The following is a 57671-nucleotide window of genomic DNA, read 5'->3' on the forward strand; positions in this document are numbered from 1 at the left end:
CAACGCCCGGCGGTTCACCCGCGAGCACGCCACCGCCGTGGCCCTCCAGCGCAGCCTGCTGCCCCGGGTGCTGCCGGAGCTGAGCGCGGTGGACGTGGCGTTCCGATACCTGCCCGCGAAGGCGGGGGTGGGCGGGGACTGGTTCGACGTGATCCCGCTGCCCGGGACCCGGGTGGCGCTGGTGGTGGGCGACGTGGTCGGCCACGGGGTGCACGCGGCGGCGACGATGGGCCGGCTGCGGACCGCCGTGCACAACTTCTCCACCCTGGACATGCCGCCCGACGAGCTGCTGGGCCACCTGGACGAGCTGACCAACCGGATCGACCAGCTGGAGGGCGGCGCGACGGCCGAGTCGGGCGGCACCGGCGCGGGCCCCGTCGGCGGGGCGGACGAGCCGCCGGCCGGCATCACGGGCGCCACCTGCCTGTACGCCGTCTACGACCCGGTGTCCGGGCAGTGCACGATGGCCAGCGCCGGACACCCGGGGCCCGCCCTCGTCCACCCGGACGGGCGGGTGGAGTTCCCCGAGCTGCCGACCGGCCTCCCGCTCGGGGTGGGCGGCATGCCCTTCGAGACGGTGCAGCTGGTGCTGCCCGAGGGGAGCCGGCTCGTGCTGTTCACGGACGGGCTCCTGGAGGACCGCGACCGGGACTTCGACAGCGGGCTGGCCCTGCTGAGCGACACCCTGTCCCGGCCCGGCCGCAGCCCCGAGCAGGCCTGCGCGGACCTGCTGGCGGCGCTGCTCTTCCCGGCGCCGAGCGACGACATCGCGCTGCTGGTCGCCGACACGCGGCGGCTGGAGGCGGGCCGGATCGCCGAGTGGGCGGTTCCCGAGGAGCCGGCGGCCGTCTCCCGGGTGCGCCGCGAGGCCGCCGACCAGCTGCGGGACTGGGGCCTGGAGGAGGCCTCGTTCACCGCCGAGCTGATCCTCAGCGAGCTGATCACCAACGCCATCCGGTACGGGAACGAGCCGATCCGGGTCCGCCTGCTGCGCGACCGGAACCTGATCTGCGAGGTCTCCGACGGCAGCAGCACCTCCCCGCACCTGCGGTACGCGGCGACCACCGACGAAGGGGGCCGGGGCCTGTTCCTCGTCGCGCAGTACGCCGAGCGGTGGGGCACCCGCTACACGGAGCGCGGCAAGGTCATCTGGGCGGAGCTGTCGCCGTCGGGCGGCGCGGAGGCCCCGCTGCTCGCGATGGACCTCGACGCCCTGGAGGACCTGGCCTGGTGAGGCGCGGGGGGTGCGCGCGTCCGGCCCTCACCCGGCAGTGGCGGTACGCGCCAGGAGTACGGCCACGTCGTCCTGCGGGGCGTCGGGCAGCAGCCGGGCCAGGATGCCGTCGCACAGCTCCTCCAGCGGCCGGCCGGCCTGGCGCAGCGCCCGCGCGAGGCGGTCCAGCCCCTCGTCGAGGTCCCGGTGGCGGCACTCGATCAGCCCGTCGGTGTACAGCGCGAGCAGGGTTCCGGGCGGCAGGGGGACCTCTTCGGTGCGGAAGTCGCGCCCGCCGGTGCCCAGCGGGGTGCCGGGCGGTCCGTGCAGGAAGGAGACCCGCCCGTCGGGGGTGGCCACGGCGGGCGGCGGGTGGCCCGCGCGGGCGATGAGGCAGCCCCCGGCCGCCGGGTCGTGGACGGCGTAGACGCAGGTCGCCATCTGGTCCTCGCCGAGGTCGGCCACCACCGCGTCGAGGGAGCGCAGCAGCAGCGCCGGCGGCACGTCCTGGCGGGCGAGGGTGCGCACGGCGGTGCGCAGCTGTCCCATCACGGCGGCCGCGTGGATGCCGTGGCCCATGACGTCGCCGATGACGAGGCCGGTGCGGCCGCGGGGCAGCTGGATGACGTCGTACCAGTCGCCGCCCACGTCGTGCTCGCTCGCGGGCAGGTAGCGGCCGGTGAGTTCGAGGCCTGGCACCTCCGGGAGCGCACTGTTGGTGAGGCTGCGCTGGAGGGTGAGGGCGGCCTGGCGCTGGCTGGTGTACATCCGGGCGTTGTCGATGTTGAGGGCGGCCCGGGCGACGAGTTCGTCGATGAGTACGCAGTCCTGCGCGTCGAAGGGCTCGCGGGAGCGCAGCCGGGTCACGGCGACGGCTCCGAGGACCTTGCCGCGCGCGACCAGCGGCACCATGCGGGCCGATCCGAGGGTGGCCAGGTAGTCGCGCAGCGCTCCGGCGCGGGGGTCGGTGATCAGCGCGGGGATGTCGGTGACGTAGAGGTTCATGGGCCGGCCCTCGGCGATGACCCGTTCGTAGACCGAGCCGGCGGGGATCCGCAGGGTCTGGCCGGGCGCCAGCCGGGCGGTGGGGGCGGAGGGGTCGGGGAAGGTCGCGGCGAGCCTGCGCAGGAGCCCCTGGGCGGCGGCGGGGCTCTCGTCGGGGTCCAGTACGGCTTCGAGGAGCTGGACGTCGGCCGAGTCCGCGAGCTGCGGGACCAGCAGGTCGGCGATCTCCTGGGCGGTCTGGCGCAGGTCGAGGGTGGTGCCGATGCGGGTGCCGGCCTCGGCGAGCAGGGCGAAGCGGGTGCGGGCGCGTTCGGCCTCGAGCTGGGCCCGCTGGCTCTCGGTGATGTCGATGAGGGAGGCGATCAGGCCGAGGCGGCGCCCGCTGCCGTCGAGCAGCGGGGCGTAGGAGCAGGACCAGGTGCGGTCCTGGTCGGGGTCGGCCGGGGTGCGGCCGGTGCGGCGCACGTCGACGACGGCGGTGCCCTGTTCGAGCACCTGGCGCATCGTGGCCTCCAGGGCGGCGGCGTTGACGCCGGGCACGACCTCGGTGAGGCGTTTGCCGAGGTGCGCGGCGGCGGGGACGCCGTTCATCCGGGCCAGGGCGTCGTTGACGCGCAGGAAGCGCAGGTCGGAGCCGAGGGTGGCGAGGCCGATCGGGGACTGGGTGAAGAGGCTCTGGAGGGCGGCGAGGGAGTCCCGCATCCGCAGGACCTCGGAGGTCTCGACGGCGATGAGCAGGGCACCCGTACGGCCCTGGGGGTCGGCGGCGGGCACGATCCACATCTCCATCGCGACCCGGTGGCCGTCGCGGTGGCGCACGGGCAGGGTGCCCACGACGGTCTCGCCGGCTTGGACGCGGCGGGTCAGGTCGTCGGCGAGTTCGCGGTTGGCCTCGGGGACGAGCACGGCGGTTCCGCGGCGGCCGAGGACGTCCTCGGGGCGGTGGCCCAGCAGGTCCTGGGCGGCGAGGGACCACTCCACGACGCGGCCGTCCGCGTCCTCCCGCCACAGGGCGATCGGGAGCAGCTCGCGCAGTACGCCCGCGTACCCGACCGCCGCCGTCGGCGGGTCGGGCACGTTGCTCGTCGACTGGTAAGTGTCCAATGCACCGACCTCACCCCGGAAGGCCTGATTCGTACCGGTTTCACCCTATCCGAGGGCCCGGTGCGGGGCGCTCTGCCGGACGGGGGCTCCTGCCGCCGTCCAAGCCCGGCGGCCGCGCGCACCTGCCCCGGCGCCGGGGCGGACCTTCCCGGCGCCGGGCACCCGCCCTGCGGTCAGAAGTCGACCTGGGCCCGGACGTCGGCGCGGCCCACGGACTCCAGCTCCCAGATGTCGCAGTAGAGGCGGCGGATGTACTCGATGTCGGCGTTGCGGGCGGGCGCCTCGCGCACCGGGTACATGACCGTCAGCTCGTACGATCTCTCGCGGTTGATGTCACCGTCCTTGTCGCGCCACTGGCCGCGGCCCTCCTGCAGGGTCAGGCCGGAGGGGAACCGGGGCGTGACCACGTCGGCGATGAACTTGTTGAACTCCTCCTCGGTGATGGGCGGGTGGCCGTCGTGCCGGCCGGTGCCGAAGTAGAGGTGGGTGGAGATGTACGCGCTGCCCTGTTCGGCGGTGTCCGCGGAGGCGGACGCCGCCGAGGCCGAGCGGGTGCCGGGAGAGGCCTGCGACACCGGTCCGCCGAAGGCGAACAGGAGCGCGGCCGCCGCGAGGAGAGCGGCGGCGGGCGTGGAGATCCTTAAGGAGCGCATGTCGTCGTCCTGTCTGTTCGTGGGTGTGGTCCGCGATCTGCGGACGTGTCGGTCCGGAGGCCGGCCGGCGGGCCGGCCGGTGTCCGGGGTCCCGGTCCGGGGGGTCTAGGCGGGCAGCGATTCCAGCAGGAAGTCCGCGGCGTCCCGCAGCGGGGCCGGAGCGCCCGTGTCCCGGCGGAGGGCGGCCGCCGTCCTGCCGAGCGTCCCGGTGGTCCGTACCGAACCGATGGCGGCGGCTCCCGGAGCGACCCGCGCGATCAGGTCCTCCGCCTCCCGCCAGGCCCCGGCCGCCGCGAGGGCGGAGAGCAGCTCGGCCGTGAACAGGTGCCGGTAGGAGGGGCCGGGGGCGGTGGCCGCCCGGTGCAGCAGGGGGATGGCCCGGTCCCAGCGGCGCAGCCTGGCCTGCACCCAGCCCTCGTGGCCCAGCAGCTCGGCCTCGTCGATCCACCACGCCCAGTGCGGGTCCCGCGCCGAGACGCCGTCCAGGAAACGGCTGCGGGCCCGGGAGATCAGCTCCAGCGGCCGCCTGCGGCCACCGAGGAGGGCGGTCGCGTGGGCCTGGCGGATGAGGACGAGGGCGGCGACCCGGGAGGGCAGCGGCCGCGGCCCGGCCACGCGTGCGGCGGCGTCCAGGGCCGCGCGCGGCCGCCCGGTGTGGGTGGCGAGCATGCTGTGGTTCAGCAGCACCAGCCGCCCCGTCGAGCGGTCGCCGCAGAGCTGCGCCAGGGCCAGCGCCCGCGCGTTCATCCGGTGGGCGTGCCGGTAGCGGCCGGCGTCGAAGAGGATCCAGCCGATGACCTCGCTCAGCTCGGCGAGGGCCGCGAGCCGGTCCGGGTCGTAGGCGTGCAGGGCGCGGGGATCGGCCGACAGTTCCGGGATCCGCCGCAGGGCTTCGCGTACGGCGGGCACGGCGGCCGTCGCGCCGCGCTCGGTGTCCAGGGCCACCAGGCGTCCGATGGTCCGCACGGCCAGCCGCAGGGCCGCGTCCCGTTCCTCGCCGCCCCCGGGCCGGCCGGCCGGCGCCGTCATGACAGCAGGCCGGCGCCGACCGCGCCGGAGGGCCGCCGGCCGAGGCCGTCGAAGGAGGAGGCCACCTCGCTGAGCCACTCCACCTCGTCCCGGAAGTCCTCGTACGGCGGCCTCGCGGGGATGTCGGAGGTGTCGGCCCGCTCGGCGCGCTCCGCGCGCTCCTCCGCCGGGCGGCTCAGCACGGCGCGCACCTGGAGCGCCTCGCCCAGGGGTGAGGTGGGGTCCTCCGGGAGGTCGAGGGAGCGGGCCACGCGGACGAAGTCCTCCAGGGAGAGCGAGGTGCGCAGGATCAGCTGGCCGTCGCGGATCTCGATGACGCGCCGGTAGAGGCGGTAGTGCGGGTCCCGGGGCGGCACCAGGTCGCGCAGCCAGGACCGCGGCGGGTCCAGCGCGATGTCCGGCGACGCCTCGTACAGGGCCCACCACAGGGGCCGCAGCCGGCGGTAGGAGCGGTAGCTGCGGACCCAGCCCCGGGCGCGGGTGATCCGGATCCCCCAGGAGGGGATGGTCCAGCCGGCGATCTGGAGCAGGGCGCCGACGCTGCCGCACGTCCATTGGACGGGGTCCAGTTCCGCGGCGTCGAAGTCCAGGCGGGTGCCGGCGATCTGGATGCTGCGGGTGACGCAGTAGACGAGGATCATGCTGGCGCCGACGGTGACGGTGCGCATGCCGACCTTGAGCCACTGCCGGTTGGCCATCGTGGTGAAGCGCAGCGACAGCCGTACCGTCTCGAACTGGCCGACGGCGCAGATCAGCAGGTAGAAGGACATGTAGAGGGCGTAGCCGCCGTGCTGGATGCTGAGCAGGATCGTCGAGGTGGCCGTCTCCGAGTGCGCCACGGGGCCGACGGCGAAGGAGGCGACGACCAGGACGCCGAGGGCGGCGCCGAAGAACAGGACGCGGTCGCGCGCCATGCGCCGGGCCTCGGCGGGCGGTGACGACCAGTAGACGAGGACGACCTGCTGTGCGGCGGTGAGCACGACGACGGCGGCCTGGGTGATCAGCGAGGTGATGTTCGGCAGGCCGAAGAAGGCGGAGATGTGCAGCCGGAGCTGGTCCAGGTCGACCAGGAAGCTGATGCCGGAGCAGAGGAAGTAGGTGCACAGCGCCCACAGGGCGATGTCGTTCCTCCTGCGCAGCAGGTCCGGAAGACGGTAGGCGAAGGCGGCGAGGCCGACGAAGGCGCACACCCACGCCAGGACGGTGTAGATCACGCGGGCCCCTGGTCGGGCCTGCCGAGCCCGCTCTCGATCCGGGCCACGATCTCGGCGGCCTCGGCCGGGACGCCCCAGGCGGGTTCGGTCCAGCGCTTGGTGGCGCGGGCCAGGATCAGCGAGGCCATCGTTTCGGCCTCCTGCTCCTCGTCGTCGCTGTAGCGGGAGCGCATCAGCACGCCCCGTACCGCGTCGGGGTCGACGTCGGCGAACAGTGCGCCCGCGTCTCCCGCGCCGGACGCCGCGCCGGTCCGGCCGGCGCCTCCGGGGCCTGCGCCCGCACCGAGCTGGTCCAGCTGGACGGAGCCGTTGTGGTCGAAGGCTATGTGGGCCAGCTCGTGGGCGATGATGTGTTCCTTGTGCGACGCCGAAGCCGCCTTCTCGAAGGCGATGATGTCGAAGTCATCGGTTTTCAGCCATATGCCGAAGAGATGGCGTTCGGGGAAGGACGTCGGAATCAAATGGATGGGGCGCCCGCGCTGCCCGCTGAGATATGCGTGGAGTTCGTCGATGCCGCAGCCGTGCTCCATCCCCCACCGTGCGAGCAGATCCTCGCAGGTGTGACGGACCTTCTTGAGACGGCGCCTGAGCCGCCTGTCCTCCGACGCCGGTAACGCGGAGCCAGGTAACTTCATCCCTCAGTCCTCCGGCGAACCCAGCGGTCGGACAATGCGGCCATGATGCCACACCGTCAACTCCCGGCTGATCGGGTGCACTTCCATTCGGCCATGGTCCAGCCGCCCTCCGGATTGCGCGGTCGTTTTCCCGGGACCACCGGGGCCGGAGGGAAAGGGGAGAAAATCGGCGATACCCCGGAAATACCGGAAAGAGGCCCGTCTTCCCCCCTGTGCCACCCGGTCAGCGGTGTGCGAGCACTCCCGCTATGCCCCGCGCCAGGCAGGGGATCCGGTCGCCCGGAATGCCGGCGATGTTGATCCGCCCGGCGGTGGTCCCGTAGATCGCGTACTCGCGGCGCAGCCGGAGCATCTCCTGCGCCGTCAGCGGCAGCATCGAGAACATCCCCCGCTGCCGTGCGAGCGAACGGGCCTGCTCCTGCCATCCCAGGGCGTCCAGGCGGGCGGTCAGATCGGTCCGGTTGGCCTCGATCCGGCTGCGCATCGCGTCCAGTTCCGCACGCCAGAGGTCCCGCAGCCCGGCGTCGTCGAGGATCGCGGTGACGACGGCGGCGCCGTGCTCGGGCGGCATCGAGTAGAGCGTCCGGGCGGCGTTCTGCAGGGCCGTCTCGGCGTGCCGTACGGCCCGGGCGGACGCGCCGAGGACGATGGCGCAGCCGGTGCGGTCGCTGTAGAGGCCGAAGTTCTTCGAGCAGCTCACGGCGATGAGCATCTCCGGGACCCGCTCGGCCAGCAGGCGCGTGGCCGCCAGGTCGGCCTCCAGCCCGTCTCCGAGCCCGTGGTAGGCCAGGTCGACGAAGGGCACCCAGCCGTCCCGGGACGCCAGGTCCGCCAGCGCCTCCCAGTCCTGCGGCGCGGGGTCGGCCCCGGTCGGGTTGTGGCAGCAGCCCTGGAGCAGGACGACGTCGTCGCGCCGTGCCCGGGCCAGGTCGCGCAGGACGGCGGCGGCGTCGAAGCCGCCCTCGGCGTCGCACCAGGCGAAGGTGCGGACCTCCAGGCCGGCGGCCTCCAGGATGGGGCGGTGGTTGACGTAGGCGGGGTCGCTGATCCACACCGTGGTGCCGGGACGGGTCCGGCAGATCAGGTCGGCCAGCAGCCGCAGCGCTCCGGAGCCGGCGACGGTCTGGACGGCCGCGGCCCGGTCGGCGGGGCCCTTCGGACCGAGGACCAGGTCGAGCAGCGCCCGGTTGAAGGCGGCGTTGCCGGAGAGCCCGCGGTACTCCTTGGACTCCGAGCGCTCCGCGAGGCGGATCTCGGCCTCACGGACGGCGGCCATCACCGGGGTGCGGCCGGTCTGGTCGCGGTAGACGCCGAGGACCAGGTTCAGCCGCTCGGCCCGCTCGTCGGAGCCGAACTCGTAGGTCAGGTCCCACAGCGGGTCGGTGGGCGGCGGGGGAAGGAGCTCAAGCATCTGCGGGGACCTCGGGGAGGGGACGGGCGGCGGGACGGACGGAGGAAGGGGCGGTGGCGGCCGGAGGGGCGGCGCGGCGGCGGCGGTTGGCCAGGACGACGCCGGCGGTGATCAGCGGTACGCCGATCAGCACGGCGGGGGTCGGCGCCTCGCCGAGCACCGGGACGGCGAGCAGGACGACGGCCACGGGGCTCAGGCTGCCGACGACGGAGCTGCGCTCGGCGCCGAGCCTGCGGATGGCGAAGGCGTACAGCAGACCCGCGCACAGCCCGACCCCGAGCCCCTGCACCACGAGGAACAGCGCGATGTCGCCGCCCGACGCCGAGGCGAGGCCGGTCGGGAGCACCCCGGTCAGCACCAGGAGCCCGATCACCGCGAAGGACGGCAGGCACAGCAGTCCGATCGACCCGACGGGGTCGAGGTCCACGTCCCGCAGCCCCACCGTGTACAGGGCCCACAGCCCGCTGGCCACCAGGAGCGTGCCCGCCCCCTCGAGCACGCCGGCGTCCACGGGCACGACGTACCGCCACACGAGTGCGGCCACTCCGGCCGCGATCAGCGCGAGCCCGGCCACCTGCGTGCCCCGGGGCAGGCCGTGCCCCCGGGCGGTCATCAGCGCGGCGACGAAGAGCGGGACCATGCCGGGGACGATCGAGCCGACGAAGGCCGCCGAGGTCAGGCCGCCGCCGTGCATGGCGGCCAGGAAGAACGGCACCCCCGCACCGCAGATGATCTTGACGGCGGCGCCCGGCTTCACCGCGGCGATGCGGCGCCGGCGCCGCCACAGGGCCGGCAGCAGCACGACGAGCGGGACGCCGAAGCGCAGCAGGGCCGCGTCCGCGGGCAGGAGGGTGGAGGCGCTCAGGCCGCGGGCGCTGAGTGCGAAGGCCGCCCAGATGGCCACCGTCACCAGCAGCGCGGCCATGCCCTGGGCCTGGGGGGACGGCCGGCGCCGGCCGGGGTGTCCGGCCGGCGGGACCGCCGTGTCGTGAGGCGCGGCCGCGCCGGTGGTGTTGGTCGCGACCAAGGAAGTTGCTCCAGCCTGTGAGAGCGGGCCGGTCCGGCCCGTTCCCCGGCAACGTTAGGGCTTCGGCCGGGGCAGCCGATTGCCAGTTCTGCCGCTCGGACATACGTTTGGGGCAGAATCTGCCAAGGAATGGCGAAGAAGCACCGGGAGCAGCCGTGGACGCGGTCGATCTGCAGATCATCCGGGAGTTGCAGGCCGACGGCCGGCTCTCCAACCAGGACCTCGCGGACCGGGTCCGCCTCTCCCCGTCCCCCTGCCTGCGCCGGGTCCGCCGGCTGGAGGAGGCGGGCCTGATCCGCGGCTACACCGCCGTCGTCGACCAGGTGTCCTTCGGGCTCCCGATCACCGTCTTCGTACGGATCCGGCTGGAGCGCCACACGGCGGACGCGGTCGCCCTCTTCGAGGGGCACGTCGCGGTCATCGAGCACATCCAGGACTGCTACCTGATGGCGGGCAGCAGCGACTACCTGCTCCGGGTCGTCATCGAGGACCTGGAGGCGTACGAGGCCCTCGTCCGGCACACGATCCACGCCATCCCGGGGATCGCCTCGATCGAGTCGAGCTTCGCGTACGGCAGCGTGAAGCAGTCCCGCACCTACCCGCGCCCCACACCGGGCTCCTCGGCCCGCACCCTCTGACCGCCGGGCGGGCCGGGCGGCACGGCTCCTCAGGTGGCCAGCCGGGGCGGCCGGGCCGCCGCGGGGGCGGGGACCGCCACCCGGGGCGCCGGGGCCGCGGTCCGCGGGGGCGGTGCGACGTCGGGCTGGGTCGCCGACAGACGGGCCGCGTGGGTGCCGGCCGCCTGCGCCACCGCCGTCAGGGCCTGCACGTCGTCCGGGGCGAAGCGGCCCGACGCGACGGCCGCCGTGACCGCCGCACCGGCCCGCTCGGCCACCGCCCCGTAGGGGGCCGCCGCCCGGCCGGGGCCATCGGGCAGGTCGTGCGGGGGAAGCTGCTTCCAGGCCTCGCGCAGGCCGCGGATCCGGGGGTGGCCCGAACCGGCCAGCTCGCGGCCCATGTCGCTGCGGATCCAGCTCTGGAAAGCGCGGCTGACGCCCTCGCCTGCCTGTTTCGCGTCCCGCGCCGTGGCGTACGGAGCCGGGGCCGCCGGACCGTCGTACCGCTGGGACGGGCCCTGCGGGCCGGGCCGCGCAGGGGTGCGGCCCGTGAGGCCCTGGCCGCCGTCGTCCGGAGGACGCTGCGCCGCGCGGTGCCGGGCGAGCTGGGAGCCCTGGAGTGCCGTGGCCATGAAGCCGGCGGAGACGTTCCCGCTCTCCGGCGGGGCGACCTTGGCGTCGAACGCGGCCAGGCGCTTCACGTCGTCGCCTCGGCTGTCGAAGACATCGCCGGGGAGCATCCGGGACGCGGCGCCGGTCACGTCGACCGTGTGCCGGCGGCCCTGTGCCTCGAACTCCAGCCGGTAGCCGAGGTACTGGCGGTCGTCGTCGAAGACCAGTTCCCCCCGCATCTCCCCACCGGCCGACCGCACGGCGGACTCCACGGCGTCGAGGGCCTGCGGGAGGCGGGAGACGCGGCCGAGGCAGGCCACGTACGCGTCTCCCTCGATGCCGAGGGAATTGCCGTCGCTGTCCAGGGCCTCCAGACGGACCCGGCCGTCGGGGGCGGTCACCGTACCGACCGACCCCAGGTAGCGACCGCCGTACGTCACGAGGCGGCCGTCGCCGCCGAATGCGGCGTCGTGCGCGCGGCGCAGGGCCGTGTACTGGGCATCGTTGTGGAGGACGAAGGGCGCGTCCTTGCCCACCATGAACACCCGGGCCTCGGGGTCGGCCTGGAGGATGATCTCCGCGTTGGCGATGGCGGCACCGCCGACGCCGGCGATCACCCAGTCCTTGGCGACGGCCGGGTCGTACTCGCCGTCGCCAATCGCATCGCCCATCAGGACCCGGCCGGGTGCGAGGGCGCCGGCCTCCTCCCAGGCCGCGGTCGCCCGCAGGGTCCCCGTCGCGCCCGCGACACGCGTGTCCTGCGAGGCGTTCAGGACCTCCGCCGTCCGGGGATCGGCCAGGATCCGCAGGCTCGCGGCGGCCCGCCCCTCGCCGTCCGGGAGCGCGAGGAGCCGGTCGCGGGCCGCCTCGGCCTCGGGGGTCCCGGCCGCGGTGAGGACCTCGGTGAGGACCTCGGCCGCCTCCCGCTCGGTCGGGATCCCGCGGTCGGCGCCGGGGATGATCTCGGGCGGGATGCCGGTGGCGATCAGCGGGGCACCCTTGACCTCGACCTTGACCGGGTCGGAGCCGTCGGCCGGGACGATCTCGGCGATCAGGCGGCCGTCGGCGCTGATGCCCAGCTCCGCCCGCCCGTCGATGAGCGGGCCGCGCGCGGCGGCGGTGTCCTCCCAGAGCTGGAGCGCGGGAAGCGGCACCCGCTCCTGCGGCCCGGCGAACTGGTAGGGGTCGCCCATGCCGCTCTGGCGCAGGTGGCGGACCTGGTCGGCGGACTGGACGATCGCCGTGATGGGGTCCACGTGCCAGCGTCCGCGGGCGTCCACGAGCAGGGCGCCGGGGTCGCGCCCGGCGAGGGCGGCGCCGCCGCCGATCATGACCTCGAACTCCGGGTACCGGCCCTCGGAGAGGGCGGCCTGCCGCTCGCGCAACTCGGCGAGGGTCCGGGCGCTGAGCTCGGTGCGCTGCCGGGCGGCCTCGGCGGCGGCCCGGTCCAGTTCCTCGCGCGGTACGGGGGTGCCGTCGGGGCGCAGGCCGGGCATGGGGTACTCGTCTCCCAGGGCCGCCGGCTGCGGGGCCTGGGCGCGGGCGGCCCGGGCGGCGGCCAGCGCCTGCGCATCGGCGGGGTCGAGCTGCTCCAGGGGGACGGCGAGCGCGTCCATGGCGTCGCGCGTCTCCGCGGGAAGGTACGGGCTGACGAACCTCAGGCGCGCCATGGCCGCCTGCCTCTCGGCGACGCCGCTCTGTGCGCCCTCCGCCGACGGTCCCGGCCTGAGGCCTGCCTCGTCGACGAGAGCGGAGAACCGGTCCCGGGCTTCCAGACGCTCGGAATCCGTGAGCGCGATGTCACCCATCCTGTGAGCGAGGAAGTTGAACTCGCCCACACGGCCCCGGTCGGCGTCCGACAGCTCAAGTTGCGCGGGCAGTGCGGTGCCGGGGGCCAGCAGGTTCTCCAGGGGCACCTGCCCGCCGGCCGCGGCGCGCTCCCGTACGGCGAGCAGTTCGCCGAGCTCGCGGGCCAGCAGCTGTCCGACCTGTTCGGGCCGCAGGGTGTCGGCGAACTGGGCGACGTACCGGTCGGTCGTGGTGTTGGTGAAGGTGCGGGCCGCCAGCTGCCGCGGCAGTGCCGCCGTGTCCAAGCGCAGCTCGATGGGCCTTCCGGCCGGGTCGCTGAGGAGGAAGAACCGTCGGCCGTCCTGCTCGGTGAGGGTGCCGCCCCGCAGCTGCGTGGAGTAGAGGTCCCGCAGCACTGCGGGCAACGCGGCCTCGGCCACGGCGAGCAGCCGACCTTCCCCGGTGCTCAGGTCCACTGATGTCCCCCCGCTTGACCTGGCGATTCCAGTATGATCATGCCATGTTGATCACTCGTTCGGCGCAGGAATCGCACCTCTACATGGATCTTCATGTCTGCGTGTGCGGTGCGAATCGGTTCGACCGGGAGCACCGTGTCGAAGACCGTGAGGGCGTGCTGGTCAGCGTGTACGAGGGGGTCTGCCCGGAGTGCGGCCGTACGCGCCTGTTCGAGTTCGTGTTCGCCGACGAGCGACCGGTCGCACCGCCGGCTTTCGGGGGCCCCGAGCCCTCGCAGATCATCGATCCGGGTGAGTTCCTGTGGGTCTGCGACCGGCTGTCGGCCGAGTCCAGTCTGCGGTTGCTGAACACCCCCGACTCCGAGCACCGCGAGATCCGCCCGGCCGTCGCCTATGGCGCTGCGGCACTGGAGGAGGTCATCAAGTTCCTGCCGGAGGGCGCCGACCGGATTCCGGAGAACCGGTTCACCTCCGAGCTGGGGCGGGAGAAGTACACGAAGGACCCTTCGCGGTTCACGCGGAAGGACCTCACCAGGGCCTTGGAGCTCGACCGGAAGATCCTCGCCGGCATCGACGAGCTCAGCCCGCCGCTGGGCTGAGCGTCCCCTCTCCCGACACCGAAGGCCGCCCCGTGACGGGGCGGCCTTCGTCACAGCGGCAGGTCGAGCTCCGCTCGGCGGCGGGTGAGTTCGGCGGCGGCCGGGTGGGCCGCCGGGGCCGTGGCCGCGGCGGAGTGGGTCAGGTATTGCTCGAAGGCCTCCGCGGCACCGGGTGGTGCGGGGACCAGCGGCGGCGGCTCCTGGTGGGTACCCGTGGCGCAGGCCGGGAGTTTCAGGTGCGGGACGTAGGCGTGCAGGGTGTTGACCCAGTCGGCCTCCGCGAGCTCCCGCCCTGGCACGCCCTCCCCGGCATAGGTGCGCGTCCAGCCCGTGTAGAGGGCGGTGAGGTGCTCGACCACAGCCGAGTGGCGGTACCAGCAGTGCGTGAGGGTGTTGTGGAGCTCATACGTGGTGCGCAGCCAGTCGACCCATACGCCGAGTTCCCTCAGCCGCGCCTGCCGGTCGGCCGGGTCCATGGCCGCCCACACCCAGCGCTGCGGCTCGCCCGGCGGATCGGGCGAGGGCCCGGCCGGCCAGAGGTCGGCCGGGTCGGAGAGGTCAGAGTCGGTCACCTGCGGCTGCCTTCCTCTCGACCCCCGAGGCCTTCGCACCGGCCAGCAGCTTCCTCAGGTCCTTTTCGCGGAACGTGAGCCGCATCCTCACCTTGACCGGCGGCAGGTTGGTGTACTGCGCGATCGCGGTGAAGTCGGGGAGCTGCTGGAGGGAGTGGACGGGCGCGAGGTCGGTCTCGGTGGTCTGGGTGGTGGTGGAGTGCTCGCCGCGGGAGCGGCCGTGGCTGGTCTTCGTGACCTCGGTGCGCCCGTACAGCCCGGAGAAGTAGCGCAGGGTCTCCAGGTCGCCGCAGCCGGGCAGCAGCATGCGCAGGCCGCTGGCGGACAGGACGGTGTTGGCCTTCTGGGTTCCGAGGGATTCGCGGAGCTGGGACAGGTCGTGCCAGACGGTCAGCAGGGTGATGCCCATGCCGCGGCCGGTGGTGAGGATGTTGGGCAGGCGGGGGTACCGGAGCATGTTTCCGGCCTCATCGACGAGGATGCCGACGCTCGGGTCGATCGGCGTGCCGGTGGAGTTGTACAGGGATTCCGCGGCGTGGATCGCCCCGGCGATCAGGGAGCTGATGAGCGGGGCGAAGCGGTCGGCGTCGGCCTCGGAGGCGATGATGCAGATGGTGCCCCGCTTCTCCAGCCATTCCTCGAAGGTGAAGTCGGAGCGGGCGCAGGTCTCCCGGACCTCCTCGTCGGCGAAGACCCGGGCCAGGACGTTGAGGCTGAACTGGATGGATCCGATGCCGTCCTCGTGCAGGCGCAGCCAGGGGGAGGCGTAGTCGTCGGCGACGTCGGCGTAGCCGTGCGCGAGAAGCACGGCGCGGACGTGGTCGACCGCGTCCTTGCCGAGCGAGATCCAGCGGCGCATGTCGGAGATGCCCCCGCCGGAGAGGCGGGCGGCGAGCAGGATGCCCTTGAGGACGCTCTTGGCCTGGTCGACCCAGGGGGCCGCCCGTTTGTCGTCGCCGGAGGACGAGGCCTCGGCCAGCCAGGAGGCCATGCGGTCGGCCGCCCTGGCGTCGACGCAGTACTCGACCGGCGACCAGTGGTCGCCGGTCCGGCCGGGGATGCCGGCCGGGGCGATGACCCAGACCGGCCCGATGGCGCGGCGGCGGGCGTGAATGACGTCCAGGTCGGCCGCCTTGGTGGTGGTCACGACCAGGGGACCGGCCCATTCGGCCGCGTTCGGCAGGACCAGGCCGGTCGTCTTCGAGGAACCCGGTACGCCGAATACGGTCGCGGAGATGTTGGGCTGCGCGGCGACGATCTTGCCAGTGCGCAGGCCCCGTCCGGCGGTGATGCGGTTGACGCGCCGGGCGGGGGCGTCGAGGGCGGCCATCTTCCGTTCGGTCTTCGCCCCGCCCCACTGGGCGCCGCCGGTGCTCCCGCGGGAGGACAGCAGGGCGGCGGCCTTGACGGCGGCGACGCCCACGGCCAGGACGAGGAGGGCGGTCAGGGCGTAGAACAGCCAGGAGGGCGGGGCCGGGTGGAAGACGGAGCCGGGGCCCTTGGCCAGGGCGTACACGACCGTCTCGGGGACGGTGTCCTCGCTGCGGGCCCAGCCCCGCCCCGACAGCAGGGCGGCGAGCGGTCCGGCCAGCAGGACGGCGCCGCCGACCGTGACGACGAGACCGACCCCGTACGCGGCCAGCAGTGTGTTGTCGTCCACCGTGGCGGTCGCCGAGGACCGGGAGCTGTGGTCGGCCACGTCAGATCACCATCCGTTCGTCGGTCTCGAACAGGTGCTGCTCGGTGCGGGACAGGATGAGCTGCACGGCGTGGGAGCCGCCGCCGCGGCCGACCTTCCACAGGGCCCGGCCGCGCTGCGCCGCTCCCCAGGAGCCGATCAGGTCGCACTCGGCCGAGGTCAGCCCGATCGCCTCGCGCGTGAAGGCGAGGGGGCGGGTGTCCTGGGCGAGCTGGATGCGGGTCTCGCAGCTGGAGATCAGGTCGCGGGCGATGGCGACGGCCTCGGAGCCGGCTGCGCCGACCGACTCGAAGTCGGACAGGCGGTGGGTGGCGAGGACCTGGATCGTGCCGGTCGCGCGCGACAGGCGCAGGTCGGCGTCAATCTTCTTGACCATGGCGGCGCCGCCCGAGCGCATCTGCCGCCACAGTTCGTCACGGATGACGATCCGGGGCGCCTGGCCGGGCCGGTCGATCGCCGACTGCGCCCAGGACGACACGCAGGACAGGACCATGGCGACGGTCTCGTCGCCGTAGGGCGTCAGCGCGCTGATGTCGACGCTCTGGATGGGGGCGGCCCAGTCCAGACCGAGGGAGGTCTCCTGGTCGAAGATGCCGCCCAGGTGCCCGGTCACCATGATGCCGAGCGCCGAGCGGATGGAGGCCATGGACTCCCGGGCGCGCTGGACGTCTCCGTCGCGGATGCGCAGTTCACGGGCCATGAGGTCGGTGGGGTCGCGCAGTTTGTCGTAGACGAGGGGAAGGGTCGGGGTCCGCAGTGACGTGTTCCCGGACAGCTCTCCCGTCAGGTCCCGGACCGCGACGTCGAGGGCTTCCTCCTCCTGGGGTTCGAGGGTGCGGCGCAACTGGAGTTCCAGGAGGGCCTTCAGGAGGGTGAGGCGACGGCGGTGGATCTCCGTGAGCCGGCCCTTGAGGACCGCGGGGTCCTTGATGCGGTCGAGGTCGGCGCCGAGGGGGCCCGCGTCGAGCGGGTTGAGGCGGCCGGGCAGGCCCGGACCGAGCCGGACCGGCTCGACGCCCAGGTGGCGGCACATCGCCGCGTACTCGCCCTTCACGTCCCCCGCGATCAGCGCCTTGTGCCCGAAGGCCATCAGGCGGAAGGCGAGCGCCTTGACGTGGGCGCTCTTCCCGGAGCCCGGAATGCCCGTGATCATGACGTTCGGGTTGGTGACCAGGCCCTGCTGGACCCAGACGGTGGGGTGCGCGGAAAACGCCGCCGTGGTCAGCACGTTGTGCCCGATGTACGCGCCCACCGCGGGCAGGCTCGCGGCGTGCAGGAACGGGAACGCACCGGCTGCGTTCACGGTCGTGGCGCGTACGACCTCGGCCCGCGGGAGCGAGGCCGCCCGGCCGGCGAACGGGCCCTTCCAGCCCTTCTTCGGAGCGACCCTCATGACGGAGGCCGGGTCCTCGAGGAACCGGGCCTCGCGCAGCTCGCGCGCGCTGGGCGCCTCCGGGCCCCGGGCTGCGGGTACGGTTCCGAGGCCGGCCGCCTCCCGCAGGCCGGTGTCGGCCAGCAGGGTGCCGTGGTCTGCCTTGCGGCGGAGCAGCGCCATCAGAACGCCCCCCGCCGGTCCGGCAGGCCTTGGCCGAGGGGCAGCGCCCCGGCCGCGAAGCCGACGTCCTGGGTTCCCCACATCCGGCGCAGCTCCAGGTTGGCGGCGCCGGCGTCGGCCTGGATCTCCGCGCAGGCGGTCTCCAGCTCGTCGACGGCGGTGACGGTGACGGACAGGATCGCCGTCATCCGGACCACGCCCTCACCGGCCGCGCGCTCCGCGTCCTGTCGGCGCGCGATCATTTCGGCGCGGCGCTCGTCCTCGCTCTCGTCCCGGCCGGTCTTGGCGCGGAGCTTACGGGCCGCGTTGCGCTTGGTGGTCTCGCGGGCGAGCTCGCTGCGCGCCCGGCGGGGGCCCAGCGGCTCGTACACGAGGGAGAGGCTGCGGCGGGCGTTGGCCCGGGGGCGCAGGAGCGGTTGCAGGAAGGTCGCGTAGACCTGTGACTGGGGCCAGCCGCGCACCTGGTACGAGACCGTCCAGGCACCGTCGTGCCGGTAGACGCCCATGCCGGTCTCGGCGTACGCGGGTCCGGCGAGCTCGACGTCGACGCCGGGCGCCGCGCCCTCCCATCCCGGGTTGGCCGCGGCGGCCTTGCGGGTCGCGAGCATCACCTGGGCGTCGGGGTCGTAGGCGGTACGGATGGTCTGCGCGACCCCGCGCGGGTCCAGCCACTCCTCCACCTGCAGGCTCGCGCTGGACAGGGCCTGGCCCATGGCGTGCAGCTCGCGCACGAGAACGGCCGCCGCGCCCACCTGGCCGCCGCCGGCCCCCTTGATGGCGAGGCGCGCGCGGGAGGCGGAGAGCGTCACCGACAGGTACGTCTCACGGGCGGAGGCCGACGGACCCGCGCCCTCCATCACCTCGGTGAGCGCGGTCACGGCGGCGGCCGGCGCGTCCGCGCTGATGTGCCGGGCCGTCCAGGACGCCAGTGCCGCGCCGTCGTCCGGCAGCACCCGCTGGTGCACGCTCAGGCGCGTGATGGGCGAATCCTCCGTGCAGTACGTCCGCAGGAGCGCGGCCCACCCGGCGACCCGGGTGGCCTGCCGGTCGGTGTCGATCAGCGCGAGGCCCGGGTAGGTCACGCGGGCGACGGCCGTGTACGTGGCCGCGACCGGGTCGTGGCTGATGCCGAGCCGGCCGCCGAGACCGTCCGGCGCCTCCAGGATCCGCAGCCGGGCGAGCGTGCCCGGCAGGTCCATGGGCTGCTCGCCCGTTTCCTTGCTGCGCGGGGCCAGCGCCCCGCTGTGGAAGATGTTCCGGCGGGTTGCCACAGCGATCTGGTGCCTTACTGCGAGGAGGATCCATTCGTCGGCGGACAGGCCCATGACCCGGCCGAAGGCGAGGCCGACGAGGAGGAGGCTGATCGGGATGCAGACCAGGGCCGCCGTCCAGCTCCCGAGGTTGAGGGGCAGGAGCAGGATCAGGGAGGCCACGGCGACGAGCGCGAACCCGGGCCCGGACATGTGGCCGAACCAGCCGGAACGCTCCGACTGCCAGCCCCCGTAGGTGGGGTGACTCTGTGCCATCAGTTCTCCTCACCGGGCGGCGGCGGGGCCATCGGCTCCGTGCCGTCGTACATCTGCGTGGGTTCCGCGGGGCTGACCCTGACTCCCTGCCGGGGAGGCGGAGCGGGGACCTCGACGAACGAACCCACGGGCGGGGCTTCGGTCACCTCGGTTTCGGCCGGGGCCTCGGAGGAACCCTCCTGACGGACCTTGCGCTGGGTGACCACGGCGTGCCGCCCACCGGCGGCACCGTGGCCGAGCCCCGCGTTGGCCGCGGTGTTGGCCATGCCGGACTCCAGCGCGTCCTTCCCGACGGCCGCGAGCTGGAGCCCTACGGTGGCCGCCGACATCCCCCTGGCGAAACCGCCCTTGGCCGCTCCGCCCAGGGCGGCACCGCCGCCACCGCCGTCCATCGGAGGGGCTTCCCGCTCCAGGGCCTTGGTGTAGCCGCTGCCGCCGCCGACCGATCCGGCGCCGCCGGACTGCCCGCCGGAGCCCGAGGAGGCCGACGAGCCGATCGAGCTCATCAGGCCGGACATCATCGAGGAGCCTTCGCCGTTGGTGGTGAAGGTCATGAACTTGGCGAGCACCGGCCAGCAGAAACAGGCACCGAGGAAGATCACGAGCCCGACGATCACGTTCTGGACGCCGGTGCTCTCCCCCATCGCGAAGAAGCCGATCGTGAAGAGGAGGACGATGACCGGCTTCATGAGGATCAGGCTGATCATCGCGTTGCGCGCGGAGGGCCACCAGTTCTTCGTGGAGTCCGTGATCTCTCCGGTCAGCACGATCGGCATGCTGATGACCAGGACCATGATCCCGGCCTGTCGCATCAGCATCTCGATCCACAGCGCGCCGATCGCCACGATGGTGATGACGCCGATGACGATGATGACGCCGACCGCGGCGGGTGCGAGGGCCTCGCCGGTGACCACCATGGTCCCGGTCACCCCCGCGACCCCGCCGCTGCTGGAGAGGGACGCGAACATGGTGCCGAGCTGTTCCTTCATCGCGTCGGCGGCGCCCCCCTCCTTGCCGAAGGAGAACTCGACCATCCACTCGGAGAGTTCGTCCGAGACCACCAGGGCCTGCTGCGTGAAGACCAGGTAGACGCTGCTGACGACCGCCCACTTGAGCAGGCCGCCCACGGCGGTGCCGGCCAGCTCCCCGCGTTGGGAGATGGCCGTCTTCCCGAACTGGATCAGCACCAGGAAGGCGGCGAGCATCGCGCTGACCGCCATGGTGATGCCGAGCGGTTTGCCGACGCTGGCCTGGGCGAGGTTGATGCTGGACGACTTGTTGAACAGTGTCGCGAACTCCTCCAGGAGCCACACCACGCCCTCGCCGATGTACCTGGCGGCTTCTTGCAGGGCATCACTCGCGAACTTGGAGATCTTGCCGGCGGCCCACTCCCCGATGCTCGGCACCAGCGGGTACTCCGCCTCCCACTTCTTCAGGCAGACCTTGAAGATGCCGCCCTCGTTCACGCATTTCGTGAGGGCTTCGTTCAGCTTGGGGTAGTTCTCCAGCTTGCGCTTGTCCTTGTTGTCTTCCTGCCACTGCTTGAGCCGCTTGAGCTCGTACTCCTTCTGCCCCTCCTTGTCGCAGTTGCGAGCGCCGGTTCCGTCCGCGCCCTCGCAGATGTCGATACGGCCGGGGATCTCCCCCGGCTTCGCGGTCCGGCAGATCTCCTGGTCGCGGATCGCACCCTCGTAGCAGTAGTGCCCCTGCTTGTCGATGCCGATCGAGTCTCCGCCGCTGTTGGCCTCGAAGTCCTTCGGAATCGGGTCGGGCGGGCCGACCTTGGCGTGGTGCTCCTTCTTGTCCTCGGCCATCGCCGGCGCGGAGGACGCGCCCAGCGTGCACAGCAGCGCCGCGACCAGGACCGCCAGCGCTCGGAACAGGAGGAGCGATGAAGCCCTAACCCGCACGCTGCACCTGCCGCCACCCGTCTCGCCAGGCGTAGGGGGACTCGGGGAGGTACGAGACGGGCGCGTTCGAGTGCTTCACGTATTCCGGCTGGTCGGTCAGCCGCCACATCCCGTTCTGCCAGCGCAGGATCACGCTCGTGAGCTCGCCCTTCAGGGGGCTTTCGTCCGGCTTCTCGTCCGGACCCGTCGCGTAGCGGTCGTAGGACATCCAGACTTCGATCACGTCGCCCGGCTTCTCGCTTTCCACCGGAAGCGCGTAGTACCGGACCGCCTGCACCGCCGTGGTGAAGGTGATGGCGGACGGTGTGCCGCCCGACGGCGGGAGCCCGGCCTGTTCGCGCACTTTGCGCACTTCTGAGATCTGCCGGTCGATGTAGCCTGCGGAGTCCGGCGAGACCACCGCCTCCAGCTGCTGCCGGGCCTTCTGGTCGTCCAGCCAGGCGTACTCCTCCCACCAGTACACCGCCGCGCTCACCGCGTCGACCCCCGAGTGCCTGAAGCCCGTGGCCACGCCGTTGGCGTGCCCGGTCGGCTTGAAGAGCTTCAGCTTCGGGCCCGTCTCCGGGGTCTTCGACAGTTCCTTTCCGGACGCCGACGCCGACGGTCCGCCCGAAGGGCCCTTCGCAGGGCCCCCGGAGGCCGGAGCGCCCGCCTTCGGGGCCCCGGATCCGCCGTCGTCGTCCAGCAGCACCGCGGCGCCGTAGCCGCCGCCGGCCAGGACAACTGCCGCGAGCACCGTCAGCCCAGCCAGGGTCAGCCTGGCCCGGCGCGCCTTGCGGTCGCCGTCCGCGCTCACTTGTTGCCTATCAGGTTGTACGCCATGAGCACGAGCGCGGAAGTCGCCCCGATCCCGCCCGCCCCGATCAGCGACGCCAGGACCCCCGTCTTGCCGCGCGCCGCGAGCTGCGCGTTCGAGGAGTTGTGGCCGACGGCGATGGCCGCCCAGGAAAGGAGACCGCCGAGGACGGCGACCGCCAGGCCGATACCGGCCGCCCAGCCCAGCACCGTGGTCACGGCGTTGTTCAGTTCACTGGGAACGGTGGGGGTGAACTTCGGAACGGCGTCGGCGAGGACGTACGTGGTCACGCTCATGGGGAGATACCTCTTAGGCAGGGACTTCAGGGGATACGGGACGCAGGACCGCCGGCTGCGGGGCCGACGGGAGCGGAGCGCCCCAGGACTCGTGGGCCGCGCCCAGGACGGCGGCCGCGATGCGGGCCGCCGCCTGCCGGGTGCGGGGATGGACGCGACCCGAACGCAGGCCGCTGGCCCGCAGGTTCGCGTCGTGCGGGAGGTGGACGACGTCGGCCGTCCGGCCGGAGAGCATCGTGGCGGCGGCCCGCGCGACGGGCGGCAGCCGCCCGTCTCCCGTGGCCACGAGCACCGCGACCGTCCGGTGCAGCGGCAGGTTCTCCGCCGCCATGGCCATCACGGCCTGCTGGAGGGCTTGCACCCCCTCGGCCGAGGCCGCCGCGCACAGGACCGGCACCGCGTACGGCAGGGAGAGCCAGGCCCGGGTCTGCCCGGGCAGGCCGGCGCAGCGGGCGGCGAGCAGGTCGTGCGTCACCGGGTGCGCCGTGTCGGCCACGACCGCCCGCCAGCCGCCGAGCGCGGCCAGCTGATACCAGGCGGCGGGCTCCGGGGGGAGGTCGAGGGGCGGGGCGCTCCAGTCCCGGCCGTCGGTCAGGAGGTCCCAGGGGCCGGCGGGGCCGCTCATGGCGGCGCAGGCCGCTCGGGCCGCCTCCCTGGAGGCGGGTTCGGCGGGCGGGAGCGCGGACAGGCCGCCGACAGGAGCGCCGCTCCAGGCGGGCCAGGGGGAGGCGAGACGCGGCGCGGTGTCCAGCACCACCGTGTCGCCCGTGGCGGCGAGTTCGGACGCGATCAGGAACGCGAGCGTGGACCTCCCGGCCCCGCCCGTCGGTGCCAGTACCGGCACCGTCAGCCGGGCACCATCAGGCAGCACGCCCAGGAAATCTGGACGTTTCCGCATCAATCCCCCCAGAACACGCAGCAAATGGTTGCCTGCGCAAACAACATGCATTCGAACATGGCTGGATCAAGCCAGGACGCACATTACATGTTCGATCTGACAGAACAGCAGAAGACCCACGCACCTCGGCTGTTGTCCAGAGTGGCATAGTGTCACGCATCATCGGGGACGTCGGCCCGCCCACCGAACTGTTCGAGGTACGGCCGAAACAATCTTTGGTGGAGCAAAGAACGAGCTTGACCGCCGGGGGCACGGGCGGACTGGGGGACCGGGGGAAGACGCGTGACGTCGAAGAAGTGGATCTTTGCTGCCGCAGGGGGAATCGTCGCCACACCGGTGGCCATGGGCGTCGCCATGGTGCTGCTGGTTTCGATCCTCGCCCAGGACGGTGACGGAGGCGGAGGGGGCACCTGGCCGACGGCGAGCAGCCTCAAGATCGGCGGGGAGGACGGGGTGCCGCCCCAGTACGCCCAGCTCATCCTCGACGCGGCCGCCCGCTGCGACCAGGGCCTGCCGCCGGCCGTCCTCGCCGCCCAGATCTGGGCCGAGTCCAACTTCAAGCCGGACGCCATATCCCGCGACCCGCGCACCCGCGCGCCGATCGCCTACGGCATCAGCCAGTTCATCCCCAGCACCTGGGCCGTCGAGGGGATCGACGGCGACGGTGACGGCGACAAGGACGTCATGGACCCCAAGGACGCCATACCCTCCCAAGGATCGATGATGTGCAAACTGCTGCGAACCGCCAAGGCCCATCCCGGGTACGACGGATCGCCCGTCGAACTGGCCCTGGCCGGGTACAACGCGGGCTGGGGCTGGGTCGACGAGTTCAGGGGCGTACCACCCCGGTCCTTCGCGGGCGGGCAGACGTACGACTACGTGAAGGCCATCATGGAGAAGACCGTCCAGTTCACCGAGGCGAGCCCGGGTGGGCCGGTGGACATACCGCCCGAGTACTCCCTGCCCGCCGACACCCCTCCCCAGGTCCGTACCGCCGTCGCCTGGGCCCTGAAGCAGAAGGACGGCTGGTACCACCTCGGCGGGGACTGCACGGACGCCCACGGCCAGAACCCCGACCGGTGGTGCGACTGCTCGTCCCTCATGCAGCAGGCCTACAAGGCTGCCGGCATCGACATCCCGCGCGTCACCTTCGACCAGATCTACCTGCCGAACCACGTCGACATCAACCATCCCAAAGCCGGTGACCTGGTGTTCAACCCCGGCAGTGACGGGAGCGAGTCCGCGCCCGGGCACGTCGGCATGTACATCGGAGGGGCGGACCCCGACAAGGGCTTCATCCTGGAGGCTCCCCGCACCGGCGTCCGGACCCGCCTCGTCACCTACAACAGCTGGCGTCACTCCACCAACTACATGACCAAGGTCTCCGGCGTCCGCAGGGTGGTGGCCTGGTGACCCGGGAGAGCACGGCCGCAGGGACCCCGCACACGGTCGAGCCCGAGCTCCACCACCCCTGGGGCGTCGTCAGCCCCGCCTTCTGGGCCGGCTCCGAGGACGGAGCCGGGACCGAGGCCGATCAGCCGCCACCGCCACCCGCCCCCTCCGGCCTCGCCGCGATCCGGGAAGCCTCCGCGGCGGGCCGGCACGAGGAGGCGCTGCTCCTCGCGGAGGACCTGGACGAGGCCCTGACCGCAGCACACGGCGAGGTCCACCTCGACACCCTCCAGGTGCGGGAGATCCGCGGCTACCTCACCGATCTGACGGGCCGGCCGGCCGAGGCGCTGGAGTGGTACCTGCACACCCTCCGCCTGCGTGCCCGGCTCCACGGCCGGGACTCCCCCGACACCGAGGCCGCGGCCCGCCGCGCCTACAGCCTGTGGCGCACCCTGCCTCCCACAGAGGCCCAGCACGCCGCACCCGCCCTGCTGGCCGTCCTCGCCGAGACCCAGGGGCCGCACTCCCGGGCCGCCCGCTGGACCCGTCGTCGCAGCGCCGAACTGGCGGCCCCAGGTGAGGGGACGGAGTCCTAGGCCGACCGGCCCACGGCGGCTTCGAAGGCCGCGTGGGCGCGCTCGTCGAAGAGGACGAAGCGGACCTCCTCCACCGAGGTGCGGGCGGCGCGTACGGTTTCCACCGCGATCCGGGCCCCGTCGTCCATGGGCCAGCCGTAGATGCCGGTGGAGATGGCCGGGAAGGCGACCGTACGGGCTCCCAGCTCGTCGGCGACGCGCAGGGACTCGCGGTAGCAGGAGGCGAGCAGGTCCGAGCGGTCCTCCTCGCGGGACCAGACGGGGCCGACCGTGTGGATGACGTGCCGGGCGGGCAGGCGGCCCGCGGTGGTGGCGACGGCCCGGCCGGTCGGCAGGCCCTTGCCGTAGTGGGAGCGGCGCAGGTCCTGGCATGCGGCGAGGATCTCGGGGCCGCCGCGCCGGTGGATGGCACCGTCCACTCCCCCGCCGCCGAGCAGCGAGGAGTTGGCGGCGTTGACGACGGCGTCGGCCTTCTCGGCCGTGATGTCGCCGCGGACGAGGGTGATGCGCACCATCAGTTCGCCTTTCGCAGGTGCCGCCAGACCGCCTTGGCGGCGTTGTGGCCGGACATGCCGTGGACGCCGGGCCCCGGCGGGGTCGCCGAGGAGCACAGGAACACGGCCGGATGGGCGGTGGTGTACGGGGACAGGGTGAGCTTCGGCCGGAGCAGGAGCTGGAGGCCGGAGGCGGCGCCGCAGGCGATGTCCCCGCCGACGTAGTTGGGGTTGCGGGCCGCGAGCTGCGGCGGGCCGGCGGTGGCGCGGGCCAGTACGAGGTCGCGGAAGCCCGGGGCGAAGCGCTCCAGCTGCCGTTCGACGGCTTCGGTGAGGTCGCCGTCCCAGCCCGCCGGGACGTGGCCGTACGCCCAGAAGACGTGCTTGCCCTCGGGCGCGCGGCCGGGGTCGGCCAGGCTGGGCTGTGCGGTGATGAGGAAGGGGTTGCGCGGGGCGCGGCCGCTGCCGGCCAGTTGGAGGGCGGCGTCGATGTCGCGGCTGCCCGGCCCGATCTGGACGGTGCCGGCCCGGCGGGGCGCCTCGGCCGTCCACGGGACGGGGCCGTCCAGGGCGTAGTCGATCTTGAAGACGGATGCGCCGTAGCGGTAGCCGTCGTACGCCCGGCCGAGGCGGGCGATCCGGGCCAGCGCGGTCGGCGAGGTGTCGAAGACGTACGCCCGGGCCGGGGGCAGGTCGTCGAGCCGCTTGACCTCGAAGTCCGTGTGGATCGTGCCGCCGAGTTCCCTGAGGTAGCCGGCGAGGGCGTCGGAGAGGGACTGCGAACCGCCGCGCGCCATGGGCCAGCCGCCGGCGTGCGCGGCGAGGGCGAAGACCAGGCCGACGGCGCCGGTGCCGATCCCGCTCAGCGGGGCGTTGACGTGCGCGACGAGCCCGGCGAACAGGGCCCGCGCGCGGTCGTCGCGGAAGCGGCGCAGCAGCCAGGTGGAGGGCGGCAGTCCGGTGATGCCGAAGCGGGCCAGGGTGAGGGGGTCGCGGGGCAGGGCGGTGTTCGGCAGGGACATGAAGTCCCGGGCGAGGGTGTCCCACCTGCCGAGGAACGGCGCGACCAGCCGCCGGTACGCGCCCGCGTCGCGGGCCCCGAAGGAGGCCGCCGTCTCCGCCACGGAGCGGGAGAGCACGGCGGCCGTGCCGTCGTCGAAGGGGTGCGCCATGGGCAGCGGGGCGTGCAGCCACTCCAGGCCGTGGCGTGCCAGCGGCATGGTCGCGAACACCGGGGAGCCGGCGCCGAGCGGGTGCACCGCCGAGCAGGGGTCGTGCAGGAAGCCGGGGAGGGTCAGTTCCTCGGTGCGGGCACCGCCGCCGACCGCCCCGGCGGCTTCGAAGACGGCCACCGAGTGGCCCCGCCGGGCCAGTTCCACCGCGGCGGTCAGGCCGTTGGGCCCCGCCCCCACCACGACTGCGTCGAGAATCGACGGCACTGACAGCTCCTTTGTCCGGCCACTGGCCCCAGCTTATTCCGCCCGCCCGCGCCCGCCGGGCCGTCCGCAGGCCGTCCCTTCCGGATCCTGCCTCCGCCCGCGGAGACGGCTCAGCCCCGCAGCAGGTCGCGGATGCGCCGGGCGGTGGCCTCGTCGCGTCCCACCGCGAACGGCAGCGCGTTGTCCCGGTCCACCCGGAAGGGCACGCCCTCGACCGTGCTCTGCGCCCCGCCAGCCTCGGCGACGAGCAGCAGTCCGGCCGCGTGGTCCCAGGCGGAGGGCCAGGTGAAGGCCAGCCCGTCCATCTCCCCGCGCGCCACCTTGAGGTACTCCAGACCCGCCGAACCGCAGGGGCGGGCGGCGATGCCGGGCACGTCGAGCCGGGCCAGGTTCCGGCGGTCCTCCTCCGAGGTGTACAGCGGGTGGGCCGTGGCCACGCGCAGGTCGGCGCCGGGCTCGGGCGAACCGCTGCGTATGCGCTCGCCGTTGACGTACGCGCCCTGCCCGCGCACGGCGGTGGACATCTCCTCCAGTGCCGGTGCGAAGGTCCAGGAGGCGAGGATCTCACCGCGCAAGGCGAGGGCCACCAGCGTGCAGAAGTGGGGGTCGCCGTTCACGAACTGCCGGGTGCCGTCGACCGGGTCGACGATCCACACGGGGGCGTCGGCGCGCAGCGCGGCGTAGACGTTCGGATCGGCGTGCACGGCCTCCTCGCCGACCACGGCGGAGCCGGGCAGCAGCCGGGTCAGGGAGGCGGTGAGGTGCTCCTCGGCCAGCCGGTCGGCGATCGTCACGAGGTCGTGCGGACCGCTCTTCTGGTCCACCTCGTGCTCGGCGAGCTGACGGAACCTGGGCATGATCTCGACCGCCGCGGCCTTGCGGACGGCTTCGTCGACAGCGGACGGGTCAAGGGCCGGATATTCATCGATCATGCCTCCAGCAAAGCACGCCCCGCCGACAAACCCCACGGCGATGCCCGTCGCCGGGCCGGACGCCGGGCGACGTTCCGGTGAACCGGCCCGCTCGGGACGGCGGATCTGCTCCGCGGGGCGGCGGGGTCAGCCTTCCTTGACCGCCGCCTCCACGAGCACCCGGGCCGCCCAGCGGATGGCCTCCTGTTCGGCCTCGGCGTCAAGGCCCCGGACGTCGCGCAGGGCGATCTGCGCCTCCCAGCCGACGACGATGGTCAGGGCCGAGATCAGGCGGCGGAACGACGCCTCGCTCAGCAGCTCGCGGAGCGGCTCGCAGGCCTCCTCCAGCCATTCGATCCGGCGCTGGGTGCGGCGCGGGCCGGCCGGTTCCTCTCCGTCGCCCACGGGCGGGTCGACGGTCAGCCGGATCAGCCGGCGGCCCAGGGAGAGGGACTGCGGGGAGTACTTCAGCAGGGTCCGGATGAGGGCGTCCACCCGGCCGGCGGCGTCACCGGCCAGCGCCGGGTCGCTCAACGCCTCCTCGACCGGCGGCTCGTTGAGGGCGCCGACGGTCGCGTCGATCATCAGGTGGTCGAGGCTCGGGAAGTACACGTAGACCGTGCGGCGCGACACGTCGGCCTCGGCCGCGATCTCGTCGACGGACGGCGACGCTCCGCCGGCGCTGAGGCGGACGGCCGCGTCGAGGATCGCCTTGCGGGTCCGGCGGCGCTGCGCTTCGCGCCCACCGCCGCGGCGAACTGGATCATCACTGGTCATCGCGTCCTGTCATCCCTCGGCTCGGTCGGCACGGATGGGCAACCGGTCTCGACGGTTACCCGGCCGGTAAGTATATCTTGGTGCACCCATTGCACAGCGGTGCAACCGAGGCCTAGACGGTCGGGGACCACGGCCATGTGACCTCACACGCGCACACCGTTGAGCGCACCGGCAGGACGGACGCCGCCACGGCGACGGTTGGCGGAACGCCACCAGCCACGGCCGCACGACCGGGGAACCATCCACGAGGTCACATGAGGGCGCTCGTCTACCGGGCGGCGTCCTCCGGCAGGAGGACGCAGAGATCGTCCATCGTCGCTTCACGGCCGACGCGTTCCAGCGCGGCGATGCGGCGGGCATGGGCGCTCTTGATCTCGTCGAAGAGCTTCCTGACCTCGCGGGCGCCGCCTTGGACGAACCTCTCGGGGTCGGTGGCGATCCGGGCGCGGACCGCCTGGAGCGTGGCGTCCGGGGTCTCGAAGCCGGAACGCTCCGCGTGCTGGGCCAGGATGGTGAGCAGTTCCCCGGGGCTGTAGGCGGGGAAGGCGATGGTGGCCGAGAACCGGGAGGCCAGGCCGGGGTTGACGTCGAGGAAGGCCGTCATCTCGTCGGTGTAGCCGGCGGCGATCACGACCACCTCGTCCCGGTGGTCCTCCATCAGCTTCACCAGGGTGTCGATAGCCTCCTGCCCGAAGTCGTGTCCCGTTCCGCCGGGGCGGGCCAGGGTGTAGGCCTCGTCGATGAACAGGACGCCACCACGGGCGCGTTCGAACTGCTCGGCGGTCTGGAGGGCGGTGCTCCCGACGAACTGGCCGACCAGGTCGCTGCGGGACACCTCGACCACCTGGCCCCGGGCCAGGACGCCGAGAGCGGCGAGCAGGGAGCCGTACAGCCGGGCGACGGTGGTCTTCCCGGTGCCGGGCGGGCCGGAGAAGATCAGGTGGCTCGGCATCGGGTCGGCGGGAAGGCCGGCCTCCCGACGTCGCCGGGTGGTGATGATCAGGTCGGTCAGGTCGCGGATCGCCGCCTTGATGCCCTCCAGCCCGACCATGGCCGAGAGCTCGCCGAGGATCGTGTCCAGCTGCCCGGAATCCCTGGCCTCCGCGAACCGTGCGCCCAGTCCGCGATCGACGACGCCGTCCAGGTCGTCGGGCAGGAGCAGGACCAGCTCGCCGGGTGAGGGGGTTTCCTCGCGGTCGGCCAGCCTGAGTGCCTGCTGTTCGAGGGCGGCCTCGAAGATCCGCCGGGCCTCCCGTCCGTTGCCGAAGGTCTCGGTGCGCCGGACCTGCCGGAAGTGGGCCGCCAGCGCCGCCCGGGTCGGCTCGGCAAGCTGGAAGCCGTACTGCCCGGCCAGTCCCTCGAAGATGCCGACCAGCTCGTCCGGGCTGTAGTCCTCGAACTCGATGGTCCGGGAGATCCGCGACTGGAGGCCCGGGTTGGCGGACAGGAATTCGCGCATCTCGGCCGAGTATCCCGCGAAGACGACGACCACCTCCTCCCGGTGGTCCTCCAACAGCTTGACCAGAGTGTCGATCGCCTCCTGGCCGAAGTCGGTTCCGGTGCCGAACCGACGGGAGAGGGTGTAGGCCTCGTCGATGAACAGCACCCCGCCGCGGGCCCTGTTGAAGACCGCGGTGGTCATGGCGGTCGTCTCGCCCAGGTGCGACCCGACCAGGTCGGCGCGGGAGACTTCGGTGAAATGGCCGCCGGCGACCACGCCCAGCGCGGCCAGCAGCCGGCCGTAGACACGCGCGACGGTCGTCTTGCCGGTACCCGGGGAGCCGGAGAACACCATGTGCCGGCCGATCACCGGCCCTTCGGGCAGCCCCGCCGCCCGGCGCTGCTCGGCGACCCGCAGGAACTTGACCAGCTTGCGGATCTCGTCCTTGACCTCCCGCAGCCCGACCATGGCGTCCAGCTCGGCGAGGAGGCCGTCCACCGCCTCGGCCGTCACGGGCGTCCGGGCCCGGGCGGGCTCGGTCCGTGCGGGCGCCGCAGCCGGCGGGGGCGGGGCCGTGGCCTGCGCCGAGGCGGCCGCCGCCGCGGGCGGGACATTCAGGCGGTCTTCCGCCTTGTTTCCCTCCGCCACGAGTTCCCGGATCTCGACATGGGAGCCCTGCGCGGTGATGATCCCCGGGCCGTCCGTACCGGTGACCTCGCAGCCTTGAATCACCACCCGGGCCCCGGCGTCGACGCCGATGCCGGCCCGGCCGTTGCGCGCCACCACAGTGCCGTTCATGATCAGGGAGCCGTCGCCGGTGACGCCCACTCCGAGGTCGGACTCCGCGACCGCTCCCCTGACCAGGGCCACCCTGCCCCCGTCTCCGGCCAGGATCCCGTGCGCGGCGGCCCGTACGACCTCGCAGTCGGTGAGGGTGGCGGTCGACCGCTCGTCCGCCATGGCCCCGTTGCGTCTGGCATCCCTGACGGTCATCCGGGCGGCGGTCAGTGCACCGGAGGTCGTGCACCAGACGCCGTCGACCGCCGGCTCCGTGATGAGGAGGCCGTGGACATCGGCCTGCCCACTGTCACGCACCACCAGACCGCACTGGGTCGAACGGTGGATCTCGCTGGCCCGGATGGTGGCCTGCGCATGTTCCCGCACCAGGATCCCCGCCTGTCCGGTCTCCTCGACCCGGCACTGTTCGATCAGCGCGTTCACTCCCGAGGCCACGAGGATGCCGTGATCCACAGCGCCGTGCACCCGGGTGTTGCGGACGCTGACCCGGCTGCCGTCCCGCAGCGCGATACCGCAGAGGGCGGAGCCGATCACCGAGCTCTCCTCGATCAGGCCGGCGGCATCGGAGTAGACGACGGCCCCCTCACGTACGGTGCTGCGCTGGAGGAAGAGTTCGGCCCCGCCCCAGGCGCCGACGGCGTTGCCGGACTTGGCGAGGAGCTCACAGTCCTCCACCACCGCCGTGCCGCCCACCGCGTTCAGCGCCCGCCCGGTCTCGTGCCAGTTGCGCAGGACCAGGCCGCGCAACGTCATATGGCCTTCCACCTGGAAGTTGTACGAGGCGGACCCGTCGATGACGACCGATCCGCGGCCGCCGAGCGCGTTGATGGCGACCGTGCCCCAGCAACGGAGCCCCTCGGTCCGGTAGTGGCCCGGCGCGACGTCGATCAGGAGGGGTCCGGCAGGCCTGGGGAGTTCGAGTGCGTCGAGGATCGTCCGCAGCCCCCTCGGGTCCGTCTGCGACACCAGCAACCTGAACATCAGCCCCCCGTTTACCGCGGCCATCCGGGCTCCTGATCGTATGTCAGGAGCGCGGGTGCCCGAGGAGCCGGTCCGTTCGGGGGCAGTCAGCCGGCGAGGGCCGGAATGATCTGCGCGCCGTAGGCGTCGATGACCGTCTCGCGTGCGTCGTGCATGTCGTAGACGGCGAACTGGTCGACGCCCAGGTCGCGCAGGGCCCGCAGCTTCTCGATGTGGGCCTCGGCCGGGCCGAGGAGGCAGAAGCGGTCGACGATCTCGTCCGGGACGAAGTCCGTGGACGGGTTGCCCGCGCGGCCGTGGTGGGAGTAGTCGTAGCCCTTGCGGGCCTTGATGTAGTCGGTGAGGGCCTCGGGGACCATGTCGGAGTGTTCGCCGTAACGGGTGACGAGGTCCGCCACGTGGTTGCCGACCATTCCGCCGAACCAGCGGCACTGGTCGCGGGCGTGGGCCAGGTCGTCGCCGACGTACGCCGGGGCCGCCACGCAGATGGTGATCGCGTCCGGGTCCCGGCCGGCCTCCTTCGCCGCGGCGCGTACCGCCTTGACCATCCACTCCGTGAGGTAGAGGTCGGCGAGCTGGAGGATGAAGCCGTCGGCCTTCTGTCCGGCCAGGGCCAGGGCCTTCGGGCCGTAGGCGGCCATCCAGACGGGGAGGCGGCCCTCCTTGATCCAGGGGATGCGGATGGGGTTGCCGTCGACGAGGGCCTCGCGGCCCTCGGCCAGGTCGCGGATCACGTCGATGGCCTCGCCGAGCCGGGCCAGGGTGTTGGGGGCCCGGCCGGCGACCCGCATGGCCGAGTCGCCGCGGCCGATCCCGCAGACGGTGCGGTTGCCGTACATGTCGTTGAGGGTGGCGAAGGTGGAGGCGGTGACCTCCCAGGTGCGGGTGCCCGGGTTGGTGACCATGGGGCCGATGTGCAGCTTCCGCGTGTTGGCGAGGATCTGGCTGTAGATGACGAACGGTTCCTGCCAGAGGACCGCCGAGTCGAAGGTCCAGCCGTAGCGGAAGCCGTTGCGCTCCGCGCGTTTCATGAGGCTGACGACCTGGGAAGCGGGCGGGTCGGTTTGCAGGACGAGGCCGAAGTCCATGGCTGGCTGCTCCTTGCGTGCGCTTACAGGTACTGGCAGGTGGAGCGGGGGACGAAGACTCCGTGGCCGGCCCGGCCGGTGTACTCGCGCCGGTCGATGACGAGTTCTCCGCGCGAGAGGACCGTGTCGACGCGTCCGGTGATCCGCCTGCCCTCGTACGCCGAGTAGTCCACGTTCATGTGGTGCGTCTCGGCGGAGATGACCTGCTCGGCGTGCGGATCGTAGAGGACGATGTCGGCGTCCGAGCCCGGCGCGATGGTGCCCTTCTGGGGGTAGATGCCGAACATCCGGGCCGGGGTCGCGCAGGCGATCTCGATCCAGCGGCGGCGGCTGATGTGCCCGTCCAGGACCGCCTGGTGGAGGAGGTCCATGCGGTTCTCCACCCCCGGCAGCCCGTTGGGGATCTTCGAGAAGTCCCCGCGGCCCAGCTCCTTCTGGCCGCGGAAGCAGAACGGGCAGTGGTCGGTGGAGACGACCTGGAGGTCGTTCGTCCGCAAGCCCCGCATCAGCGCCGCCTGGTGCTCGCGCGGCCTCAGCGGCGTGGAGCAGACGTACTTGGCGCCCTGGAAGTCCGGCTCGGCCAGGTTGTCGGTGGACAGGAACAGGTACTGCGGGCAGGTCTCGCCGAAGACGGGCAGGCCCTTGTCGCGGGCGGCGGCCAGTTCCGCGACGGCCTCCTCCGCCGAGACGTGGACGACGTACAGCGGTGAGCCGGCGACCCGGGCGAGCTGGATCGCCCGGTGGGTCGCCTCCGCTTCGAGCAGGACCTTGCGGACCTCGCCGTGGTGGCGGGGGTCGGTCTCCCCGCGCGCCAGGGCCTGTTCGACGAGGACGTCGATGGCGATGCCGTTCTCGGCGTGCATCATGATCAGCCCGCCGTTCCCGGAGGCCCGCTGCATCGCGCGCAGGATGCGTCCGTCGTCGCTGTAGAAGACGCCGGGGTAGGCCATGAAGAGCTTGACGACTCTAGGAACCCTCAAAAGCGATGCATTGAGCGTTATGAGAGTTTCGATGCGCCGCGGCTAACGAGACGGCGGGGTCCGGACCTGCGGCTCTTACCCCCAGTGCACCCATCGAAGCGCATGCTGGGCCCCAATGGGAGGCCACCGGGCCCTGGTGGCCCGCCCGCCTTTCGCGGACGGGCCATCAGGGAGAATGCGCCTCAGGAAGCGGCGTGGTCCCGCTTCTGTTGGGCTCGGCGCCGCAGGTCCCTGACTACCTCGCGCCAACGCCAGGAGTCGTCCCGGGTGTACTTCTCGTGGCTGCTGGGCTCCCAGTCCGCGAACTGGGGTGCGTGCCCCACTGGCCTGGGGTGATCAGCAGGGCCAAGGGGCGGCAGCCACCCTCGCCGGCGAAGTGGATCTTGCAGGTCAGGCCGCCCCGGGACCGTCCGAGCCCCTCGTCGGGGCGGTGGTTTCGGGGCGTCGTTCCCTTTTCGGAACCCTCGGGGCGGCCTTGCGGCCCTGGCCGCGTGCTGGTGGACCCGGCACGTGGTTGAGTCGGCGTCCACCATGCCCCAATCGAGCCGGCCCGCCAGGTCGGTGTCGGCCTGGACCGACTTCAGAATGCGGTCCCGGGTGCCGTCGGCGGACCAGCACCGGTGGCGTTCGTAGACCGTCTTCCAACTGCCGTACCGCTCGGGAAGGTCCCGCCACGGGATCCCGGTCCGCACCCGGAACAGGATCCCTTTGACCACCTGCCGATGGCCGCACCAGCGACCACCGCGCAGGCCCGCGGCGGGCAGATGCGGCTCAAGCCGCACCCACTCTGCATTCGTCAGATCACCCCGCCCCATGCCCGACCTAACGACCGGACAATCACACAGTCACAAGATCTGCCGGACAGAACCTAACGGGGGTGACTGGCGGCCAGGTCGTTTAAAGCTCCGTTGACGACCCACCAAGAGACATTGAGGGTGTCGCGGTCGGGCTTGTGTTCCTCTCGGAACTCGCGGTGGGGGTGGACGAAGTTGCGGTAGTCACGCAGCGTGTGACTGTAGCTCGTGGCGTCCGCGTCGATCCATCGCTCGCGCGAGCAGATGTCGATCAGCTCCCCAAGGCTGACACGCTTGAGGTCCCGTCGGCTCAGGATTGAAGCGTCGCGTTCCTGAATGACTGTCAGGAGAACGCCTTCAAGCAAGGAGCCAAGCATGATGACGGCAGCGATGTGAGCTCCATTGGCAAAGCAGGTGCGGGCCTCGTCGAGGCGGTGTTGCAGGAGCTGCGCCATACGCTCATCGGCAACGATTTCGGCCATGGTGGCCTTCAACTCGACCGGGGCCTGCTCTCCCGGGTGTCCGAGTGAGGGGTCGCAGGCCACCAGGCGGGGTCGTCCTCCGGGGTTCTCAAGACGGAGACCTTCGTGGACGAGAAAGACGTTGACCGCGTGGAGGACCTTGGCCAGCTGGTGGGGTTCCTCGTAGTACTCACGGGCATCGGCGAGGCGCAACAGTACCTGCTCGATGGCCGCGTGGTCGGCGCGGCGTTCCGTGAGGCGGTCCAGGGTCCATTCGCTGCGGGACTCGCCGTCGAAGTCGAGGACGTTGCGCCAGCCGGCATTCTCGAAGAAGCGGGTCAGATCGCGAGTACCGCGGTAGTAGAGGTGGTCGTCGCCGCAGATGACTCGTGCCAGCTCCTTGATGGTGTTGGTGTCCAGGGTGCGAGTGCCATTCTCCGGTGCGTGGGTCATGCGCTCTGTTCCAGTTCCTCTGGGGCGTCATCCCCGCCGTCGCCGGAGAAGTCGCTCAGTTCGGTGGGGTTGCTCATTTGGATGTCCCGCGATGATTCGCTGCCGGAAGCGGCAGCCGGCTCGGCGTCATACAGTTCGTCGCTTTCGGGTGCCTCGTCTTCCTCTTCGTGATCCGAGCCCCTCAGGTCGAGGGGGCTCCACTCAGGCGATTCCTCGCGCGTTGCTGTTCGGAGCGCGTATTCGGCAGGTTGGATGTCCAGGCGGTTCAGTTCGGACCACAGCCCGGTGAGTGCCTCGTCCGGGTCGAAGCGGAACTCGCTCTCAGGGATTCGGTAGAACTCCCAGCCCACCCTGCGTAGTTCTCGGTCGCGCTGATGGTCGCGTTCGATCTGCTCGCGGGTCGTGTCGTGGAAGTAGGCTCCGTCGCACTCCACGGCAAGACGTCCGCGTGCGCCGACGACAACGAGGTCGATCTTCTTGGTACCGGCCGGATACTGTGGCAGCACGTGGTATCCGCGTCCCTTGAGTCGCAGATAGACCTCTTGCTCGAACATCGACTGGAACGGCGCCTGCATGACGTCGGGTGATACGAAGCCGATGTCATGCACGACGGAGAGGGCAGCCGGCGGGTTGTGCATGTAGGTGATCAGGTTCAGGCGCATGTCGTTGGGCTTGAGGCGGTCCACCGGCACTGAATGGAACAGCCACATCTGGTCCTGGGCGCGGCTGGCGGCCACGTTGTACGCCTGCTGTTCGCTACGGGCACCGCCTGCGCTCTTCGGTGGGTCTGTGACCACCATGGACAGCAGGATGACGTGGCGCTCGTCGCCTTGGAACGAAGCGGCGTTGCCTACCTGGATGCGATGGTGTTGGCGGACAGCGGGGGCGATGCGCTGCTCGATCAAGGCCTGGATGTATCTGGTCTGGCCGTGGCCTTGCAGGACGATCACACCGATCGTCTTGTCACGGTAGGCCGCATCCTCGGTCATGCGCTCGAGGGTGTCTACGATGGCTTCGGCTTCCCTCGGGTTGTGGATGCGAACCTCGCGCCCGGCCGTTGCCGCGTCCTCGACGTAGGTGACACGCAGAGGATCCAGGCGCTCGCCCCCGTACTGGCGGAGCGGCAGGAGGGAGTGGTCGTAGAAGTTGGCCGATGACCAGTTGATGATCTCCGGGACGCAGCGGAAGTGTTCATCAAGGCGGATGACTTCGGGAAAGAACGAGCTGAGCAGGCCGTAGAGGTTGGTGTGTGGCATGTACAGCTCGCGGACACCGGAGGGCATGTCGTGGAGGTAGGCGGCGAGTTTGTCGCGGATGGCCTGGTGACGGCCGAAGCCGGTTGATGGTGGTGAGCACTGCTTGTCGTCGCCGACGACGATGACGCGCGGCGCGAGCCAGAGCAGGAAGAGGGCGTCCATGCTGGCCTGGCTTGCTTCGTCGACGATGACGACGTCGAAGCTGTTGTGGCCGGTCTGCACCATTTCGGCAACGTCCGCGATGGGCATGACCCAGGCGGGTACGGCGCCCTGGGCTACACGCATGCGTTCCTTGGCGGCAGCGCGCAGCCGGTCGGCGCTGCGGCCCGTGCCGCGGCCGAGGCTGGACATGTGGGTTTGGTACATCTGCAGGGCCGACCGCTGTTCGGGGGTCATGTTCTTCAGGCAGTGCAGCCGGCCCCAGGTCGCGGCAAGCTCGCCGGTGACCTCCTCCAGGAGGCTCTCCTGCTGGCCGAGTTCCGTGTCCAGCCTCTGTTCCAAGCCGGGCGTGCGGCGAGCAGCCACGAACTTTGCGGCTCTAGCCCATGCCCAGGCACGCTCGATCTGAGCCAGTTGTTCGTCCCACTGCGGGTCATGGGCTTCTTCCAGCAGGCGGGCGGCGAGCACGGGGTGGGCGGTGCGAATCTGGTCGAGCAGGCGACGGCAGTGGCTCCTGCGTGCATCGCGATGGTGGGCGGCGTACAGATCTTCGACGGCTTTGACGTAGGCGGCGGAGTCCTGTTCGCGAAGCGCGGCCGACAGGGCGCGCGCCTCCGAGGCCGGCTGTTGCCCGTCCTCGGTAGCGCTCAAGTACTGGTCCCAGGAGATGAGCTGGGCAAGCGCTTCGTCAGCAGCACGCCTGTGGGCAAGAGCACCTGCTGCGTGGGTAAGGATCTGCCAGGCAGTTCGCGTGGTCAGGCCGAGCCTGACGTTCTGACCGACGAGGATCCGATCAATGTTTTCCCTGGCCTGCACAAAGGCTGAGATGTGCTCCAACTGCTGCTGGCGGTGGTCCAGCTCCGCAAGGATGACTTCGAGGTCTCCTTCGGGCAGGGATGCCTTCACCTGCTTCCATCGCACCGCGACGACGTCCAGGGCGATGTGGGCACGCAGGTACGCCAGGACGTGCTCGAGGTCGTCAACGGTGCGCGGACTCTGACCGTCGATGGTGCACAGAGTCAGGAGGTCATGGGCGTTCTTCTGCTCACGTGAGGCGAGCGACATGAACCGCTCCCGCACACGCGGCTGGCCCTTGGTCTGCAGATGCTTGAGGAGGTCCTGCCCGGACGTAGCCATGCTTCCGGCTTTCTGTGCATCGAGGCCGTCGGGCAGGTGCACGCTCCGCACTCCGACCGAGTCGAGTGCGTCGCGCGCCCGGGTGATGTATTCCGCGGTGTCCTCGACTCGCTTCCACAGCAGCGTCTGGGGGCGTGCCAGGCGCTCGGTGAGTGCCCGGCACACCCACGAATCCTCCTCCCACCGGGACGGGTCCGCGGGAAGACCGAGGTAGTGCAGTGCAGTCGCCGCATTGTCCAGGTGCCCTGCGATGTCATCGGTCAGCGAAGGATCCAGCCCGGCCAGGACGTCGCGCAACTGCAGGGTCTGTTCGTCCAGGCCGTGCGATGTCAGGCGGCTCGCAGCGAAGGTCGCGTCAACCAGGTCAGAGTCCGGCAACTCCTCGACAGAGGGCAAGGCTCCGCCGATACGGGGTTCGCCCGCGCCCTCTCGCAGCAGCACCAGCAGTTCCTGGGCCTGCTGAGCCGACAGCGGCGACTCTTCGGGCACGTTGTCGGCCAAGGATCCAATCCAGCTAAGTGACGGCTGGTGGTCCAGGACTCGCTGCACGATCTCGGCCAGGGTGCCGGCGTAGCCGGGTGCCACCCCTTGGTAGCGGTACTCCTGCTCTCGTACCGATAACAGCTGGTCGGTGAGGGTGCCGATGCGGCCCTGGATGTCCAGGCGCCGTCTGGTCAAGCGGTTGATCTCCGCCTGCAGTGTCTCGGCATCGGTGCTGGCCACCTGCTTGGTCAGCGCTGTCACGGTCCGTTCCAGTTCGCTGGTGCCGTTGTTGCTGCGGGTGGAACTCAGCAGCAGCACGCACAGGTCCCTGACGGGTTTGGGGAGTTTGTCGCGCAGTACGGCGAGCGGCTGGTCACGGGCGCTGGTGACCAGGACCCGCTGGCCCTCTGCGAGCAGAGCCGACACCAGGTTGGCGATCGTGTGCGTCTTACCCGTGCCCGGCGGGCCCTGCACGACGACACCGGTGTCCTTCTGCAGCCGGCGCAGCACCCTGCGCTGCTGCTCATTCGTCTTGCCTGGAAAGAGCGGATCGCCCTGGAAGAGCGGAGCCTGCCCCAGGCCATGCCCATCCCAGGCCGCGCGCTCCTCGGCGCTCAGCCCGTCCAAGACCATCTGGGCCAGGCCAAGGGGCGCGTACTCCTCCGCTGCGATGGTCTCCGCGATCTTCCCGTACAGGCGCAGCAGGGCGTTCAGATTCCGAGGCCGCATCACCAATGCAGGGGCGTACGTCACCCGAGACACGGGCTCGGGCGACCCGGGTGGCTGCCATCGGGCGCTGAAGGCGATTCGGTGCTGATAGGCGCGGTCCTGCCACTTGGAGAGCAACTCAAGCGCGTCCGGGTCCAGTGGGTGTACAGCGCTGGAGGCGATGTCATCGCCCAGGACCGCGGACTGCTCCCGGATCCAGCCGTCCCCGGAGTCCAGGAAGTCCTGGTCCTCGAGGCGCATCGCCCCCTCCGCCGACAGCCGCACCGTCACCTCGGCAGTTCCGCGGTGCACTGACGTCTCCACCCGCTGGACAAGCAGATGCCGGTGTACCGCGTCCTGCCCCGGCTTTTCCCACGTCAACAAGCCCACCGCCAAGACCAGCTCGACCCGGTCGTCCTCCAGCGCGAGCCTTTGATGCCAGCCATAGACCAGGTCGTACAAGGCGCGCAGTGGCTGCTCACGCCTCTCCTTCTGCGCCCAAGTCCGCCAGCGGTTCAGCCACGACCCGTATGCGCGCAGCACCTCCGCCGCCTCATCCCGGGCGATAACAGCCGGCTCATCGTCGCGAAGTGTTCCCGCCGGAACCGGCAGCCTGCTGTGGGCTGGCCCTTCATCAGCCAGCGGCGGGTCTTCTGCCTCGGGGTCCAAGCACGCGAGCGGGTCGATCCAGCCTTCCAGGAGTTCCGGGAGGTCCGGCGGCGGTTCCTGCGGAACGTGCTTGAGCTGTAGCAGCACGCCGTCCTCACGGACACCGGGCTTACGGATTTGGGCGGGCAGATCTGCCAGCCAAAGCCGCTCCCTCCCACGGCCACGGTCATCTCGCTGGCGCTGATGGCTGCTGCGCACCATCTCCTGCAAAAAATTCACCAGCCCGGTGGTCCTGGCCAGGACATCCGGATCTGCGGCATGGCGGCGCACGGCGCTCATCGCTTCCCCTCCGTGTGGTGACGAACGTTTCAGGATGAGGTAGCAACTTGCGTTGCACCCACCCTTCACACAGGATGGCTGAAACTAAGCAATAGGCTGCGGCTGTTTGGTGTCTGAAAGGCACGCCTTCCCTGTCTGGTGCATACGACTACGGGTGGCACCCAGAATTGCGCGCACGCACAGGGTTACCAAGTCACGGCGGGACAGGACTACTCCCGGGCAAGACCTCAAGCATCCTCATCCAAGACCATCGTCGTGACGTGAACTCACCTGTTCAAAAGCTGCAGCGACGATGCATTCAGGCCAGAAGAAGCGATACCGATCGCGACTGGCGTGCCCGCACAGCCTCTGGGTGCGGCTCGCCGGCCAGAGGTGATGACGCCCGGGAAAGTCCAAAGCCGAAAATCGGACCCGCAGTCCTGGCCCGGGGCAACCGGGAACGGGGATGACGAAACAGCAAGCACCAACGGCGCTCACCAACAGCCCGAACTCTCCGAGTGCGTGATCAGGCTTGCATCGAACCTGCAACTGATATTGATGTCCGGCAGCACGTACTGCGGCGGTACCGCAGTGCCCTGGTAGTCCCCCAGCGCACTCACTGCGCGCTGCCAGTGCCCGTCATGCAGGTAGCTCAAGGCACGCTGATAGACACTGCGCGCGTGCTGCCCCTGCAAGACATGCATCGGAAGCGAGTCCCACCGAATACCGTGGCGCACCTTGTATAGAGATGCCTCGAAGACCACTCGCGGCGGAAGCACACGCGTCTTCTTCTGCGGCTTAGGGAAGCACGAAGCCACCTGGGCCCACTGCTCGTCAGTAAGGGGACACGGTACCGCACGGTGGTGCTTGCCGAACCATGCCTCGAACGGGCATCCCGTACCGCGGACTGCTCCGGGAACCTCGGTGACGATGCGCACCTTGAGGTCCAGCAGGTCCAAGAGCTCGAACCGCTGCTTCACGGACAGCAGGCCCAAGCGGCGCTGCACGTCCAGGCCGTTCGCCAGCGCTTGATTTGCTCGCGCCTCCTGCTGCTGCGCCGCCGCCAGGCGGTCCGCGACGGCGCTACGCAGGTATAGCAGCTGCAGCTCGCTACTCGCGAAGTCATCCCTGATCTCGGCGAGAGCTGCTCGAAAGTCGTCTGCGATACAGGAGTAGTTACCTTCCTTCTTCTGTTGTGCGGGCCGCCGCCAGCGCGACGAGCTTCTTCTTCCTCACCCGTCGGCTGCGTTCGATTCGTGCGTCCAGATCTGCGAGGCGTCCGCCGAGCGACGTCGTCTGGCCGGGACCAAGACCAAGTACGGCGCCCGCCAGGGACTGGAGCAGAATACGGTCGGCGAGGAAATTGGTGATTTCGTGCCACACCACGTCCTCCAGTGGGCCAGTCAAGATCTCCTGACACCTGCAGGGCGGGTCGGATCGACGCCCGGTGCACCGATAGGCAGTACGCCCGCGGTCTTCCCTGTGAGCCCCGATGTAGTGGCGCCCGCACAAGGAGACGACCCGGCCCGACACGTCTCTTGTTAAGCGTACTCAAGGGGTGCAGAGTCGATGAACGCTGATCTCAGGTGCGCTGCCGTTCGCATTTCGTTCATGCCCATACACTTCTTGCACTACACGTCATCGAACCCGTTCACCCCTGCGTCGAACGACACCAGCGGGGGCGAGCAGAAGCCGTTGCCTCATCGAGCCGAAGGCCGGCAGGACGCAGGACTGGACAGCTTTCGGAGTCAATAGCACACACATGGACGCGTAAGTGCTCGCGGATCCCGCGTGACGAGTAGGCCTTGTCGGCCAGCACGACCATGGGCCGGGTGCTAGGTCTGCCTGCGGGCCTGGCGACTCGGATGACGGCCATGGAACTGCGTGAACGCGGGTGCGTCGCCGGCCTGGCCGGGTGTGTCGACGAATGCCAACGGCCGGCAGTTGCCGTCGGCGGCGAGGTGGATCTTCGTGGTCAGTCCGCCGCGGGACCGTGCGAGGGCATGGTCGGCCGGCTCGCCTGCCGGGGCCCCTTTTTTTGACGGGCAGTCGGCGGCGTTGTGGACGTCAAGTCCGGTCCCGGCTACTGGCGGGCGACAGCCGCACGTATCCGATGGTCAACGCGAAGGTCATGCGTCAGGTGACGGAAGTGCGTCACACATTGCGGATGCTGTCGCAGCATCGCCGCCACTGAGCTGGCGGCGTCTCCACTCAGGGGCGACCACCACGAGAAGATCTCAGCCTGGCCTTTCTCGTTGTCCAGAAGAGGCATCCATTCGAACGCGCCAGCGCAGCACGCCTCCAGAAGGTCAAGTTCACCCGCCCGGGCCGCCCCCTCCGCGATGCGGGCCAGCCACCTGATGGTGGTGGCGAGTTCGTCCGAACCGTGGGAAGCGTGGGTACCGAAGAGCGTCGCCATCGCGGATACGACCTCGACTGCACGAGGGGCGTCCGCCAGCAGGTCCGCCATGATCGAAGCGATGGGAACCTTGATCAACACGTCGAAGTAGAGAGCCGCATCGTCAGGATGCGTCGCGGCGAGCGCCAGGAGGTCCGCCCCCGCTCCATGCGACCCGTCGGACAGTTCCCGAGAGAGGTACTCCCCGCGCAGAACAGGGGACTCCGGGGGCCCGTCCAGCTCTTGCGTGATGAAGTCGAGGAACGCGGCCACCGTGGCCGGGCGTCGCTCCGGATCTCTCTGGGTCGCCTCTCGGACGATCGCACGCCACGGGCCCGACTTGGGGATCAACGGATGGTTTACGAGGGGCATCTCGCCTGTGACAGCCCACCCGATGAGCTGACCCAGGCTGTAGATGTCGGCAGTGGCGCCTACATGGTGCGCATCGGTGTAGAGCTCGGGGGCCGCAAAGCCCTCGGAACCCAGAAAGACCCCGACGCGAGTCCGCTGCGGATCGGTCGTCTGCCCCGGAGGGCGCCGCGCGATCCCCCAGTCAGCGAGGACCCAGCGGCCTTCCAGACATAGCACGTTGGACGGCTTGATGTCCCTGTGGACCCACCCCGCGCGATGCGCGACGGCAAGGACCGAGCAGAGAGATTCCAGAAGGGAACGAAGAGTCGCGCCATCCGTGAACTGCTCCCGGTGGTTCTCGGCGGTGGCCTCCGCGTACGGCATGACGAACCAGTTGTTCTTCGGATCAAAGTCCAGGACCGGCATCGCGTGCGGGTGCCCGTTGAGGCGACGTCCGCATTCGATCTCCCGTGCCATGCGGGCCACCTGACGAGTAGGTGGATACTTGCCCCGCAGCTTCTTCAAGGCAACGATCTCGCCACTTGGCTTGTACACCGCCTTGAAGACGTCTCCCTGGCCTCCGCTGACGAGGGGGAGCCGTTCGCATTGGTAGTCCTTGCGCTCGCCCCGCCTGGAATGTCTGGTGATCTTTCCGCCTTCTGGCGCGACCAGCGGCCTACCAGCCATTTCCTCCAGTTCCCCGACTCCTGAGAAGAGGGTGATCCGGTGGCGCGTGTTGGCGATGGCATCAGCAAGGCTCGCCGAGGCCGGCGCGTTCGAACCCGTCGGCCGCCGGGGAGCAACGACGTCCCGGAAGACTTCCTCGGGGGCGAACCCCGCAGCGAGGTACTGGAGCACCTCGAACTGATCTTCAGGAAGGAACGGACGGAAGGCCTCGAACTGCGCCTTGTCCGTGATCGTGCGAATGGCTTGCAGGGTCTGACCGTCGATACCGAGCTCTCTGAGCGCCCTGGCAGAGAACCTCGCGAAGAGGGTCGTCGGGACGTGAGTAGCCGCTTGTGAGGTGGCCAGCCGCTCCATGGCCATGACATCCCGTACCTCCAGGCTTCCCGTGGCCGAGTTCACGGTGAAGAGCCGGTTGGCAGCCCATTGCATGGCCTGGTCGTGCGGCAACACCTTGAGGAGAAGGAAGGTCTCGCTCCCGTCGTCGGGCGCAAGGACTACGCCCCTCCAGAAGGCCGTGATGCGGACTGTCCTCATCCGCGGGTCACGAGCGAAGCGTGCTACGGACAGCCCAAGTCCCTTGTCCATAAGCAGCTCGGTCATCGTCAGCGTCTGGAACTTAGTCATCGCCTTGCGGACCCCAGCCCGGACAGGCTTCTCCAGCAGCTCATACTCGGCCCAGAAGGTATGCGCGAAAGCAAGCTGAGGCAAAGGTGACGCTCCTGCGTTGGAGACGGGTTGTCCGACTCCAAGATATCGCTCTGGTCGCGGCCGAGATCGACAAGAACTGGACGACCAGCTCTTGCAAGTTGAATCACCCCCGCACCCTGGGACTCGTTGTCCGGGGACGTGGCGGCTCCTAGCCGAAGCAGCAGCACGTCACTGTGCTCCACCGCCACCTGGCCCACGACTACGAAACCCGCCCCGCTCCGTGGCCGTGGTCCCCCTCTCCACGACCGACCTCATAGCTCGCCGTCTCACAGGCGAGAGCATCATCTTCTGGCGTGATCCGGTAGCAGGACATCAAAGCCGCATCTCGGGATGAAACAACATGATAGATCGACCTCTTACTATGGGGCGACGCCCCGCCAGGTCCGGGGCAGGCAGTGTGGGTCGGGCGGACGGGGTGCGGTCGAGGTGAGCAGTGCGGGGCGAGCCGGGGAGGTCGGCAGTGTCTTCCGGTGCGAGCTGGCCGCGCATCTGGCCGTGCACGGGCTCCGTGGTCGGCCGGTCTCGGGGCTGGACATGCCGCCGGGAGTCTGGCCCGTCCGAATGGACTTCGAGACCAGCGATCCCACCGACGACATCCGTGTCATCTTCTCCGACGGGCGTCGCGCCTACATGTCCGCGAAGCGGAAGATCGACCGGGGGCGTCCACTGGAAGAGACGCTGACGGGGTGGGTGGGACAGGTTCCAACACTCGGTCCTGACGATCTTCTGGTCATTGCAGGCGAGGAACTCGTCGGGCCGGTTAAGAACCTCGACCGGGCCCTGCGCCGCCACCGTGCCGGCCTCCGCATGGAGACCAGTGACGAGTCCAGCGCCCTCGCCCTCCTCACCGACCGGATTCCGCCACGGGTCCGCGGAGTCGTCCTCGACCGTGCACGTGTCCTCCACCTACCCGGCTCAACCGGACCGGCACCACACCGGGATCTGCTGGCCGCCCTGATGGACCTCGTGGTCGCGGACGCGCGCGGGCACCGTGCCGTGAGTGTCCTGGCCGATTTCTTCCACCGGCAAGCGGGCGAGGCGCTCGGGAGTTCCGCCGAGGAGTGGGTAGACGCCCTGGCCGCTGCAGGGGTGACCGTTCTCCCGGACCAGGGGGGTCCGATGGCGATGCGCCTTGCCTCCCGCCAGAAAGCCGTCGCCATGTACCGCACCCGGCTCACGGCGGAGGCCGGGCGGATCGACCTCAGCCTGCTCGCCGATGACCTCCCACCCCTCGTCGTCGACGACCTCGTCGGCGGCCTCCGGATCGACGTGGAGGGCGAACGCACCTCCACCTCCCTCCTTCGCCGCCTGAGGCGCTGGCGCCGCATGGTCATCGTGGGGCAACCGGGCTCGGGGAAGTCGGTGGCGGTGCGGGAGATCGCGGCCCACTGCTCCAGCCGGGCCGACGCCCCCGTCCCGATCCCTGTGTCACTGCCACGCCTTCTGAAGAGACACCCAGACCGCCTGACCATCGACGGCCTGATCGACGACGCCGTGGCCGGCACCGTGCCGGACACGGACCGGGCCCCACTCGCCTCCTACCTCCAGGAAGAAATTGGCCGCGGGCGGGCGCTCGTCCTCTGCGACGGGCTCGACGAATGCGGGGCGCGCGCACCTTGGGTCGCACAGCAGCTCCAAGAGATCCTCACGTCTTTGGAACCCTCGTGCGGATTCGTGGTGACGACCCGGGCGCACGCACAAGGGGCCGCTGCCAGGCTCAGCCTGCCCCGGGTGGAGCTCGCTCCCCCACAAGATCTCCGTGCGACGGTCGACAGCATCCTCGTCGCATGTGCCGAGGTACGGATTCTCAGGCCGGACCGAGCGACCTTCCTGGCAACACGACGCGCCTGGATCGAGGACGCGAAGGAGAAGCACAAGCACCTGCTCGCTGTGCCGCTGCTCGCCGCTCTGCTCGCTCTCATCTGCGCGAACACGCCAGACACCGACCTCCCCAAGGGGCGTGCAGCGCTGTTGCACCGCGCGGTGGAACAGTCCGTGCACAGGTGGGAGCAGCTGCGAGGGACCCTCGCCCCAGCCCGACCCTGGGCACCCGCGCTGACGACGGGCATGCTCCTCGACGGGTTCGTCACACTCGGAAGGCTCCTCGACGGCGGAGCCACCCCGCCAGCCGCACACGCCCTCCAATCCCTGACCGACATGCTGAGGGACCCCCTCCGATGGGCCATGCCACCCGCCGCAGCAGCGGAGGTGGCCGAGCACGTGCTCCGGTTCTGGGATGAGCACGTCGCCGTGTTCGTTGTCAACGGAGCAGGCGAACTCACCGCACGGAGCAAAGTCTTCGCTGAAATCGCCACAGCCATGTGGGCACAGTCTTGCGGAGCCGAGGATCTGCGAAACTGGCTACGCCACGCCCTCAGTCACACGGACTCTGACGGAGCGATCGCACTCGCCTCCGGACTCGATCCCCGTACGGCCGAGGCTCTGCTCGATATCGGCGTGACACGGCGGGAGGCCACGCTCATGGTCGCCGATCTCGCGGAGCATGGTGTCCTGACTCTTTCCGACGGCGAGATAGACCGGGCCCTGGGCCAGTTGACGGACGGAGCCCTCGGCGCGCTCACGGGTGAGCCGATCCTCCCGCGCGGCCCCGGAAAACCCCCGGAGTTCTTGCCGGCGCTGTGGGACAAGACCCGCGCCGCGGGTCCATGGCCCTTCGTGCAGGCCGCGTGCCTTCTGGCCCTGCCGCCAGCGTCTCGGCAGCGCCGGGCGGACCTCGTGGCCCGCTCCGGGCTCGACGGCACCTCCGAGTCAATCGCCCGGACCCTGTGCGCGCTGACGGACGCCCGCACGGACAGGTCCCCCTTGAACAGGGAAGCGATCGACCTGCTCCGCGCGGTGCTGGCGCTTCCCCTGCCACAGGACTCCGAGATGGTACAGAAAGGGCGGCGCAGCTGGGAGCTGGTCGGGGGAGGGCCCCTCACACCGGGGCTGGGACAGGTCGCCTTGGGCGCGGCCGAACATCTGGGTGAGCTTTCCGACGATGCAGGTGAGCGCGTGTTCGCCCTCGCGATGCACGCGTCGGGGCGTGTCGCCGAGAGGATCTTCGCCGCGTTGGCGCGCACGGGGTTCGACACGCGTCGGCGGTGGGGCAACATCGCTGCCGGGCTGCAGGACTGGGTTTCCTCCGTGTGGGACGACAAGGCGGCCCTTCTCTCAGACCTCGTGTCGCTTCACAGTTCGTGTCCGGAGCCCAAGGATGCGGACTTCTGGTCGCTCACCGCCCTCGGCAACCTTCTCGCGGCAACTGGATACTCCGACTCTCCCGCGAGCCAGATCAATCGCGCCTTCACCCGGGACGGCACAGCAAAGCGCCGCGCCTGGCTCGACGCGACGGCGGACGCGTACGGCATCAACAAGGCGGCCGTGGCAGCCGAGGCGCGTTACCTCCAGCAGATCACTGCGCGCGGTCGCCTGCTGGACGAATGGCTCATCGCAAGCACACCGCCCCTGGTCAAGCCCTCGCTGCTCCCCAGTGTCGGGGAGGTTCTCACTGACTCCCAGCAGACGGACTTGTTGGGGTGTCTGGAAGCCGACTCGTCGTGGATGGCGTGGTCGGCGGCGAACGTGCTCATCAACCTGGTGGGAGGTCACGTTCCGTGGGACGGCCAAGAGCTGTTCGACAGAGATATGGCCCATTGGCCTCGCCACCGGGCGGGCCTTTTCCACAGCGTCGCCATCATGACCTCAGGCGATCGGCGCCCTTCGCTCCTGGCACGGGCCGGTTACTCGGAGTCGGCAGACCACCGATGGGCGGCGATGATGCTGATCTCCGTAGTACCAAGTCTCGACCCCGACGGCTCGATCGAGGCGGCGCTACGCCAGGACGCCGACCTGTCGGTCCGTCCGCAGGACGCGCATCAGGTCACGCCCGCCCCCACCCACTGGAGTTGCGACCACTGCCGGTCAGTTCAGCAGGTGGACGCCGAGGACTGTCCGGGGTGCGACGAGGGTGTGCGCCCTCGGCCCTGAGGGGTGAGGCAGCACTGATGGCCGGGCGGCGACGTGTCAGGAAGAGACGACTGGGAACCAGGCATGCAGATCAACGAGAAGCTCGTCGTCTTCGAGCAGGTGCCCGGAGACCTCCTTCGTAGCACCTTGGAGTAGTACCGACGGGGACGGGAGGGGTACGAGACTAACGGGGCAAGGTTGGCGTCCCACGCCAGCCACTTTGCCCTCCCTGTTCACCCCTGCCGGTGTACCACCTCCTAGTGAGGCCGGCAGGTGGGCACGTCCTCTGGCATCAGCCGGGCTAGGCTCGCCCGGCCCGTAGAGACGCGTGGCTGGAGTCCACGGCCAGCCGGCGTTCCACGGAGTCCGGGGTGGCTCATGCCTGGTGCCCGAGGCCGCCACCAGAGCACCGCTTCGGCTGCTACGACGCCGGCTCCCGGGCAGCAGCCTCAGCCCGGCCGCCCAATTGGTTCCCACCGCCGGACGGACCAGCGTCGCATGGTAGCCAGCGCTGGAGGGCGCGGACGGCCGCGCGTGGTGGAGCCGTTGAGGCGGAAGGGTCGACCGTCTCGAAGGATTTGGCGACGCTAACCGTTGACAGCCGGAATCACGTGCTGCCCGTACGCGTCGATGGTGGCCTCCCGTGCGTCGTGCATGTCGTAGACGGCAAACTGGTCAACTCCGAGGTCGCGGAGGGCGCGGAGCTTCTCGATGTGGGCCTCGGGCGGGCCCAGGAGGCAGAAGCGGTCGACGATCTCGTCGGGGACGAAGTCGGTGGACGGGTTCCCGGCGCGGCCGTGGTGGCTGTAGTCGTAGCCGTGGCGGGCCTTGATGTATTCGGTGAGTTCGTCCGGGACCATGCCCGAGTGCTCACCGTACCGACCGACGAGGTCGGCTACGTGGTTGCCGACCATCCCGCCGAACCAGCGGCACTGGTCGCGGGCGTGCGCGAGGGCGGACGTCGAGTCGTCGGCCGTGACGTAGGCGGGGGCGGCCACGCAGATGGTGATCGACTCCGGGTCTCGGCTGGCATCAGTCGCGGCCTGCCGGACCGCCTTGACCATCCATTCGGTGAGGAACGGGTCGGCAAGCTGGAGGATGAAGCCGTCGGCCTTCTGGCCGGTCAGGGCGAGGGCCTTGGGGCCGTACGCGGCCATCCAGACGGGGAGTCTCCCGTTCTTGATCCACGGGATCTGCAGCTGCTTGCCGTCCACGAGCGCCTCGCGGCCCTCGGCCAGATCGCGGATGACGTCGATGGCCTCGCCCAGGCGGGCCAGGGTGTTGGGGGCCCGGCCGGCGACCCGCATGGCCGAGTCGCCGCGGCCGATCCCGCAGACGGTGCGGTTGCCGTACATGTCGTTCAGAGTGGCGAAGGTGGAGGCGGTGACCTCCCAGGTGCGGGTGCCCGGGTTGGTGACCATGGGGCCGATGTGCAGCTTCCGCGTGTTGGCGAGGATCTGGCTGTAGATGACGAACGGTTCCTGCCAGAGGACCGCCGAGTCGAAGGTCCAGCCGTAGCGGAAGCCGTTGCGTTCGGCGCGCTTCATCAGGCTGATCACCTGGGAGGCGGGCGGGTCGGTCTGCAGGACGAGGCCGAAGTCCATACGTCGCTCCTTGCTGGGGAGTACGGGCCCGGGGCATGCGGGCCCCGGACACCCTCTAGAGGTACTGGCAGGTGGAACGGTGGACGAAGGCCCCGTGTCCGGCCCGGCCGGTGTACTCGCGGCGGTCGATGACGAGTTCTCCGCGCGAGAGAACCGTGTCGACGCGCCCGGTGATCCGCCTGCCCTCATACGCCGAGTAGTCCACGTTCATGTGGTGCGTCTCGGCGGAGATGACCTGCTCGGCGTGCGGATCGTAGAGGACGATGTCGGCGTCCGAGCCCGGCGCGATGGTGCCCTTCTGCGGGTAGAGGCCGAACATCCGGGCCGGGGTCGCGCAGCCGATCTCGATCCAGCGACGGCGGCTGATGTGCCCGTCCAGGACCGCCTGGTGCAGGAGGTCCATGCGGTTTTCGACACCCGGGAGGCCGTTGGGGATCTTCGAGAAGTCGCCGCGGCCCAGCTCCTTCTGGCCCCGGAAGCAGAACGGGCAGTGGTCGGTGGAGACCACCTGGAGGTCGTTCGTCCGCAGGCCACGCCACAGGGCCGCCTGGTGCTCCTTCGGCCTCAGCGGCGTGGAGCAGACGTACTTGGCGCCCTGGAAGTCCGGCTCGGCGAGGTTGTCGGTGGACAGGAACAGGTACTGCGGGCAGGTCTCCCCGAAGACCGGCAGGCCCTTGTCGCGGGCGGCAGCCAGCTCAGCGACGGCCTCCTCCGCCGACACGTGGACCACGTAGAGGGGGGAGCCGGCGACCCGCGCGAGCTGGATCGCCCGGTGGGTTGCCTCGGCCTCCAGGAGGACCTTGCGGACCTCGCCGTGGTGGCGGGGGTCGGTCTCCCCGCGCGCGAGTGCCTGCTCGATGAGGACGTCGATGGCGATGCCGTTCTCGGCGTGCATCATGATCAGCCCGCCGTTACCGGAGGCCCGCTGCATGGCGCGCAGGATCTGGCCGTCATCCGAGTAAAAGACCCCCGGATATGCCATAAACAATTTGAACGAACTTACGCCTTCTTCGACGAGGCCGTCCATTTCCTTGAGCGTGTGCTCGTTGACGTCCGACACGATCATGTGGAATGCGTAGTCGATCGCGCATTTTCCGTCGGCCTTGGCGTACCAGGCGTCCAGGCCGGCCCGCAGGGATTGTCCCTGCGACTGGACCGCGAAGTCGATGATCGTCGTAGTGCCGCCCCACGCTGCAGCTCGCGTCCCGGTCTCGAACGTGTCCGACGCAAAGGTGCCACCGAACGGCAGCTCCATGTGCGTGTGCGCGTCAACCCCACCCGGGATCACATATTTGTGGGAGGCGTCGATCACCCGGTCGGCGGTCCAGTCCTGGCTGCCTGCGGTCGCCATCGCCACGACGCGGCCATCCTCGATCAGAACGTCCGCATGCAGCTCTTCGGCAGCGGTGATCACCAGGCCACCGGTAATGAGAGTTCTGGTCATGTCCGATCCCTTCCCGTCAGAATGCCGGAGTCAGAGGGCCGTCGGCGGGGATACCGCACGGAAAGCGGTATCCCCGTCGGCCGCAGCAGCCAGCGCCGTGCCGGCATCCCGCGAAGCGACGCCGCGCATCACTCACCACAAGGCTTCCGGACCGACTAGGTCGCCGAGTCCCCGTGAAGATTCCTGGTCACGCGAGCCAACGAAACTCTTGAAGGAGGTGATCCCCTCGCCGACGAGGTGGTCCATCTCCTTCAGGGTCCCCTCGTTGACGTCCGAGAGGATCATGTGGAAGGCGTAGTCGACCGCGCAGTTGCCGTCGGCCTTGTCGTACCAGGTGTCGAGCCCCTCGCGCAGGGAGCGGCCCACGCTCTGCACGGCGAAGTCGACGATGGTGGTGGTGCCTCCCCAGGCGGCGGCGCGGGTGCCGGTCTCGAAGGTGTCCGAGGCGGCGGTGCCGCCGAAGGGGAGTTCCATGTGGGTGTGCGCGTCGACCCCGCCGGGGATGACGTACTTCCCGCTCGCGTCGATCGTCCGGTCGGCCGTCCAGGCGCCGGCGGCCGCCGAGCCGTGCGCGGCCAGCGCCGCCACGCGGCCGTTCTCGATCAGGACGTCCGCGTGGAGTTCGTCGGCGGCGGTGACGACCAGACCGCCGCTGATCAGCGTACGGATGCTCATGTGCGTCCCCCTACTGGATGCTGCGCAGCGCCTGTTGAAGGATCTCGGCGCCCTCTTCCGCCTCGGCGACGGTGAGGGACAGCGGCGGCGCGATCCGCAGCGCGCTGGTGGCGTGCCCGCCGCCCTTGCCGAGCAGCAGCCCGCCCTCGCGGGCGGCCTCCAGCACGGCCGCGGCGGCCTGCGGGTCGGCCCGGTCGGTGCCCGGCTCCGTCAGCTCGATCGCGGCCATCAGGCCCCGGCCGCGGACCTCGCGTACGGCGGGCACGCCGGCCGTGATGGCGCGCAGCCGCTCCAGGAGCAGGCCGCCGACGCGCCGGGCGTTGCCCTGGAGGTCGTGTTCCAGCAGGTACGAGAGGTTGGCGAGGCCGGCCGCCATGGTGACCGGGGAGCCGCCGAAGGTGGAGATGGACTGGGAGTCGAGGCAGTTCATCACCTCGGCGCGGGCCACGACGCCGCCGATGGACATGCCGTTGCCGATGCCCTTGGCGAAGGTGAGGATGTCCGGCGGGCCGCTCCGGGCGTGGGCCTGCCAGCCCCAGAAGTGCTCGCCGGTGCGGCCCCAGCCGGTCTGCACCTCGTCGCTGATCCACAGGATGCCGTGCCGGTCGAGGACCTCGCGGAAGGCCCCGTACAGCCCGTCGGGCGGTGAGGTGAACCCGCCGACGCCCTGCACCGGTTCGGCGATGAGGGCGGCCACGCCGCCGCGCGCCTGGCCCAGTACGTCCTCGAGGTCCGCGACGGCCGCGGCGGTGAAGGCGGCGTCGTCGAGGTGGGCGAAGGGGCCGCGGGTGCGGACCGCGCCGTGCACGTAGTAGGTCTGCAGCGGGGAGAGGCTGGTCGTGGACCAGTTCCGGTTGCCGGTGACCGAGACGGTGGAGAACGACCTGCCGTGGTAGCTGTTGCGCATCGCCAGGATCTGGTTGGAGCGGCGGTACGTGGTCGCGAGCAGCAGGGCGGTGTCGTTGGCCTCGGTGCCGGAGGTGGTGAAGAAGACCCGGGCGTCGGGGATGCCGGACAGGGCGGCGACCCGTTCGGCCAGCTCGATCATGGGCCGGTTGAGGTAGAGGGTGGAGGTGTGGATGATCCGCCCGGCCTGTTCGGAGACGGCCTTGGTGACCTCGGGGAGGGCGTGGGCGGTCATCGTGGTGAGGATGCCGCCGAAGAAGTCCAGGTAGCGGTTGCCGTCGGCGTCCCAGACGTGGCGGCCCTCGCCGTGGGTGAGCTCGATGGGGCGGTCGTAGTAGAGCGCGAGCCAGTCGGGCAGGACGGTGCGGTGGCGGCTGTGCAGCGGGATGGGGTTGGTCACGGCTGGACGAGTCCTCCGTAGGCGTCGGGGCGGCGGTCGCGGTAGAAGGCCCACTGGTCGCGGACCTCCTTGATCAGGTCGAAGTCCAGGTCCCGGACGAGGAGTTCCTCCTCCTTGTCGCTGGCGACGTCGCCGACGAACTGACCGCGGGGGTCGACGAAGTAGCTGGTCCCGTAGAAGTCGTTGTCCCCGTACTCCTCCTGGCCGACGCGGTTGATGGCGGCGACGAAGTACTCGTTGGCGACGGCCGCGGCGGGCTGCTCCAGCTGCCACAGGTGGGAGGACAGGCCGCGGTGGGTGGCGGAGGGGTTGTAGACCAGATGGGCGCCGGCGAGGCCCAGTTGGCGCCAGCCCTCGGGGAAGTGGCGGTCGTAGCAGATGTAGACGCCGACCCTGCCGACGGCGGTGTCGAAGACGGGCCAGCCGAGGTTGCCCGGGCGGAAGTAGTACTTCTCCCAGAAGCCCTTGACCTGCGGGATGTGGTGCTTGCGGTACTTGCCGAGGTAGCTGCCGTCGGCGTCGATGACGGCGGCGGTGTTGTAGTAGAACCCCTCGCTCTCCCGCTCGAAGACCGGGACGACGATCACCATGCCGGTCTCGCGGGCCAGGTCCTGCATCCGGCGCACGGTGGGGCCGTCGGGCACGGGCTCGGCCCAGCGGTAGTGCTCGGGCTCCTGGACCTGGCAGAAGTAGGGGGCGTTGAACACCTCCTGGAAGCCGATGATCCGCGCGCCCTGGGCGGCCGCCCGGCGGGCGTGCGCCTCGTGCTTGGCGATCATCGACTCGGTGTCTCCGGTCCAGGTGGCCTGGACGAGTGCGGCGCGGACGACTTGGGCCATGAGCTGCTCCTCGCGACGGGAACGCCGGCTTCTACGCACGTAGACGGTGTCCGTAGGGAGTCGAAGGTAGGCCTCGTCACAGCGCGGGGCAAGACCACCTTGCGCGGTTGGAGTAGTCGATCACGTTACGTCGCCCCGTGGTCGTTTGCGGTCAGCAGACGGGCGGTTCAGGCCACGGGGAGTCCGGCCACCCGGAGGGCGTGCGCCAGGTCGCGGTGCCGGGCGGCGGACAGGGCGCGGGCGGCGCGCAGCAGCCGCGGGGCGAACCAGTGCGGGTCGCGCCGGGCCAGGCCGGCCGCCTCCTCTGCGGTGCGCAGCCGGACGAAGGCGCCGAGCAGGGCCTGGGCCTCGCGGTCCCGGCCGGCGGCGCCGAGGGCGAGCGCCGCCTCGGCGACCTCGGCGGCCGGCCGGGCCACGCCCTGGCGCAGCAGGCCGTCGCAGTCGGCCTCGCGCCCGGCGTCGCCGAGGGCCGCGGCGGCGGCCGCGAGCCGGTCGGGCGGGAGGGAGGCCGCCTCCCAGAGCAGGGTGGCCCAGTCGGCGGCCAGTCCGGCGCGGCCGAGCTCGGCGGCGAGGGCGGGCAGGTGGGCGGCGGGCCAGGCCGCGGCCTCGCACAGCAGGGCGTGCGCCTCGCCGGTACGCCCCTGCGCGCGAAGCGCGAGCAGCCCGGCGGCGAACCCGCGGCGCGGACCGGACCCCGGGGCCCCGCCGTGCACCGGATGCGCGGCCCGGCTCGGGCCGGGGGCGGGGGGCTCGTGGAAGTCGGACGGGGTGACGTCCTGCGGGGCGGTCGGCCCGGGCGGGGTGGCCTCCTGCGGGGCGGGCGGCCCGGGCGGGGCGGCGTCCTGCCGGGCGGTCGGCCCGGGCGGGGCGGCCTCCTGCCGGGCGGTCGGCCCGGGCGGGGCGGCCTCCTGCCGGGCCGTCGGCCCGGGCGGGGCGGCGTCCTGCCGGGCGGTCGGCCCGGGCGGGGTGGCCTCCTGCCGGGGGGTCGGCCCGGGCGGGGCGGCGTCCTGCCGGGCGGTCGGCTCCGGCCGGGTCCGGTCGGCGGCCAGACGGGCGAAGCGGGCGCCGCGCGGGGCCGGGACGGGGAGGTCCGGGACGGCTCCGACCGCGCCGGGCAGCCCGCCCGGCGGGACGGGGGCGGCGGCCGGGCCCGCGTACCGGGCGCCCCCGCCGCGCCGCCGCCCCTCCTGCTGGGCGGGCACCCCGGCCGCCTGTGGCAGGTGGGCCGACTCCCGCGTCGCCGACGGCGGTTGCAGTTGCGGCGAGGCACCCGACTCCGAGTGCGGCTCCGCATGCGGGTACGACTGCGGCCCGAGCGGCTGCGACCGGTGGGCCGGCTCCGCCCTCGGCTCCCACTGCCCCAACGGCCGTCGCTCCTGCGGCGAGGCACCCGACTTCCCCTGCGGATCCGCTTGCGGCTGCGGCCGGTGGGCCGACTGCCCCTGCGGCTCCCACTCCGCCAACGGCGGTTGCGGCTGCGGCGAGCCACCCGACTCCGGCGGCGACTCCGGCAGCGGTTCCCCCTGCGGCTCCAGGTCCGGATCCGCTCGCGGCTGCGGCTCGGGCGCCGACTCCGGGTGGGGATCCGCTCGCGGGTGCGACTGCGGTTCGGGCGCCGGCTCCCACTCGGGCTCCGACCGCGGCAGCGGTAGGGCCGCCAGGCGGGACGTGAGGTCCGCGTGGCGGGCGGCGGCGCGGGCCGCGTCGTCCCGGGTCCAGGCCAGCTCCCGGCTCAGGGCGGCCGCCTCCGCCGGGTCCCCGGCGGCGCCGAGCCGGGCGGTCAGGCTCCGCAGCGCCTCCGCCAGCGCGGTCCGCTGCCCGGCCGTCGCCGCCAGCAGGGCGCGCAGCTCGCGCGCCCCGCCCGGCATCGCGTCCCAGGCGGCGACGGCGGCCGCCCGCAGCCCGGCCGCGTACTGGGCCTCGCCCGCCGCACCGCCCGGCTCCCCCGGCAGGTCGGCGAGCAGCGATTCCAGTACGTCCCAGGGCGGCACCGCGACCCCGTCCAGGCAGGCGCGCATCCCCTCCGGGTCCCGCCGCAGGAACTCCCCGTACCAGCCGGTACCGGGATCCAGTCGCTGGGTCAACCCCCGGAGGTAGTCCGTGAGTTGCCCGATCACCCGCGCAGTCGGCGTCTCCATGCACGCATTGCACCGCACCGGTGTTACGAGCGGGCTACGGACATCTCAAACCTGGACGGCGAACCCGTGAGGAAACCGGCGCCCGGGGCCAGGGCGCCGGCCCGGCCCTTCGGGGCGGAGCAGGCGGCGGCCAGCAGACCGGCGGCGAGGAGGCCGCCGAGGAGTGCGAGACCGAGTCGCTTCGCTGCGTTCGTGGCTGACACGCCCTGACGCCTGCCCCGGACGCCGCCGCTCCCACCGCTCCTTGCGCCGTTCGGCCGCCGGAGACCCCTCGGCGGGCTCCTTCCGTACGCCGGGCGGCCGTCAGGCGGGCACGAGCGCGCAGCGGCGTACGACCTCGTCCAGGGAGAGCCCGAGCACTCCGGCGAGGGCGGCGACCGTGAAGAAGGCGGGCGTGGGCGCGCGGCCCGTCTCGATCTTGCGGAGGGTCTCGGCGGAGAGCCCGGCTCCGGCGGCGACCTCGACCATGCTGCGGCCGGCGCGCGCCTCGCGCAGCAGCGCGCCCAGGCGCTCGCCGCGCTCGCGCTCTTCGGGTGTCAGAGGGGTTCGGACCATGCCGCCATCCTACCCCGCACCCCCAATAACTATCCCGGTAAAGTTATACCGGTATAGTTATTGGCATGGTTCAACTGAAGACCGATCGAGCGATCGACGAGATGCGCGCCGCCGGCCGGGTGGTCGCGCACGCCCTGGCCGCCGTACGCGGAGCCGCCCGGGTCGGGGTTTCCCTGCTGGAGCTGGACGCGGTGGCCCGCGGGGTGCTGCGCGAGGCCGGGGCCACCTCCCCCTTCCTCGGCTACCGGCCGCACTTCGCGCCGGTGCCCTTCCCCGCGGTGGTGTGCGCCTCGGTCAACGACGCGATCGTGCACGGTGTCCCCGACGGCTACCGCCTGCGCGACGGGGACCTGGTCAGCATCGACTGCGGGGCGAAGCTGCGCGGCTGGGTCGGGGACGCCGCCGTCAGCTTCACCGTCGGCCGCCCCCGCCCCGCCGACCTGCTGCTCATCGGCACGGCCGAGCGGGCCCTGGCGGCCGGCATCGCCGCCGCCGTGCCCGGCAACCGGATCGGCGACATCGCCCACGCGATCGGGACCGTCTGCCGCTCCGCCGGGTACGGCATCCCCGAGGGCTTCGGCGGCCACGGCGTGGGCCGCGGCATGCACGAGGACCCCGGCGTCCCCAACGAGGGCCCGCCGGGGCGCGGCATGAGGCTGCGCCCCGGCATGGTCATCGCGATCGAGCCGATGCTCGTCGCCGGCGGTACGGACGACTACACCTGCGACCCCGACGGCTGGACCCTGCGCACCACCGACGGCTCCCGCGCCGCCCATGCCGAGCACACCGTCGCGGTCACCGCCGGCGGCCCCAGGATCCTGACGGCCCTGTAGACCGTCCGGCCGCTACGGCTTGCCGTGCGGGTGCACCACCATCGCCGAGCCGCCGCCCCGGCGGGTGGTCTCGGCCGCCGCCAGCCAGCGGCCGTCGGGCAGGCGCTGGACGCCGGTCGCGGCGCCGATCTCGGGGTTCTGCCGGAAGGCGTGGCCCAGGCCCTCCAGTTCGGTGCGCAGCGGGCTGTTCCACAGGGCCGGCTCCAGTTCCGTGGTGGTCTGGTTGCGCTGGCTGGCGCGCGGCGCCGCGATGG

Annotated in this window: 42 protein-coding genes and 4 pseudogenes (2 of these 46 running past the window's edge); 7 read left to right on the forward strand and 39 right to left on the reverse strand. The window is 71.3% G+C overall.

Features of this window, described 5'->3' with window-relative positions:
• Positions 1-1234, forward strand: the 3' end of a protein-coding gene (locus tag ACZ501_RS25715) for a SpoIIE family protein phosphatase (RefSeq protein ID WP_468798401.1). Its footprint begins 1568 nt before the window's first position; 1234 of the gene's 2802 nt are visible here — the last part of the coding sequence; its start codon lies beyond the left edge, outside the window; its stop codon occupies positions 1232-1234.
• Between the two features lie 27 nt (positions 1235-1261).
• Here ACZ501_RS25715 and ACZ501_RS25720 read toward each other — a convergent pair whose 3' ends face one another.
• The 7 genes from ACZ501_RS25720 to ACZ501_RS25750 form a co-directional block, all read right to left on the reverse strand.
• Positions 1262-3322: a SpoIIE family protein phosphatase gene (locus ACZ501_RS25720; RefSeq protein WP_468798404.1), complete on the reverse strand. Its 2061-nt coding sequence runs from the start codon at positions 3320-3322 to the stop codon at positions 1262-1264.
• Between the two features lie 173 nt (positions 3323-3495).
• Positions 3496-3975 carry a DUF3574 domain-containing protein gene (locus ACZ501_RS25725; protein ID WP_361602462.1) on the reverse strand — a complete coding sequence of 160 codons (480 nt, stop codon included), beginning with the start codon at positions 3973-3975 and terminating at the stop codon, positions 3496-3498.
• 105 nt (positions 3976-4080) lie between these two features.
• Entirely contained in the window at positions 4081-5004 is a 924-nt protein-coding gene (locus tag ACZ501_RS25730; protein WP_468798407.1) for a DNA-binding protein, read from the reverse strand.
• Complete coding sequence (locus ACZ501_RS25735) at positions 5001-6218, reverse strand: MAB_1171c family putative transporter (RefSeq protein ID WP_468798410.1); 1218 nt, start codon at positions 6216-6218, stop codon at positions 5001-5003. Before ACZ501_RS25735 ends, ACZ501_RS25730 begins: the two co-directional genes overlap by 4 nt.
• Complete coding sequence (locus tag ACZ501_RS25740) at positions 6215-6748, reverse strand: hypothetical protein (protein WP_361602471.1); 534 nt, start codon at positions 6746-6748, stop codon at positions 6215-6217. The genes ACZ501_RS25735 and ACZ501_RS25740 overlap by 4 nt, the downstream gene beginning before the upstream one ends.
• Before the next feature lie 328 nt (positions 6749-7076).
• Complete coding sequence (locus ACZ501_RS25745; protein ID WP_468798413.1) at positions 7077-8264, reverse strand: amino acid aminotransferase; 1188 nt, start codon at positions 8262-8264, stop codon at positions 7077-7079.
• Positions 8257-9291 (reverse strand): DMT family transporter, encoded by a 1035-nt coding sequence (locus ACZ501_RS25750; protein WP_468798416.1) that lies wholly within the window; start codon positions 9289-9291, stop codon positions 8257-8259. Before ACZ501_RS25750 ends, ACZ501_RS25745 begins: the two co-directional genes overlap by 8 nt.
• A 155-nt stretch (positions 9292-9446) precedes the next feature.
• Here ACZ501_RS25750 and ACZ501_RS25755 point away from each other — a divergent pair, with 155 nt between their 5' ends.
• Entirely contained in the window at positions 9447-9929 is a 483-nt protein-coding gene (locus ACZ501_RS25755; protein WP_361602480.1) for an Lrp/AsnC family transcriptional regulator, read from the forward strand.
• 29 nt (positions 9930-9958) lie between these two features.
• Here the strand turns inward: ACZ501_RS25755 and ACZ501_RS25760 are convergent, their stop codons facing one another.
• A complete protein-coding gene (locus tag ACZ501_RS25760) occupies positions 9959-12784 on the reverse strand; it encodes a hypothetical protein (protein WP_468798419.1) in 2826 nt (941 codons plus the stop codon).
• A gap of 44 nt (positions 12785-12828) precedes the next feature.
• On the opposite strand from ACZ501_RS25760, the gene ACZ501_RS25765 reads away from it, so the two are divergent.
• Entirely contained in the window at positions 12829-13383 is a 555-nt protein-coding gene (locus ACZ501_RS25765; RefSeq protein WP_468798422.1) for a hypothetical protein, read from the forward strand.
• Positions 13384-13433: 50 nt separating this feature from the next.
• Here the strand turns inward: ACZ501_RS25765 and ACZ501_RS25770 are convergent, their stop codons facing one another.
• The 8 genes from ACZ501_RS25770 to ACZ501_RS25805 are packed head-to-tail and all read right to left on the reverse strand — an operon-like array spanning position 13434 to position 22608.
• Entirely contained in the window at positions 13434-13955 is a 522-nt protein-coding gene (locus ACZ501_RS25770; RefSeq protein ID WP_468798425.1) for a hypothetical protein, read from the reverse strand.
• Positions 13942-15654: a type IV secretory system conjugative DNA transfer family protein gene (locus tag ACZ501_RS25775; RefSeq protein ID WP_468798428.1), complete on the reverse strand. Its 1713-nt coding sequence runs from the start codon at positions 15652-15654 to the stop codon at positions 13942-13944. Before ACZ501_RS25775 ends, ACZ501_RS25770 begins: the two co-directional genes overlap by 14 nt.
• A 1-nt stretch (position 15655) precedes the next feature.
• Entirely contained in the window at positions 15656-17209 is a 1554-nt protein-coding gene (locus ACZ501_RS25780; RefSeq protein ID WP_468798431.1) for a type VI secretion protein, read from the reverse strand.
• A complete protein-coding gene (locus ACZ501_RS25785) occupies positions 17209-18735 on the reverse strand; it encodes an SCO6880 family protein (RefSeq protein ID WP_468798434.1) in 1527 nt (508 codons plus the stop codon). Before ACZ501_RS25785 ends, ACZ501_RS25780 begins: the two co-directional genes overlap by 1 nt.
• Positions 18735-20645 carry a hypothetical protein gene (locus tag ACZ501_RS25790; protein WP_468798437.1) on the reverse strand — a complete coding sequence of 637 codons (1911 nt, stop codon included), beginning with the start codon at positions 20643-20645 and terminating at the stop codon, positions 18735-18737. The genes ACZ501_RS25785 and ACZ501_RS25790 overlap by 1 nt, the downstream gene beginning before the upstream one ends.
• Complete coding sequence (locus ACZ501_RS25795; protein ID WP_468798440.1) at positions 20635-21441, reverse strand: hypothetical protein; 807 nt, start codon at positions 21439-21441, stop codon at positions 20635-20637. Before ACZ501_RS25795 ends, ACZ501_RS25790 begins: the two co-directional genes overlap by 11 nt.
• Entirely contained in the window at positions 21438-21737 is a 300-nt protein-coding gene (locus ACZ501_RS25800; RefSeq protein WP_468798443.1) for a hypothetical protein, read from the reverse strand. The genes ACZ501_RS25795 and ACZ501_RS25800 overlap by 4 nt, the downstream gene beginning before the upstream one ends.
• A gap of 13 nt (positions 21738-21750) precedes the next feature.
• On the reverse strand, positions 21751-22608 hold the full coding sequence (locus ACZ501_RS25805; protein WP_468798446.1) for a hypothetical protein: 858 nt from the start codon (positions 22606-22608) through the stop codon (positions 21751-21753).
• Positions 22609-22917: 309 nt separating this feature from the next.
• Between ACZ501_RS25805 and ACZ501_RS25810 the strand changes: the two genes are divergently transcribed.
• Entirely contained in the window at positions 22918-24048 is a 1131-nt protein-coding gene (locus tag ACZ501_RS25810) for a C40 family peptidase (RefSeq protein ID WP_468798449.1), read from the forward strand.
• The gene (locus ACZ501_RS25815; protein ID WP_468798451.1) at positions 24045-24623 is read left to right on the forward strand and encodes a hypothetical protein; all 579 of its coding nucleotides are present in this window, start codon (positions 24045-24047) and stop codon (positions 24621-24623) included. Before ACZ501_RS25810 ends, ACZ501_RS25815 begins: the two co-directional genes overlap by 4 nt.
• On the opposite strand, the gene ACZ501_RS25820 is transcribed toward ACZ501_RS25815, so the two are convergent.
• From ACZ501_RS25820 to ACZ501_RS25885, 14 genes and pseudogenes are all read right to left on the reverse strand, one after another.
• Positions 24620-25138, reverse strand: coding sequence for an O-acetyl-ADP-ribose deacetylase (locus tag ACZ501_RS25820; RefSeq protein ID WP_468798454.1), 519 nt, complete (start codon positions 25136-25138; stop codon positions 24620-24622). The two genes, ACZ501_RS25815 and ACZ501_RS25820, sit on opposite strands and share 4 nt — an antisense overlap.
• Positions 25138-26556, reverse strand: coding sequence for a phytoene desaturase family protein (locus tag ACZ501_RS25825; RefSeq protein WP_468798457.1), 1419 nt, complete (start codon positions 26554-26556; stop codon positions 25138-25140). Before ACZ501_RS25825 ends, ACZ501_RS25820 begins: the two co-directional genes overlap by 1 nt.
• Before the next feature lie 110 nt (positions 26557-26666).
• Complete coding sequence (locus ACZ501_RS25830; protein ID WP_361602489.1) at positions 26667-27488, reverse strand: inositol monophosphatase family protein; 822 nt, start codon at positions 27486-27488, stop codon at positions 26667-26669.
• A 126-nt stretch (positions 27489-27614) separates the two neighbouring features.
• Positions 27615-28244: a TetR/AcrR family transcriptional regulator gene (locus ACZ501_RS25835; protein WP_361602492.1), complete on the reverse strand. Its 630-nt coding sequence runs from the start codon at positions 28242-28244 to the stop codon at positions 27615-27617.
• 268 nt (positions 28245-28512) lie between these two features.
• Positions 28513-31488, reverse strand: coding sequence for a right-handed parallel beta-helix repeat-containing protein (locus ACZ501_RS25840; RefSeq protein ID WP_468798460.1), 2976 nt, complete (start codon positions 31486-31488; stop codon positions 28513-28515).
• A 62-nt stretch (positions 31489-31550) separates the two neighbouring features.
• Positions 31551-32552, reverse strand: coding sequence for a TIGR03842 family LLM class F420-dependent oxidoreductase (locus ACZ501_RS25845; RefSeq protein ID WP_468798463.1), 1002 nt, complete (start codon positions 32550-32552; stop codon positions 31551-31553).
• 23 nt (positions 32553-32575) lie between these two features.
• A pseudogene (locus tag ACZ501_RS25850) lies at positions 32576-33511 on the reverse strand (amidohydrolase family protein); the annotation flags it as partial.
• Positions 33512-33838: 327 nt separating this feature from the next.
• Positions 33839-34347, reverse strand: a pseudogene (locus ACZ501_RS25855) (IS5 family transposase); the annotation flags it as partial.
• 53 nt (positions 34348-34400) lie between these two features.
• Positions 34401-35240 (reverse strand): hypothetical protein, encoded by an 840-nt coding sequence (locus tag ACZ501_RS25860; RefSeq protein ID WP_468798466.1) that lies wholly within the window; start codon positions 35238-35240, stop codon positions 34401-34403.
• Complete coding sequence (locus tag ACZ501_RS25865) at positions 35237-39931, reverse strand: AAA domain-containing protein (protein WP_468798469.1); 4695 nt, start codon at positions 39929-39931, stop codon at positions 35237-35239. Before ACZ501_RS25865 ends, ACZ501_RS25860 begins: the two co-directional genes overlap by 4 nt.
• A gap of 473 nt (positions 39932-40404) precedes the next feature.
• Positions 40405-40890 (reverse strand): transposase, encoded by a 486-nt coding sequence (locus tag ACZ501_RS25870; protein ID WP_468798472.1) that lies wholly within the window; start codon positions 40888-40890, stop codon positions 40405-40407.
• Positions 40891-41086: 196 nt separating this feature from the next.
• Positions 41087-41443 carry a recombinase zinc ribbon domain-containing protein gene (locus ACZ501_RS25875; RefSeq protein WP_468798475.1) on the reverse strand — a complete coding sequence of 119 codons (357 nt, stop codon included), beginning with the start codon at positions 41441-41443 and terminating at the stop codon, positions 41087-41089.
• 235 nt (positions 41444-41678) lie between these two features.
• Positions 41679-41910: pseudogene (locus ACZ501_RS25880) on the reverse strand (transposase); the annotation flags it as partial.
• Positions 41911-41993: 83 nt separating this feature from the next.
• Positions 41994-44054, reverse strand: a complete 2061-nt coding sequence (locus ACZ501_RS25885; RefSeq protein WP_468798478.1) for a serine/threonine-protein kinase — start codon at positions 44052-44054, stop codon at positions 41994-41996.
• A gap of 561 nt (positions 44055-44615) precedes the next feature.
• On the opposite strand from ACZ501_RS25885, the gene ACZ501_RS25890 reads away from it, so the two are divergent.
• On the forward strand, positions 44616-48044 hold the full coding sequence (locus ACZ501_RS25890; RefSeq protein ID WP_468798481.1) for an NACHT domain-containing protein: 3429 nt from the start codon (positions 44616-44618) through the stop codon (positions 48042-48044).
• A 566-nt stretch (positions 48045-48610) separates the two neighbouring features.
• Here ACZ501_RS25890 and ACZ501_RS25895 read toward each other — a convergent pair.
• The 8 genes and pseudogenes from ACZ501_RS25895 to ACZ501_RS25930 form a co-directional block, all read right to left on the reverse strand.
• Entirely contained in the window at positions 48611-49627 is a 1017-nt protein-coding gene (locus ACZ501_RS25895) for a TIGR03842 family LLM class F420-dependent oxidoreductase (protein WP_468798484.1), read from the reverse strand.
• Between the two features lie 55 nt (positions 49628-49682).
• Positions 49683-51071 (reverse strand): dihydropyrimidinase, encoded by a 1389-nt coding sequence (hydA, locus tag ACZ501_RS25900; protein ID WP_468798487.1) that lies wholly within the window; start codon positions 51069-51071, stop codon positions 49683-49685.
• Positions 51072-51269: 198 nt separating this feature from the next.
• A pseudogene (locus tag ACZ501_RS25905) lies at positions 51270-51746 on the reverse strand (amidohydrolase family protein); the annotation flags it as partial.
• 10 nt (positions 51747-51756) lie between these two features.
• Positions 51757-53052 carry an aspartate aminotransferase family protein gene (locus ACZ501_RS25910; protein ID WP_468798490.1) on the reverse strand — a complete coding sequence of 432 codons (1296 nt, stop codon included), beginning with the start codon at positions 53050-53052 and terminating at the stop codon, positions 51757-51759.
• The gene (locus ACZ501_RS25915) at positions 53049-53891 is read right to left on the reverse strand and encodes a nitrilase-related carbon-nitrogen hydrolase (protein WP_362465224.1); all 843 of its coding nucleotides are present in this window, start codon (positions 53889-53891) and stop codon (positions 53049-53051) included. Before ACZ501_RS25915 ends, ACZ501_RS25910 begins: the two co-directional genes overlap by 4 nt.
• A 167-nt stretch (positions 53892-54058) precedes the next feature.
• On the reverse strand, positions 54059-56029 hold the full coding sequence (locus tag ACZ501_RS25920; protein WP_468798493.1) for a hypothetical protein: 1971 nt from the start codon (positions 56027-56029) through the stop codon (positions 54059-54061).
• A gap of 23 nt (positions 56030-56052) precedes the next feature.
• Positions 56053-56232: a hypothetical protein gene (locus tag ACZ501_RS25925; protein ID WP_362465115.1), complete on the reverse strand. Its 180-nt coding sequence runs from the start codon at positions 56230-56232 to the stop codon at positions 56053-56055.
• 100 nt (positions 56233-56332) lie between these two features.
• Positions 56333-56584 (reverse strand): helix-turn-helix domain-containing protein, encoded by a 252-nt coding sequence (locus ACZ501_RS25930; RefSeq protein ID WP_361603255.1) that lies wholly within the window; start codon positions 56582-56584, stop codon positions 56333-56335.
• Between the two features lie 65 nt (positions 56585-56649).
• Between ACZ501_RS25930 and map the strand changes: the two genes are divergently transcribed.
• Positions 56650-57417, forward strand: coding sequence for a type I methionyl aminopeptidase (map, locus tag ACZ501_RS25935; protein ID WP_362465109.1), 768 nt, complete (start codon positions 56650-56652; stop codon positions 57415-57417).
• Between the two features lie 12 nt (positions 57418-57429).
• Here the strand turns inward: map and ggt are convergent, their stop codons facing one another.
• Positions 57430-57671: the end of a gamma-glutamyltransferase gene (ggt, locus tag ACZ501_RS25940; RefSeq protein ID WP_468798496.1), read on the reverse strand. 1558 nt of this gene lie beyond the right edge of the window; only the last 242 of its 1800 coding nucleotides appear in the window; the start codon falls outside the window, past its right edge — the gene reads right to left on this strand; the stop codon is at positions 57430-57432.

Source organism: Streptomyces sp. NPDC034085 (assembly GCF_055575555.1).

Bases quoted from the DNA above. Each gene is read 5' to 3' on its own strand.
- ACZ501_RS25725 (WP_361602462.1), bottom strand. From the start codon at position 3,975: ATGCGCTCCTTAAGGATCTCCACGCCCGCCGCCGCTCTCCTCGCGGCG.
- ACZ501_RS25730 (WP_468798407.1), bottom strand. From the start codon at position 5,004: ATGACGGCGCCGGCCGGCCGGCCCGGGGGCGGCGAGGAACGGGACGCG.
- ACZ501_RS25740 (WP_361602471.1), bottom strand. From the start codon at position 6,748: ATGGAGCACGGCTGCGGCATCGACGAACTCCACGCATATCTCAGCGGG.
- ACZ501_RS25745 (WP_468798413.1), bottom strand. From the start codon at position 8,264: ATGCTTGAGCTCCTTCCCCCGCCGCCCACCGACCCGCTGTGGGACCTG.
- ACZ501_RS25765 (WP_468798422.1), top strand. From the start codon at position 12,829: ATGTTGATCACTCGTTCGGCGCAGGAATCGCACCTCTACATGGATCTT.
- ACZ501_RS25780 (WP_468798431.1), bottom strand. From the start codon at position 17,209: ATGGCGCTGCTCCGCCGCAAGGCAGACCACGGCACCCTGCTGGCCGAC.
- ACZ501_RS25785 (WP_468798434.1), bottom strand. From the start codon at position 18,735: ATGGCACAGAGTCACCCCACCTACGGGGGCTGGCAGTCGGAGCGTTCC.
- ACZ501_RS25800 (WP_468798443.1), bottom strand. From the start codon at position 21,737: ATGAGCGTGACCACGTACGTCCTCGCCGACGCCGTTCCGAAGTTCACC.
- ACZ501_RS25820 (WP_468798454.1), bottom strand. From the start codon at position 25,138: ATGGTGCGCATCACCCTCGTCCGCGGCGACATCACGGCCGAGAAGGCC.
- ACZ501_RS25830 (WP_361602489.1), bottom strand. From the start codon at position 27,488: ATGATCGATGAATATCCGGCCCTTGACCCGTCCGCTGTCGACGAAGCC.
- ACZ501_RS25835 (WP_361602492.1), bottom strand. From the start codon at position 28,244: ATGACCAGTGATGATCCAGTTCGCCGCGGCGGTGGGCGCGAAGCGCAG.
- ACZ501_RS25840 (WP_468798460.1), bottom strand. From the start codon at position 31,488: ATGGCCGCGGTAAACGGGGGGCTGATGTTCAGGTTGCTGGTGTCGCAG.
- ACZ501_RS25845 (WP_468798463.1), bottom strand. From the start codon at position 32,552: ATGGACTTCGGCCTCGTCCTGCAAACCGACCCGCCCGCTTCCCAGGTC.
- ACZ501_RS25860 (WP_468798466.1), bottom strand. From the start codon at position 35,240: ATGACCCACGCACCGGAGAATGGCACTCGCACCCTGGACACCAACACC.
- ACZ501_RS25865 (WP_468798469.1), bottom strand. From the start codon at position 39,931: ATGAGCGCCGTGCGCCGCCATGCCGCAGATCCGGATGTCCTGGCCAGG.
- ACZ501_RS25890 (WP_468798481.1), top strand. From the start codon at position 44,616: ATGGACTTCGAGACCAGCGATCCCACCGACGACATCCGTGTCATCTTC.
- ACZ501_RS25895 (WP_468798484.1), bottom strand. From the start codon at position 49,627: ATGGACTTCGGCCTCGTCCTGCAGACCGACCCGCCCGCCTCCCAGGTG.
- hydA (WP_468798487.1), bottom strand. From the start codon at position 51,071: ATGACCAGAACTCTCATTACCGGTGGCCTGGTGATCACCGCTGCCGAA.
- ACZ501_RS25915 (WP_362465224.1), bottom strand. From the start codon at position 53,891: ATGGCCCAAGTCGTCCGCGCCGCACTCGTCCAGGCCACCTGGACCGGA.
- ACZ501_RS25920 (WP_468798493.1), bottom strand. From the start codon at position 56,029: ATGGAGACGCCGACTGCGCGGGTGATCGGGCAACTCACGGACTACCTC.
- ACZ501_RS25930 (WP_361603255.1), bottom strand. From the start codon at position 56,584: ATGGTCCGAACCCCTCTGACACCCGAAGAGCGCGAGCGCGGCGAGCGC.
- map (WP_362465109.1), top strand. From the start codon at position 56,650: ATGGTTCAACTGAAGACCGATCGAGCGATCGACGAGATGCGCGCCGCC.